The sequence below is a fragment of the Methanomassiliicoccales archaeon genome (assembly GCA_035527755.1).
Lineage (GTDB): Archaea > Thermoplasmatota > Thermoplasmata > Methanomassiliicoccales > UBA472 > UBA472.
This window is the reverse complement of the sequence record DATKZX010000017.1, coordinates 1-50,990: the sequence shown is the minus strand read 5'-3', so window position 1 is coordinate 50,990 and position 50,990 is coordinate 1. Positions and strand designations below refer to the sequence as shown.

Annotated in this window: 45 protein-coding genes and 3 tRNA genes; 13 read left to right on the top strand and 35 right to left on the bottom strand. The window is 58.5% G+C overall.

Going from position 1 to position 50,990, the window contains the following annotated elements; genetic code table 11:
- Positions 1-149: 149 nt before the first annotated feature.
- A complete protein-coding gene (locus tag VMW85_06340; GenBank protein ID HUT27646.1) occupies positions 150-1,268 on the bottom strand; it encodes a M42 family metallopeptidase in 1,119 nt (372 codons plus the stop codon).
- 121 nt (positions 1,269-1,389) lie between these two features.
- Positions 1,390-2,004 (bottom strand): acetate uptake transporter, encoded by a 615-nt coding sequence (locus tag VMW85_06335; GenBank protein ID HUT27645.1) that lies wholly within the window; start codon positions 2,002-2,004, stop codon positions 1,390-1,392.
- Positions 2,005-2,133: 129 nt separating this feature from the next.
- Here VMW85_06335 and VMW85_06330 point away from each other — a divergent pair.
- Positions 2,134-2,209: transfer RNA gene (locus tag VMW85_06330), tRNA-Thr, on the top strand.
- Positions 2,210-2,302: 93 nt separating this feature from the next.
- Entirely contained in the window at positions 2,303-6,973 is a 4,671-nt protein-coding gene (locus VMW85_06325; protein HUT27644.1) for an AAA domain-containing protein, read from the top strand.
- Between the two features lie 90 nt (positions 6,974-7,063).
- Here the strand turns inward: VMW85_06325 and VMW85_06320 are convergent, their stop codons facing one another.
- The 7 genes from VMW85_06320 to argC are packed head-to-tail and all read right to left on the bottom strand — an operon-like array spanning position 7,064 to position 13,833.
- Positions 7,064-7,417: a cupin domain-containing protein gene (locus VMW85_06320; GenBank protein HUT27643.1), complete on the bottom strand. Its 354-nt coding sequence runs from the start codon at positions 7,415-7,417 to the stop codon at positions 7,064-7,066.
- Positions 7,414-8,760 (bottom strand): acetyl ornithine aminotransferase family protein, encoded by a 1,347-nt coding sequence (locus VMW85_06315; protein ID HUT27642.1) that lies wholly within the window; start codon positions 8,758-8,760, stop codon positions 7,414-7,416. Before VMW85_06315 ends, VMW85_06320 begins: the two co-directional genes overlap by 4 nt.
- 39 nt (positions 8,761-8,799) lie before the next feature.
- Positions 8,800-9,495, bottom strand: a complete 696-nt coding sequence (locus VMW85_06310; GenBank protein HUT27641.1) for an ACT domain-containing protein — start codon at positions 9,493-9,495, stop codon at positions 8,800-8,802.
- Positions 9,496-9,546: 51 nt separating this feature from the next.
- Positions 9,547-10,722: an acetylornithine transaminase gene (locus tag VMW85_06305; protein ID HUT27640.1), complete on the bottom strand. Its 1,176-nt coding sequence runs from the start codon at positions 10,720-10,722 to the stop codon at positions 9,547-9,549.
- Positions 10,723-10,731: 9 nt separating this feature from the next.
- Positions 10,732-11,583 (bottom strand): acetylglutamate kinase, encoded by an 852-nt coding sequence (gene argB / locus VMW85_06300; GenBank protein HUT27639.1) that lies wholly within the window; start codon positions 11,581-11,583, stop codon positions 10,732-10,734.
- Between the two features lie 4 nt (positions 11,584-11,587).
- On the bottom strand, positions 11,588-12,814 hold the full coding sequence (gene argJ, locus VMW85_06295; protein HUT27638.1) for a bifunctional ornithine acetyltransferase/N-acetylglutamate synthase: 1,227 nt from the start codon (positions 12,812-12,814) through the stop codon (positions 11,588-11,590).
- Positions 12,815-12,816: 2 nt separating this feature from the next.
- Positions 12,817-13,833: an N-acetyl-gamma-glutamyl-phosphate reductase gene (argC, locus tag VMW85_06290; GenBank protein HUT27637.1), complete on the bottom strand. Its 1,017-nt coding sequence runs from the start codon at positions 13,831-13,833 to the stop codon at positions 12,817-12,819.
- A 234-nt stretch (positions 13,834-14,067) separates the two neighbouring features.
- On the opposite strand from argC, the gene VMW85_06285 reads away from it, so the two are divergent.
- The 3 genes from VMW85_06285 to argH all read left to right on the top strand — a co-directional run bounded on the left by VMW85_06285 (position 14,068) and on the right by argH (position 18,219).
- Positions 14,068-15,468 (top strand): MFS transporter, encoded by a 1,401-nt coding sequence (locus VMW85_06285; protein ID HUT27636.1) that lies wholly within the window; start codon positions 14,068-14,070, stop codon positions 15,466-15,468.
- Positions 15,469-15,547: 79 nt separating this feature from the next.
- Positions 15,548-16,768, top strand: coding sequence for an argininosuccinate synthase (locus tag VMW85_06280; GenBank protein HUT27635.1), 1,221 nt, complete (start codon positions 15,548-15,550; stop codon positions 16,766-16,768).
- Complete coding sequence (argH, locus tag VMW85_06275; GenBank protein ID HUT27634.1) at positions 16,768-18,219, top strand: argininosuccinate lyase; 1,452 nt, start codon at positions 16,768-16,770, stop codon at positions 18,217-18,219. The genes VMW85_06280 and argH overlap by 1 nt, the downstream gene beginning before the upstream one ends.
- A gap of 81 nt (positions 18,220-18,300) precedes the next feature.
- Here the strand turns inward: argH and VMW85_06270 are convergent, their stop codons facing one another.
- On the bottom strand, positions 18,301-18,669 hold the full coding sequence (locus tag VMW85_06270; GenBank protein HUT27633.1) for a hypothetical protein: 369 nt from the start codon (positions 18,667-18,669) through the stop codon (positions 18,301-18,303).
- Positions 18,670-18,786: 117 nt separating this feature from the next.
- Between VMW85_06270 and thiD the strand changes: the two genes are divergently transcribed.
- The 3 genes from thiD to VMW85_06255 are packed head-to-tail and all read left to right on the top strand — an operon-like array spanning position 18,787 to position 21,911.
- Positions 18,787-20,097: a bifunctional hydroxymethylpyrimidine kinase/phosphomethylpyrimidine kinase gene (gene thiD, locus VMW85_06265; GenBank protein ID HUT27632.1), complete on the top strand. Its 1,311-nt coding sequence runs from the start codon at positions 18,787-18,789 to the stop codon at positions 20,095-20,097.
- Positions 20,098-20,119: 22 nt separating this feature from the next.
- A complete protein-coding gene (locus VMW85_06260) occupies positions 20,120-21,277 on the top strand; it encodes a glycosyltransferase (GenBank protein HUT27631.1) in 1,158 nt (385 codons plus the stop codon).
- Between the two features lie 22 nt (positions 21,278-21,299).
- Positions 21,300-21,911 (top strand): hypothetical protein, encoded by a 612-nt coding sequence (locus tag VMW85_06255; protein HUT27630.1) that lies wholly within the window; start codon positions 21,300-21,302, stop codon positions 21,909-21,911.
- A gap of 186 nt (positions 21,912-22,097) precedes the next feature.
- On the opposite strand, the gene VMW85_06250 is transcribed toward VMW85_06255, so the two are convergent.
- Positions 22,098-22,985 (bottom strand): FKBP-type peptidyl-prolyl cis-trans isomerase, encoded by an 888-nt coding sequence (locus VMW85_06250; GenBank protein ID HUT27629.1) that lies wholly within the window; start codon positions 22,983-22,985, stop codon positions 22,098-22,100.
- 149 nt (positions 22,986-23,134) lie between these two features.
- Here VMW85_06250 and VMW85_06245 point away from each other — a divergent pair, with 149 nt between their 5' ends.
- Positions 23,135-24,970, top strand: a complete 1,836-nt coding sequence (locus tag VMW85_06245) for a threonine--tRNA ligase (GenBank protein ID HUT27628.1) — start codon at positions 23,135-23,137, stop codon at positions 24,968-24,970.
- A gap of 12 nt (positions 24,971-24,982) precedes the next feature.
- Entirely contained in the window at positions 24,983-26,065 is a 1,083-nt protein-coding gene (locus VMW85_06240) for a glycosyltransferase family 4 protein (protein ID HUT27627.1), read from the top strand.
- On the opposite strand, the gene budA is transcribed toward VMW85_06240, so the two are convergent.
- The 23 genes from budA to VMW85_06125 form a co-directional block, all read right to left on the bottom strand.
- Positions 26,040-26,780 (bottom strand): acetolactate decarboxylase, encoded by a 741-nt coding sequence (gene budA / locus VMW85_06235; protein HUT27626.1) that lies wholly within the window; start codon positions 26,778-26,780, stop codon positions 26,040-26,042. The two genes, VMW85_06240 and budA, sit on opposite strands and share 26 nt — an antisense overlap.
- A gap of 154 nt (positions 26,781-26,934) precedes the next feature.
- On the bottom strand, positions 26,935-28,053 hold the full coding sequence (locus VMW85_06230; GenBank protein ID HUT27625.1) for an isocitrate/isopropylmalate family dehydrogenase: 1,119 nt from the start codon (positions 28,051-28,053) through the stop codon (positions 26,935-26,937).
- Positions 28,041-28,535, bottom strand: a complete 495-nt coding sequence (locus VMW85_06225; GenBank protein HUT27624.1) for a 3-isopropylmalate dehydratase small subunit — start codon at positions 28,533-28,535, stop codon at positions 28,041-28,043. The genes VMW85_06230 and VMW85_06225 overlap by 13 nt, the downstream gene beginning before the upstream one ends.
- 1 nt (position 28,536) lies before the next feature.
- Positions 28,537-29,802 carry a 3-isopropylmalate dehydratase large subunit gene (locus VMW85_06220; GenBank protein HUT27623.1) on the bottom strand — a complete coding sequence of 422 codons (1,266 nt, stop codon included), beginning with the start codon at positions 29,800-29,802 and terminating at the stop codon, positions 28,537-28,539.
- An 11-nt stretch (positions 29,803-29,813) separates the two neighbouring features.
- Positions 29,814-31,415: a 2-isopropylmalate synthase gene (locus VMW85_06215; GenBank protein HUT27622.1), complete on the bottom strand. Its 1,602-nt coding sequence runs from the start codon at positions 31,413-31,415 to the stop codon at positions 29,814-29,816.
- Between the two features lie 158 nt (positions 31,416-31,573).
- Entirely contained in the window at positions 31,574-32,203 is a 630-nt protein-coding gene (locus VMW85_06210) for a radical SAM protein (GenBank protein HUT27621.1), read from the bottom strand.
- Position 32,204: 1 nt separating this feature from the next.
- A complete protein-coding gene (gene queC / locus VMW85_06205; protein ID HUT27620.1) occupies positions 32,205-32,873 on the bottom strand; it encodes a 7-cyano-7-deazaguanine synthase QueC in 669 nt (222 codons plus the stop codon).
- Positions 32,870-33,352 carry a 6-pyruvoyl tetrahydropterin synthase family protein gene (locus VMW85_06200; GenBank protein ID HUT27619.1) on the bottom strand — a complete coding sequence of 161 codons (483 nt, stop codon included), beginning with the start codon at positions 33,350-33,352 and terminating at the stop codon, positions 32,870-32,872. Before VMW85_06200 ends, queC begins: the two co-directional genes overlap by 4 nt.
- A gap of 38 nt (positions 33,353-33,390) precedes the next feature.
- Complete coding sequence (mtxX, locus tag VMW85_06195; GenBank protein HUT27618.1) at positions 33,391-34,152, bottom strand: methanogenesis marker protein Mmp4/MtxX; 762 nt, start codon at positions 34,150-34,152, stop codon at positions 33,391-33,393.
- Positions 34,153-34,226: 74 nt separating this feature from the next.
- Positions 34,227-35,855 carry a hypothetical protein gene (locus tag VMW85_06190; protein ID HUT27617.1) on the bottom strand — a complete coding sequence of 543 codons (1,629 nt, stop codon included), beginning with the start codon at positions 35,853-35,855 and terminating at the stop codon, positions 34,227-34,229.
- A gap of 19 nt (positions 35,856-35,874) precedes the next feature.
- Positions 35,875-36,870 (bottom strand): diphthamide biosynthesis enzyme Dph2, encoded by a 996-nt coding sequence (gene dph2 / locus VMW85_06185; GenBank protein HUT27616.1) that lies wholly within the window; start codon positions 36,868-36,870, stop codon positions 35,875-35,877.
- Positions 36,867-38,138 (bottom strand): cation:proton antiporter, encoded by a 1,272-nt coding sequence (locus VMW85_06180; GenBank protein ID HUT27615.1) that lies wholly within the window; start codon positions 38,136-38,138, stop codon positions 36,867-36,869. Before VMW85_06180 ends, dph2 begins: the two co-directional genes overlap by 4 nt.
- 88 nt (positions 38,139-38,226) lie before the next feature.
- Positions 38,227-38,742, bottom strand: a complete 516-nt coding sequence (locus tag VMW85_06175) for a 50S ribosomal protein L16 (GenBank protein ID HUT27614.1) — start codon at positions 38,740-38,742, stop codon at positions 38,227-38,229.
- Between the two features lie 592 nt (positions 38,743-39,334).
- Positions 39,335-40,441, bottom strand: a complete 1,107-nt coding sequence (locus tag VMW85_06170) for a hypothetical protein (GenBank protein ID HUT27613.1) — start codon at positions 40,439-40,441, stop codon at positions 39,335-39,337.
- A complete protein-coding gene (locus tag VMW85_06165) occupies positions 40,438-40,911 on the bottom strand; it encodes a hypothetical protein (protein ID HUT27612.1) in 474 nt (157 codons plus the stop codon). Before VMW85_06165 ends, VMW85_06170 begins: the two co-directional genes overlap by 4 nt.
- Before the next feature lie 43 nt (positions 40,912-40,954).
- On the bottom strand, positions 40,955-41,890 hold the full coding sequence (locus VMW85_06160) for a hypothetical protein (GenBank protein ID HUT27611.1): 936 nt from the start codon (positions 41,888-41,890) through the stop codon (positions 40,955-40,957).
- 15 nt (positions 41,891-41,905) lie between these two features.
- Positions 41,906-43,495, bottom strand: a complete 1,590-nt coding sequence (cimA, locus tag VMW85_06155; protein HUT27610.1) for a citramalate synthase — start codon at positions 43,493-43,495, stop codon at positions 41,906-41,908.
- Positions 43,496-43,572: 77 nt separating this feature from the next.
- Entirely contained in the window at positions 43,573-44,592 is a 1,020-nt protein-coding gene (locus VMW85_06150) for a homoserine dehydrogenase (protein ID HUT27609.1), read from the bottom strand.
- A gap of 1 nt (position 44,593) precedes the next feature.
- Positions 44,594-45,091, bottom strand: a complete 498-nt coding sequence (locus VMW85_06145) for a hypothetical protein (protein ID HUT27608.1) — start codon at positions 45,089-45,091, stop codon at positions 44,594-44,596.
- 122 nt (positions 45,092-45,213) lie between these two features.
- Positions 45,214-45,314: transfer RNA gene (locus VMW85_06140), tRNA-Ser, on the bottom strand.
- Between the two features lie 43 nt (positions 45,315-45,357).
- Positions 45,358-46,701 (bottom strand): NAD-binding protein, encoded by a 1,344-nt coding sequence (locus VMW85_06135; GenBank protein ID HUT27607.1) that lies wholly within the window; start codon positions 46,699-46,701, stop codon positions 45,358-45,360.
- A complete protein-coding gene (locus tag VMW85_06130) occupies positions 46,698-47,909 on the bottom strand; it encodes a cation:proton antiporter (protein HUT27606.1) in 1,212 nt (403 codons plus the stop codon). The genes VMW85_06135 and VMW85_06130 overlap by 4 nt, the downstream gene beginning before the upstream one ends.
- Before the next feature lie 51 nt (positions 47,910-47,960).
- Positions 47,961-48,737, bottom strand: coding sequence for a carbon-nitrogen hydrolase family protein (locus VMW85_06125; GenBank protein HUT27605.1), 777 nt, complete (start codon positions 48,735-48,737; stop codon positions 47,961-47,963).
- Between the two features lie 76 nt (positions 48,738-48,813).
- On the opposite strand from VMW85_06125, the gene VMW85_06120 reads away from it, so the two are divergent.
- The gene (locus VMW85_06120) at positions 48,814-49,617 is read left to right on the top strand and encodes an NAD+ synthase (protein ID HUT27604.1); all 804 of its coding nucleotides are present in this window, start codon (positions 48,814-48,816) and stop codon (positions 49,615-49,617) included.
- Here the strand turns inward: VMW85_06120 and VMW85_06115 are convergent, their stop codons facing one another.
- A complete protein-coding gene (locus VMW85_06115; protein ID HUT27603.1) occupies positions 49,618-50,097 on the bottom strand; it encodes a hypothetical protein in 480 nt (159 codons plus the stop codon).
- A gap of 96 nt (positions 50,098-50,193) precedes the next feature.
- Here VMW85_06115 and VMW85_06110 point away from each other — a divergent pair.
- Together VMW85_06110 and VMW85_06105 are read left to right on the top strand one after the other, a co-directional pair.
- Positions 50,194-50,268 (top strand) — tRNA-Glu (locus tag VMW85_06110).
- Positions 50,269-50,315: 47 nt separating this feature from the next.
- Positions 50,316-50,912, top strand: a complete 597-nt coding sequence (locus VMW85_06105; protein HUT27602.1) for a hypothetical protein — start codon at positions 50,316-50,318, stop codon at positions 50,910-50,912.
- The last annotated feature ends 78 nt before the right edge of the window (positions 50,913-50,990 follow it).

Here is a 50,990-nt window from a genome sequence, read left to right as displayed (position 1 = left end):
CGATGTATGCGTCGTAATCCACGCGGACAATGTCACCCTTGGAGACCTTGATGGTCATAGATTCATCAGTCATGAGCTTCACCAGTAAACCTGATTAAGGCGAATTGGTTGATTGTTTGCCCGTAATTATATCTTTTGGTAGACCAGAATCAAATTTCGGTAAGCGAATCCACGGTCTTGCGGTCGAGCACCTTCATCAGCTCGACGATACACTTCATACATGCCTCCAGGTCCTTCATGTCGAAGGCCCCGACATGCGAATGGATGTGTCTGACAGGAACGCCGATGACCAAGGTAGGCACACCGGTCAACGAGGTATGGATGAAGGCGCCGTCGGTCCCCCCGCGAGTGACATAGGCCAACTGGTAAGGTATCTTCTTCTTTTCACACAGACCGATTACCAGCTCCTTCAGCGGTTGATTGGGTATCATGGAACCGTCGTAGACGGTGATGGAGATGCCTTCCCCCATTCGAGCGGGCGCCTGCATGGGATCGATGCCGGGCACGTCGCCGGCGATATCGACGTCCAGGACGATGGCTACGTCCGGCCGGGTGGAGGCGGCCACGGTCTTGGCCCCCCTGGCACCGGTCTCTTCCTGGACCGTTGCCGCTGACACGATACGATTGGGGTGTTTGACGTTCCCCTTCTTCAAGGCCTTGATCAGCTCCACGGCGGCGAAGGCGCCGACCCTGTCGTCGAAGGCCTTCCCGAAACAGATGGTCCTCTTACCGGCGGGCTTGCCATCCTTGAACACTTCCTTCTCCACGGTGTAGAACTTGGAATCAGGAGTGACGGCGTCGCCAAGCCTCACACCCATGGCCTGCGCCTCGTCCTTGTTGGAGGCGCCGACGTCAATGAACATCTTGTCCTTGGTCACCACCTTCTTTCTCTCCTCCATCTCCATGAGGTGGGGAGGCTTGCAGGCGATGACGCCTCTCACCGTTCCTTTTCGCGTGTGCACCATCACCCTCTGCCCCAACAGCACCTGGTCGAACCATCCCCCCAGCTGACTGAAGGACATGTACCCCAGAGGGTTGATGCCGGTGATTATGAGGCCGCACTCGTCCACGTGCCCGGCCAAGAGGACCGTTGGTCCGTCCTCCTTGCCGATCTTCTCGAACATCATGTTGCCCATCTTGTCGTTGTAGACCTTGTCGCAGTATCCTTCGACGTACTCCCGCATGAGCCGGGTGGCCCCGGCCTCGAAGCCAGACGGTCCGGGGATATCGCACAGTTCCTGCAGGAATTTCAATGAGTCCTTGTCCATGATGGTCACCTGGGCGTACTGAAAGGGCCGCCCGCCAGGTCATCGTTTCCGGGAATATAAAGAAGCGCCTATTTCAGCTGGCAAATTTAAAAAATAAGAAAAGGGGGATGGGGTCAGCGCCTTATTTTATCGCGGACCGGTTCTCACCTAGAGGCATGATTGTTCTGCCGTGAGCCTCGTTGACCACCATGGCCAAGGCGGAGTAGATGGCCGAAGCGCCGCACACCAGACCGATGCATCCGGCGATGATGGTGATCTCCTTGTTGAGCGTGAGATCGCCCAGGGCCAAGGCGAAGAATAGCACCGTCAGCGAACCGAATATGAACTGTGTGGCCCGGGTGCTCTTCAGGGTCGCGATGAAGAAGAACAGCGAATAGATGCCCCAGAGCGCCAGGAAGTACCCCATCGATGTCTTGTCGGTTATCTCCCCGATGCCCATCTGCGGCAGTATCCAGATGCCCACCAGAGTCAGCCAGAAAAGACCGTAGGAGGTGAAGGCGGCGGTGCCGAAGGTATTGCCCTTCTTCCATTCCATCATCCCAACGATGAGCTGGGCCAACCCCCCATAGAAAATACCCAACGCCAGGATGACGCTTCCCAGCGGTATGATGCCAACATTGTGCAGGTTGAGCATCACGGTGGTCATGCCAAAGCCCAATAGTCCCAGCGGGGCGGGGTTGGCGGTCAGGTCCATCAATACTCTCTTCTCAGGTCTATCGGTCAGATTGGCGTCCAAGGGCGCACCTTGATGCCGAAAAGCGTGGTTTTATTAAACCATTGTGTGGAAGTGGCAGCTTCATTACCATTCCTTGTTCTCCGAACACCATAAAAACGATTAAATCCAGAACGCCGTTCCTGATGCGAGGCCACCATAGCTCAGCTGGTAGAGCGGCTGACTTGTAATCAGCAGGCCGGGAGTTCAAATCTCCCTGGTGGCTCCATTTTTTATACTTAAGTATCATGGATAGTGATCGCCGATCGGAAAAGAACCTCCTGGCACATTATTATACGACAGATGCGGTTGGTTCCGCCCGATGGTGACGGGCGAACAAAGGATCGACGTGCAGCAGATAGGGGAGTACGTGCAACGCCACTCCTGCCCCCGCCGTTTCAAGCTTGACCTGAACGGCAGCGCCCTGGCCCGAGAGGTGCCCTTCTTTTCACGGGTGCTCAATCCTCTCGATCCGGTGCTTCAGGCCATCGGTAGGAAGAAGGAGGAGGAGTGGGAAGGGAGCCTGAGCGATGCCGGTTACGCCTCCCTTAACGACCGCAGCGCTGACCGGGAGCCCGCCCGCCTGAGATGGGAGAGCTTCGTCACCTTACTGAAAGATGCATCTCCAGGGGAACGCCTCTTCGCCCGGGAGGTGGAGATAAGCGGAAAGGTAGGAGAGTTCGCCCTCAACGGAAGGATGGACTTCGTCGTCCTAGAATGGGACGGCGGACGACCGAGACTACGGATCATCGAATGCAAGGCCAGCCGCAAGGACAAGACCTACCACCGCATCCAATTGGCCATCTATCAGATGCTGGTCCGCGAGCGGGCCGGACAGGGAGAGCTCGTCGTCGGCGGCCACTTGATCCCACCGGAGGACGTACTAGGATCGCTGGTGCGGTTGAAGGAAGAGGGGGGAACCGAGGACCTGATCTCGGCCGAGGTCCTGGACCTGGAGATGGAGAGGGAGGACGCCCGGCGCCTGCTTGCCAGGGACGGCGACCTGGAACGGATATCCAGAACGGACCTGGACGAACTGCCGTTCCAACTGGATGGCAAATGCGATTCCTGCGTGCTCAACGTGAACTGCCTGCCCGAGAGCGCCCGGCAGAAAAGACTGGAGCTCCTGGGAATGGATATCTCTACCGCCCGAACGCTGAGGGACCACGGCATCCATGACCTGGAGAGCTTGGCCGCGCTCGATGTTCGCGGCGACCAGGGCCGCCGGATCAGGGCGGTGCCGACCTTCACCGATAACCTGGAAAAGTTGGTCACCAGGGCCGCGGTCCGATCGGCCACGATGCCTGGGGGGGCCGGTCATCAGGTGGCGGCCCTTCCGGGAGCGGGGTTCGGGAACCTGCCGACACATACCATCGACGGGGAACCGCTGGTGCGGATATTCCTTTCCGTGGATTACGATTACACCGAGGACCGCATCATGGCCCTCTCGGCCCATGTGACCAACAGCGAGGGCGTGTTGGAGACCTCCGGGGAAAGGAACGCCGAGGGGAGATGGGTGCGGCGGCCGGAGGTCATGGAACGCGTACAGGAGGGCGATGGAGAGCGATCACGGGAGGTGGAAGGGTCAGAGGTCATCTTCTTCCGCGACGCCCCTTGGAGCGGGGATTACGTCCGTGACAACGAATCGGAACGTAAACTGATGGTCTCCTTCTTCAACGGACTGCTGAAAACCGTGGCCAAGGTGGGCGGCAAGGAGCGGGTGCCGCTGCATTTCTACGTTTGGTCCCGGAACGAGCTGGTCAGGCTGATCGAGGGCTGCACCCGCTGCGGCTCCGACCTGCTGGAGAGCCTGACGCACCTTCTGGGCTGCCGGGAGACGCTGGAACAGCTCATCTACAGCTGCCTGCAGGACGAGGTCTATGACCGCTACGCCACCGGCTGGACCGGACGCGGGCTGGTGGTGGCCTCCTCCCTCAAATGGTTCGGAAAGAGGTATCATTGGACACGCACCGTCGGCGACCGCACGGTGGACCTGGACCGGGCGTTCCATCAGGGATTGTTCGACTTCCATTCCCCGCTGCAACTGGACGAGGAAGGAGAATGGTCCAAGGCATCGGCGGAGGCGACCGCGTACACCGATTTCGAAGTGCGCTGCCGCTTCCATGATTCGTTGCCAGTACCGTATCTCCACGCCCTGTGGGGCACGCTTCCCGACCCGGAGGCGGCGGACATCAAGCAAAATGTGCGCAAAGCGATCCGCGAGTTCCAGAAGGCCGCCGACCCCGGAATGCTGAGGGCCTATCTGCGGGCCAGGGTGCACGCCCTGCGCTGGATGGAGGAACGCATCAAACCCAAGAACGCCAGCATCACCAAGATACCCCTGGACCTTCCCGATCTGACCTCCTTCTCCTTGGGAGTGGTAGGTCCGGCCCAGGCGGCCCTGGACCTGCTGCGCCTGGACCATCACGTTCGTCTGAACGAATGGTCGTCCGCCATGAGCCTCCCGCCCTTGGACCGGGTCATGTCCGGCGATTGTCTTCCGCTGACCAGAACGATGCTGCTCACCGAGGAGGACGAAAATGGGAGGATCGAGGACTTCCTGGTAGGACGTCTAGACCTGGAGCGGTTCGGGGAATCGGTGTCCGCGTTCCGGGACAAGACCACCGTGGAAAAGGATAGCTGGGTCAGGATAACGCCCTTCAATGGCGAGGTCTACGAAAGACAGTCGGCAGGAGATTTCCTTTACCACGGAGCGACAGGAATGATGGAGATCCTGGACTTCGACAATCTGGTGGCCAAGGTGAAGCTGATGCCCGGTCACAGGAACCGTTACGTTCTTTCCAACTCCCCGGACGTGGACGGTCTGGGGATGGTGACCTTGGACGAAAGCCCTTCCGATCACGTCTCCAACCGCGTGGACCAGCGCTTGAGCGCCTGCGGCCCGCTGCCGATATTCGGATGGTTCGACCTGTCGGCGCCCGATATCCCGGAAGTACCGTTGCTGAAGCCCGGTGATCTGAACTCTTTCACCCGACTGCTCAGGGAGTTCGTCATGGACGACCACCATCTGGGGGAGGACCAGGTCCAGGCCGTGCTGGACGGGTTGAACGCCCGCGTTCAGCTGATGCAGGGTCCCCCGGGAACTGGCAAGACGGTCACCGCGGCCGTGGCCACGTTGCTCAGGGGGCACGTGGCCGGACCCGACCAGGTCACCATGATCGCCACCAGCACCCACACCGCCGTCGATCGCCTCATGGAGGAGATAGCGGCACGGAAGGACGATCTTGAGGCGGCGCTGCTGCGGTCCGGACGGACGCCCATCCCTTTCTCGGTGGTCAGATTGGAAGGACGGCGGATCGACGAGGCCTACGTGGTGGATCTGCTGAGGTCCGTGCAAGGGAGGCACGTGTTCGTAGGAGGCACCACCAACGACGTGCTCAAGCTGGTCATGAACGCCGACAAGGCCTTCGCCAAGGGAAAGGCGCCGTCATTGAGGGCGGCCGATCTCATCGTCGACGAGGCCAGCATGATGGTCTTCCCTCACTTTCTTGCTCTTGCTACCGTCCTGAAGGAGGACGGGAGGATCATGCTGGCCGGGGACCATCGCCAGCTGTCCCCCATCCTCTCCCACGACTGGGAGGACGAGGACCGTCCCCCGGTGATCAAGTACCAGCCGCATTTCAGCGCCTACGACGCCGTGGCGGCCATAGGCAGCTCCCTTCCCGATCCGAAAGGAAGGGTGGTCCGCTCCGCTTTGGACGTGACCTACCGATTGCCTTTCGAGGTCCGGGAGCTCATTTCCGGGCTGTACAGATGGGACGACATCGAGCTCGGGGGTTCGAAGCCCTTCGTCCAGCGTAGCCTGGCGCCGACGGACGACATGTGGTCCACGGTGTGGCAGGACGGCGGCGTGTTCCTAGTGGTGCACGACGAGGACCGGTCCAAGAAGCTGAACGTGTTCGAGGCCGACGTCATCGAACGCATCGTGGAACGGATGACCGGGGACAAGGGATCGGTGGCGGTCATGACCCCGCACCGGGCGCAGCGGACGTTGTTGCGGGAGCGGCTGTCGCAGTACGATGTCCAGGTGGACATCATCGATACGGTGGAAAGGTTGCAGGGCGGAGAGCGGCCGACCATAATCGTTTCCGGCACGCAGAGCGATCCCTCATCGATCGCCAGCACCGCGGAGTTCATACTGGACCTGAACCGCACCAACGTGATCTTCTCCAGGGCCAAGGAGCGATTGGTGGTGGTATGCTCCCGGGCCTTGCTCGACAGCGTGCCAGCGGAGACGAAGCACTACCGTTCGGCCTACCTCTGGAAGAGACTGCGGGATTTCTGCTCCTGCAGGCTGCGCTCCGAAGAGATCGACGGGCACCTGGTGGAGATGTTCGTCCCCGGGACCATGTCCGCGGAGGATGTTCCGGTCCGTGGCGGCATCGAGGACCTGTCCGAGATCGGAGAGGTCCCGGAGCTAGTGCCGGCCTTCGAACCGTCCTCCGGAACGAGGGGTCCGGAAGCAGCCGATGGACCGGTTCCGAACCTGCCAGATCCTCCTAGGACCCCGGCGGCCATCGTCGGCCCGCCGCCCATCGACGCCGTGGTCGTGGACGGGAACGACGTTTCCAGGCATGGAGATCATATCAAGGCGCCTTCGGCGGGACAGTTGGAACGGTGCTATCAGGAACTGAAAGGCTCGTACGGCTTCAGCAAGGTGTTCGTGATAGCGGGACCAAGGCTGCGTAAGGATATGGGGGAGGAAGAGCACGCATCGATGGGACGGTGGTTCGCCGATGAGTCCCGCCGGACCGGAACGACTATATTATTGGAGGACGCGGTCGGCGACGACCGCTCCATCATCGATCTGGCCGTGGACGAGGACCTCCTCTTGCTCACCAATGACCGGTTCCAGGACCTGGTCCGGGACGATCCCGAGCTCAAGTTCGAGGTAGGGACCAGAACGGTGCGGTATACCATCGTAGAAGGGAAACTGATCATCGAACGTTGGCCGGAATATTCCGTGATGTGATCATACCGGGTTCGCATCGATCGCCAGCGACGAATGGCCCGAGCATCCGTTCACCCGGACCAGGCACGCTCCCTGTTAGACCAATGAACCTCAATCGAGCCAGACGGTGTCCGCTTCCTTGAACCCCACCTTGAGCACCAGTATGCGGAAGTCGTTCTTGATGACCGGGTTTCCGTGCACGTCCTCAGGTTCGCACACCAGGCAATCGCCTTCGTTCATCACCACCGATTGACCGTTGATCACGAAGGGCGCCGGCCCCTGCAGACAGAAGAATATCTCCCTGGTGACCTTGTGGAAGTGGAAGGCGACCTTGTCCCCGGCGATGAACTGGACCTCCTGCAGAAGCGTCCCCTTCACGCCGATGTCCTCGGCCTCCAAAACTATGCGCTTCAAGTAGCCGTCGCCGGACACCTCCTTGTATCCGGAACGGGGGGCCGATCTCATTTACTTCCCCCGATGACCTTCGATATGCATTCCTCCAGGATGTCCATTCCCCCGTCGAGGTTCTCATCGGCGATGGTCAATGGAGGTATCAGCCTGATGCCGGATTTCCCGCAACCGAGCAGGATCAATCCCTTCTTGAACGCCAGTTCGCCTACCTCGTTTCGCAGTTTGACCGCCGGCGTCTTGCTATTGCGGTCCTCCACGAACACCAGGGCGCGCATCATTCCCAGACCGCGGACGTCGCCCACCATCTCGAAGCGCTCCTTGATCTCCTCCAGGCGCTTCCGCATCACCTCACCCTTGCGCGCCGCCTGCTGGACGACCTTCTCCTTCTCGATCACGTCCAAGGTGGCCATCGACCCGGCGCAGGCCACGCAGTTCCCTCCGTAGGTATTGGAATGCGCCCCGGAGCTCTTCCAGTCCAGCTCCTTTTTGAACACCGTGGCGGCGATGGGCATGCCCGAACCCAGCGATTTGGCCATGCAGGTGATGTCCGGCTCCACGCCGAAATGCTCGATGGCCCACATCTTGCCGCTCCTTCCCATTCCCGCCTGGACCTCGTCGTCCACCGTCAGTATGCCGTACTTTCGGCATATCTTGGCGATCTCTGGCAGGAACTCCTTGGGCGGCACGACATAGCCGCCTTCCCCTTGCACCGGTTCCATGAACAGCGCGGCCACCTCGTCCGGGGGCACCAGGGCGTCCAGGTACACCTCGTCCAGTATCTTGGCGCACCACATACCGCATGATGGATACTCCTGATGATAGGGGCACCGGTAACAGTTGGCGTATGGAATGTGGGTCACCCCCGGCACCGTCGGGAAGTACCTGGCCCGCTGCACCCGTTTGCTGCAGGTGAGCGATAGCGCCCCCAAGGTCCGTCCGTGGAACGCCCCTATGAATGCGATGTACTGCTTGCGACCGCTGCTCCATCGAGCGATCTTCATGGCCGCTTCGACGCTCTCCGCCCCGCTGTTGCTCAGGAAGACCTTCTTCTCCGAAGGTCCGGGGGCGATCTGCGCCAGTCGTTTGACCAATCGGGACTGGACGTCGTAATAGTAGTCCGTTCCGGCGAAATGCATGACCTTGGCGGCCTGTTCCTGCACGGCCTTCACGACGGCAGGATGGCAGTGCCCGATGTTCATTACCGAGACACCGCTGGCAAAATCCAGGAAAAGGTTCCCGTCGACATCCCAGACCTTCTCGCCCTGGGCCCGTTCGACGGCCAATGGCGCGGACTTGGTGACGGTAGCTAGATAGTGCTCGTCCATCTCAACGATCTTCTTTGCGATTGGTCCAGGAGGTTCAACTATGATATTGGGAACTTTCGTCACGATGCTCACTCTTGCCGTCCCTTGATACGGGTCCAACGCATAAATGGCTTATGGCATCCTTTGACGGGTCTCGGTGGCCTTCTCCGCGCTCTCCAGCAATTTCGACAACAGGGAATAGGCTTGGATCATGTCCTTGTCGTCCACTATGAAGATCGTGTCGGTATAGCAGGAAACGGTCTCCACCATGTTCACGCCCTGTTCCGCGAGGTTCGAGGACAGATATGAGAACACGCCGCTGGTCTCACCGATCTTCTGGGGACTTTTCACGGTGATCTCCACCAGGTTCTCCCTGACCCTCAGGACGTTGGACTGCCCGACCTCGTTGACCACATCGTTCCTCAGCTTCTCATCGGCGATGATGGTTATGGCCTGAGCCCCCTGGATCACCTGCATCAACGCCTTATGGTTGATGAGCTTGACGAATATCCGCTCCAGACGCTGTATGACCGTCCAATCGTTGTTGGCGGTGACTATGCATATCTTCGTCTTCACCTCCAGACGGCTGTCGGCCAGGATGGCCAGGATGTCACCCTCGTGGTCCTTCTTGGAAAGCTTCTGGGCGTAACGGCGGCAGGCGATCATGACCGCCTCCTCGTTCTTGATGCCCATTTCCTTCATTATCAATCTGGCCAGGGATGAATAGTTGATGAGGTCTTTGACCATACAGTCCTTGACCGAAGGGTGCGCGTCGATGTAACCGCGGGTCTTCTCGGCCACGCTTTCCTTCTGGGGCAGTTCCTTCATTGGAACCCGTACCTCGATTGAAATATTTGAATGTTTTATTTCAGACACTTTTCAGGACAGGAATTCGCCCAGGGTAAGGTTCAATTTGTCTACCGATCCCTGAGAGACTATCAGAGGAGGCACCAGTCGCAGAACCTTGCCCGCGCATACGTTGACCAGCAGCCCTTTCTGCAAAGCGTACCTCTGGAACTCTTTGGCCATGTCGCCCATCTCCAACCCCATCATGAGACCCATGCCGCGTACGTCGGATATCTCCGGATGATCGTTGGCCATGGACCTCAGGTCCTTCTTCCAGCTCTCCCCCAGCGTGGCCGCCCTTTCGACCAGCCCCTCGTTCTTCATGGTACGTATCACCGCGCTGGCGGCCACACAGGCCAGTGGATTCCCTCCGAAGGTGGTGCCGTGCGAGCCGGGGGTGAACGTCTTGGCTATGTCGGTCGAGGTGACTATGGCGCCGATGGGCACGCCGCCGCCCAGGCCCTTGGCCAGAGAGATGATGTCCGGAACCACGCCGAAATGCTGGAAGCCGAACCACTTCCCGGTGCGCCCCATGCCGGTCTGGACCTCGTCCACGATCATGAGGGCTCCGTGCTCCGAGCAGAGGTCGCGGACGGTGCGGAAGTACTCCTGCGACGCCGGCAGAACACCGCCTTCGCCCTGGACCGGCTCCAGAATGATCGCGGCGGTGGTCTTGTCCACCGCACCCTTGACCTCTTCGATGGAATTGTAATCTACGAACTTGACGTTCTTGGAAAGCAGCGGTTCGAAACCTTTATGATATTTCTCTTGGCCAGTGACCGAGAGCGTCACTGATGTCCTGCCGTGGAAGGAGTTGTGGCAGGCCACCACCTTTCCCCGGCCGGTATGCTTGACCGCCAGCTTCAAGGCGGACTCGTTGGCCTCGGCACCGCTGTTGCAGAACATGCTCTTACCCAGGGGAGCGGGGACGATCGAGGCCAAGGCCTCGGCCACGTCCACCTGCTCCTTGATCTGGTATAGGTTGGAGACGTGTATCATGCGGGAGACCTGCTCGGTGATCGCCCTCACCAGCTCCGGGTGGGCGTGCCCCAGGCAGTTCACGGCGATGCCTGCGACGTAATCGATGTACTTGTTGCCCTCCAGGTCCCATAGGAACTCCTTCTCACCGTGAGAGAAGCAGAGAGGTTCGCGTCCGTAGTTCTGGAAAAGGTAATAACCGCCCAGTTCCGCCACTTGCTTGCTGTCCATGTTCTCACCTCACAACTTCAGCCTGGTACCGAGGTTCCGGTCACCAAATAGCTGTTCCACTATCGCGTTCGGCATCTTCCCGCATATGATGTGGGCCACCTTGACCCCGCCGTGGAGCGCCAGGAAGCAGGCGTCCACCTTGGGTATCATGCCGTCCTTGAGAATTCCTGAGGATGTCAGGGGTCCGAGGTCCGCCTCCCTGATCTCCGGTATCGTGGAGGAAAGGTCCTCGAAGACCCTTAATACTCCAGGCACTTCGGTCACCAGCACCAGCTCCTCCGCCCCAACGCCCGCGGCCAATGCCGCCGCGGCGGTGTCGGCGTTCACGTTCATCATCTGCCCGGAATCGTCGGCACAGATGGAGTATATCACTGGCACGATGTCCTTCCGGCATAGAAGCTCGACCGCCCTAGGATCCACCCTGACGACCACGCCCACGTGCTCCAGGTCGACCTTCTCCGGCCCGTTCGGACCGTCGACGTCCACCGGCGCCATCTTCCTGGCCACCAGGGTGTTGACCTCGCTTCCGGCCATACCGATGCTGTTCAATCCCGCCTTGCGCAGGGAGACCACCAGCCGGTCGTTGATGCGGGACAGCACTGTCTTGGCGATCTGAAGGGTGGTATCGTCGGTTATGCGCAGTCCGGCGACCTTCCTTACGGGAAGTCCGCAGCGTTTCATCTCCTCGGTTATCTCCGGTCCCCCGCCGTGGACGATGATGGGTTTGAGACCCCTCCTTATCAGCTCGGCCATCTCCGCGGCGAAAAGATCTATCTGCTCCATGCCCCCGATGGAGGAGCCGCCGAACTTGACCACCACCATGCCATGAGGACGGTCGTTGACAGGGACTTCAGGGGACATCGCATCACGTGGTGTACATGGCGTTGATCTTGACGTAGTCATAGCTGAGATCGCATCCCCAGGCCTCGCCGGAGGAGTACCCCGCCCCCAGGTCCAGGTCCAGGATGATCTTCTTGTGCGACAGCACCTTGTGGGCCGCCGCCTCCACCTCGCTGCCGGGCGTCATGATGGGCGAACCGTTCTCGAACAGGGTGACGGAATCGCCGTTGTTCCTCAGCACCAGCTTGACCTTGTCCAGGTCGAACTCCGCCTCGGAGTTGCCCAGGGCGGCCAGGATGCGCCCGAAATTGGGGTCCGCACCGAAGATGGCCGTCTTCACCAGGGAGGAGGCGATGATGGCCCGGGCGGCGCTGCGGGCCTGCACCGGGTTCTTGGCCCCGTGAACCAGGACCTCGATGAGCTTGGTGGCGCCTTCACCGTCGATGACGATCTTCTTGGCCAGTTGCTGGGCGATGTACTGTACCCCTTCCCAGAAGGCCGGGTCGTCGTCCGCCGCCTTTCCCCCGGCCATGCCGTTGGCCATGAAAACGGAGATATCATTGGTGCTCTGGTCGCCGTCCACGCTGATGACGTTGAAGCTTACGTCCATCATGTCCTGCCAGCGGCGGTTGAAATTGTTGCTCAGTTGCGCGTCGGTCACCATGAACGAGAGCGTGGTGGCGTGCAGCACCTTCATCGCGGGGGAGATCATCCCGCTTCCCTTGGTTATGCCGGCGATGGTCACGATGGTGCCGTCCTTCAAGGTCACCTTGCAGGCGGCCTCCTTCTTGACCGTATCAGTGGTCATGATGGCCCGGGCGGCCATATCGTCGGATTCCGGCCCCTTCCCCAAAGCCCTAACGGCGTTCGGGATCCCCACGGTTATCTTGGCCATGGGCAGGAAACGGCTGATGACCCCGGTGGAGGCCACGCCGACCAGTTGGTCCTTGATGCCCAGCGTTTGAGCGGTCAGTGACACCATCTGATTGGCGTCGTATATCCCCTGCGATCCGGTGATGGCGTTGGCGTTGCCGCTGTTTATGACCAGCGCCTGAATGGTCTTGGGGTCCTTCTTCATCATGACATCGATGGGCGCCGCCCTCACCCTGTTCTGGGTGTAGGCGATGGCGCAGCGGGCCGGAACCTCTGAGAATATTATTGCCAGGTCCAGTTTCTCCTTCTTGATGCCGCAGTGCACCCCGGCCGCCTTGAAACCCTTGGGCGAGGTGATCCCTCCATTAAAAATCTCCATCTTCAAACCCCCAACCCCGGGAAGTCCAATCCCGTCTCCTCTGGCCATCCGAACATTGCGTTGCAGTTCTGAACAGCCTGCCCGGCTCCCCCTTTCACCAAGTTGTCTATCGTGCTCATGACCACCACGTTCCTACCACCCACCATTTCCAAGCCCACCTCGCAATGGTTGGAACCGATGACCCCCCTCATCCCCGGAACATCTGTCATGCGCACGAAACGCTTCCTACGGAAGAACTCGGCGTACATTTCCAGCAGCTCCTGTTTAGTAAGGTCGTCGTTCAGCTTAAGATACATGGTGCACAGCATCCCGCGCACCACCGGTATGAGATGCGGAGTGAAGACCACCTCCGCCGTGCGCCCTTGCAGACGGCTCAGGGTCTGAGCTATCTCGGGGGTGTGGCGGTGCCTTCCCACCTTGTAAGGATTGACGCTACCGCCGCAATTAGGGTGATGCGTCGCTTTGCTAGGCTCTATGCCCGCCCCGGAGGTCCCGCTCTTGGCATCTATGATAATGGTACCCTCCACCAGATGGTTGACGAAGAGGGGCGCCAGGCCCAAAGCGGAGCAGGTCGGATAGCAGCCGGGATTGGCCACGAAATCGGCCTTCGATATCTCGTCCCAATAGAGCTCGCTAAGACCGTAGACCGCCCTTCCCAGGTTGTCCAGGTCGGTATGCTCCTGACCGTACCAATCCTGATACGTCTTGGGGTCCTTCAACCGATAATCGCCGCTGAGGTCGATGACCTTGACACCGCTCCGAACGATATCCGGCACCAGCTTCATCGATGCGCCGTGGGGCGTGGCCAGAAATACCACGTCCAGTCCCTCGCCGTTGATCGATCCTGAGAACTTGAGGTCCACATAACCCCGGAGAAAGGGGTGGGTGTCAGAGACGTTCTGTCCGGCTAGCTGCCGAGAGGTTATCGCCTCCAAGGAGATCTTGGGATGACGGCTCAGTAGACGTGCTAGTTCCCCACCGATATATCCGGAACCTCCGACCACCGCTGCCTTGATCATTCCCTACCTCCTTGATATGAGAGTGTGCCGAATTATGAAATTGTTTATTAAGCATTATGACCCAAACGAGACATTTTACCCCCCTAAGGGATATTGACCCTTTCAAACAGGCTGATGATGATCTAACGGTCGAGTTCCTATAAAGAAATATTAAAAATACCATTTCTCTTTCGGTTCGAACGGGCATTGTTCTCCTTTCCAGCCCGGCCAACCAGGAAAGGGTCGAGGAGAATCATGGTCGGCCCCCCGGAAGCAAAGAGAGGTTGGAGACCACATCACGGCATGTGGATTATGCTTTTCATCGCCTGGGCCATGTGCTATCTGGACCGGGCACTGACCGGACCAGTGGTCTCCTGGATGATCACCAATGATTCCCCCATGCTGCTCGGCCTGGAGAACCCGCACGCGGTGGGCGGGGTCATCGGCTCCATGTTCTTCGCCGGCTACATGCTGACGCAGTTCCCCGCGGGATACCTGGGCGACCGATATGGGCGGAGAACGTTGGTGGTCATAAGCACCGTGTGGGCGGGAACGGCCACCATCCTCAGCGGGATGTCCCGGGATCTGACCGCGTTCGTGGGGACCAGAGTGATGACCGGTTTGGGTGAGGGAGCCTACTACTCCAACGATCGCGCCTTAGTGGTCAAGTACTCCCCGCCGGAGAAGGTGGGCACCGGCCTGGGCGTGGTGTTCGTCGGACTGGCGCTCGGAATGACCCTGGCGACGGTCTCGGCTCCTTGGTTGATCGATGCCGCCGGGGGGTTCATGGGCGATGACGCCTGGGCCTTTCCATTCCTATTGTTCGGTCCTCCCACCATCCTGGTCGGCATACTATTGCATCGATACCTGCCCGCGGGAGAGAACGAATCGTACCGGGGGGCGTTCCCCCGCCTGCTTCTTTACTCCCTCCTCTTCCTGACGGTCATCCTCGGGTTCTATCAGATCTCGCTGACGCTTCGCCTTGGGATACTCTGGCAGACATTGTTCGTGATGATCGCCGCCGCCCTGCTGGTGCTCCTGATATATGTCAGGCTGGGCACGGTCAGCGCCCTGGTGCTGCGGGACCGTTCCCTGCAGCTCACCTATCTTTCGGCCATCCCCATCCTGTTCACATTATGGTTCTTCGGGTTCTGGGTCCTCCTGGTGGTGGCGGAATCCTCAGAACTGGGATTGAGCGGGGCGGCAGTGTATGCCGGACTGTTCGGCGCCGCGAACGCCATAGGATATCCTTTGGGAGGGGTACTGTGCGACCGCTTCCCGGGTATCGTTCGCCGCAAGCGCCTTTACGTCGTCTCCTGCTTGACGGTGTCGGCTATGGTCCTTCTGCTGATCCCCTCCATAGAGGCGGTCGACCTTCTGTCCCTGGCCATCCTGCTCTTCGTCATAGGGGCGGTGTTCGCGGCCATGCAGACCGTGCACATGACCTTGACCGCCGACCTGTCCCCTCCAGACATGATGGGGCAGTCCTTCGGCATGTGGAACCTGGTGGCGGAGGTGGGGGCGCTGCTCTCTCCGGTGATATGCGGTTACCTGAGGGATGTGACCGGAGGATGGGAGGCGGCCATTCTCCTGACCTCCATCCTGCTCGTTATGAGCGCCGGACTAGTGCTCGCGGTCCCGCGCACTGTCCGATAATGAACTCTTCCATCGGACAATGTCTGTCCTTCGGCGATTTAGATTAATATGGTCGGCCACTTCCTCGGCGCAGATTCACATGGTTGTTAGCGGTAAGGTAGTTCGTGACAAGGTAGTGCTGGCCTACTCCGGAGGTCTGGATACATCTGTGGCCATACGCTGGTTGCAGCAGAATTATGATCTGGACGTGATCGCGGTGAGCATCAACGTAGGACAGCCGGGGAACCTGCAGGAGGCAGTGGACCGTGCGCTCAAGATCGGGGCGGTGCAGGCATACGCCTTCAACGCCACGGAGGAGTTCGTCAATGATTATATCGGACCGTCGCTGAAGGCCAACGCCCTGTATATGGGGTCATATCCGCTGGCCACGGCCATTGCCCGACCATTGATCTCCAAGATCATGGTGGACATCGCCAAGAAGGAGGGTGCCAAGTTCATCGCCCATGGCTGCACCGCCAAGGGCAATGACCAGGTACGCTTCGACGTCAGCATCGCCGCCTTGGCGCCGGACATCAAGATCATAGCCCCCATGAGGGAATGGGTCATGACCCGGGAGGACGAGATCGAGTACGCCCGGCAGAACGACGTGCCCATCACGGTCAAGAAGGAGTGCCCCTACAGCACCGATGAGAACATATGGGGCCGGAGCTGCGAATGCGGAGTGCTGGAAGATGCCAGTGTGGAGCCTCCGCGGGACGCCTTCGAATGGACGGTGGACCCTTCCGAAGCGCCGGACGAGCCTCAATACGTGGAGATCCATTTCAAGAAGGGGCTGCCGATCGGACTTGACGGTCACAAGGACATGTCCATGACCAAGATCATCGAGAGCCTGAACGAGATAGGCGGCCGTCACGGGTACGGGCGCATCGACCAGATCGAGGACCGCCTGGTCGGCTTAAAATCACGCGAGATCTACGAGTCACCGGCAGCGCTCATCCTGATAAACGCCCACAAGGACCTGGAGAAGATGGTGCTGACCAAGGACGTCTTCAACTTCAAACGCTCGGTGGAGCAGCGCTACTCCGAGCTGTGCTATGATGGTCTGTGGTTCTCCCCGCTAAAGGAGGCGCTGGACGCCTTCATAGATCAGACACAGGAGTTCATAGACGGCACCGTAAGGGTGAAGCTCTACAAAGGCAATGCCACCGTAGTGGGCCGTTCCTCGCCGCACTCCCTGTACGATACCGGGTTGGCCACCTACGCCCAGGGCGATCATTTCGATCACAAGTCCGCCGAGGGCTTCATCTACGTGTGGGGGCTGCCGCTGCGCAGCGTGGCCAAGGTCCAGAAGAAACAGTGATGTCCATGTCCGAAAAGCAACTGTGGTCCGGTCGTTTCGCCGAGGGTCCCAGCCAGATGACCCTTTCCTTCACCTCCTCCCTGTCGATCGACGCCAAGCTGGCCTGGTACGATATCGCCGGCTCCATAGCTCACGCCAAGATGCTGGCCGCCCAGGAGATCGTACCTCCGGAGGAGGGAAAGGAGATCGCCGAAGGTCTGAAGCAGTTGCTGAAGGAGGTGGAACAGGGCGACCTGGACATCTCCGAGGACCTGGAGGACATCCACACCAACGTGGAATCGCTCCTTACGGAACGGATCGGTGATGCCGGGAAGCGCCTGCACACCGCCCGCAGCCGGAACGACCAGGTCAGCACCGACCTCCGCATGTTCGTGCGGGACGCCATATTGGAGACGGTCGCCCTGCTGCTGGACGTACAGAGCACCCTGATGGAAAGGGCCGAGGAGGAAATGGAGACCATGATGCCCGGTTTCACCCACATGCAGCACGCCCAGCCGGTGAGCCTGGGGTTCCATCTTATGGCCCATGTCTTCCGCCTGCAGCGGGATGCCGAACGGTTCCTGGACGCCTACAAGCGGGTGAACCAATGTCCCCTGGGAGCAGGCGCCTTGGCCGGCACCGGGCACCATATCGATCGCGGCCTCACCTCGATGGCCTTGGGCTTCGACCGCCCGACGGATAACGCCATGGACACCGTCAGCGACCGGGACTTCGCCCTGGAGTTCGCCTACGTCTGCACCCAGACCATGGTGCACCTCAGCGGCATGGGTGAGGAGCTGGTGCTTTGGACCTCTCCGGAGTTCGGTTTCGCCGAGATGTCGGACGCCTTCGCCACCGGGAGTTCCATCATGCCGCAGAAGAAGAACCCTGACGTGGCCGAGCTGATCCGGGGAAGGAGCTCGCTGGCCATCGGCAACCTGATGCAACTGCTGACCCTGATGAAGGGATTGCCGCTGAGCTACAACCGGGATATGCAGGAGGACAAGGGACCGGTGTTCTCCAGCTACGAGACGCTGACCTCCTGCCTCTACGTCATCGGTCCCATGTACCACTCCCTTGCCTTCGACCGCGAGCGGATGAAGAACGCCTGCGCCAACGGCTTCCTGAACGCCACGGACCTGGCCGACCATCTGGTCGAGAGGGGCATGCCCTTCCGCCAGGCGCACGAGGTCGTAGGTGCTGCGGTCCGTTTCAGCGTCAAGGAAGGGAAGAAGCTGGAATCACTGAGCGTCGCGGAGCTCCAGCAGTTCTCCGAGCTTCTTGACCAGGGATCGCTGGACCACATATCCCTGGAAGCATGTATGCACCGTCGCAGCTCACCTGGAGGGACCGCCCCTGAGCAGGTCAAGGTACAGATAGGGACGGCCAGGCAAAAGGCGGAGGGGTACGAGGCCGAGTGTTACGGAGAGATCGCCCGCCTGGAAAAGGTCTGGGACGACCTCGGTCAGTGAATTTTTCATTTTTCTACGGAAGAAAAAGACGTTTGAAAAGTGTTCGGGAGCAAAGCTCCGAACCCTCCCTTCTTTCTATGCTCAACTTTCCAGGCAGGAAAGGGCGTTCCATTCCACCTGATGTTCCATACCGCTGCGGGTCAGCATCTTGCTGATCTTCTCGGTGACGCGCACCACCTCGCCGCTCTTGGACGAACCTTTGATGTAGAACTCCATCCTGGTCATGGGGAAGATCAACCGCATGCGGCCCTTGCGATTGTAACCTTCGGGCTTGCGGTTGTTCAGAAGCTCCACCTGATTGAGGTGCAGGAACATGTGCATGATCTCGGCATCCTCGGGGACCTGGTCCGTTTCCTCTAAGAAAAGCTTGAGCACATCAGGAAAGACCTCAGCTATGTCCTTATATTCTGTTTGGTCGTTCAACACGAAATGCCCACTGTTTGCTTTCATCGGCGTTTTCGATAAGACCTGGATTATATATAATTTGCCTGGGTGGATACGTCGTTCACCGATGCGGACCTACCACCTCCCGCCAAGATTATTAGTGCTGCAGGCGATTGTCCTTTCATGGCCGTCGTCCTTTCCATTGCCGGGTCCGATCCCATTGGCGGAGCGGGCATCGAGGCGGACATCAAGGCCATCGCATCCATGGGAGCACATGGCGCGGTGGTTTTGTCCGCCATCACAGCTCAGAACACCGTTGAGGTGCTGGATATGTTCCCGCTGCCTCCGGAGCAGATCATCTCACAGCTAAATGCCGTCCTGGATGACGTCAAGCCTGACGCCGTCAAGACCGGCATGCTGCACTCCGCTGCCACGGTGAAGGCCATTTCGTCCCTGCTTAAGGAATTGGACGTACCGCTGGTCATCGACCCCGTGCTCTTCGCAGGAGTGGGCACCGCCCTGCACCAGGAGGACCTGGCGAACGCATTGACGAAGGAGCTGTTCCCCATCGCCACGGTGATCACTCCCAACAAGGAGGAGGCCGAGGCCCTTTCCGGGATGGTGATAACCGATGGTGATTCCCTGGACAGGGTAGGCAGGCGCCTCCTGGACATGGGACCGGAGGCGGTGCTGCTGAAAGGAGGGCACCTCGGAGGCGAGATGGCCGTGGACGCCCTCTACACCAAGGACGAGATCTACGAATTGGCCTCCCCCAGACTGGACCGCCAGGTGCACGGCGCCGGATGCACCCTCTCGTCCTTCATCGCCTGCGGGCTGGCCTCTGGGCTCACCACCAAGGAGGCGGTCAAGGAGGCCAAGAGGCGCATCTACGATTCCATAGCCATGGCCGTGCCGGTTGGAAGGGGATCGCTGTGCATCAACCCTTCTGCCACCCTATACAAGGAGGCCATGCGTCACGCTGTCCAGGAGGCGGTGCGCTCGGGAGTGGGGATCATCGAGGACCGCATGCCCCCGCAGATGGTCCCTGAGGTCGGGCTCAATTTGGCGTACGCACTTCCCTACCCCCAGGGATATGGAGAGGTCTGCGGGGTGGAAGGACGATTGGTAAGGGCCGGGGACAGGGTGTGCCGGGTCGGGGAGGTGCGCTTCGGCGGCAGCCGGCACATAGCCCGAGTGGTAATGGCCGCCCAGGCCTTCGACCCTGAGGCCCGATGCGCCATGAACCTGAGGTTCTCCGAGGAGAACGTGGAACGCCTGCGCCGGTCGGGACTGGTCGTGGCCTCGTTCGATAGGGCCGGGGAACCGGACATGGTCTCCTCCATGGAATGGGGGACCGCAGAGGCAATAAAGGTAATTGGTAATGTACCGGACGTGATCTTCGACCGCGGAGGCGTGGGCAAGGAGCCCATGATCAGAGTGCTGGGAAGAGATCCAGGGCATGTTCTTTTCAAGATCATAGAGTTCCTAAAATGAGGTTGTTACCCTGAAGATAGCCATGTTCACAGATTCGTATCTACCCTCCAGAGATGGGGTGGTCACCTCCCTGTTGTTGACCAAGAGGGAGCTGGAGAGGCTAGGGCACACTGTGTACATCTTCGCCCCCAAACCGGCCAAGGGCGAGGACGAGGAGGAGGGCGTCTACTACTTCAGGTCGATCGGCTTCAACAAATATTCCGGTTACCGAATTCCCATCTTCCCCACCAACAAATGCGAGATACTGGCCGGGCTGGATGTGGATGTGATACACACCCATGGACTTCTGTTCCAAGGGTTGCGAAGCATGCTGGCCGGTCGGGCCCTGAAGAAACCAGTGGTATTAACCTTCCACACCATGGTCACCGAGGCGGCCAAGTTCTACAATTTCACCCCCTTTCCGGAATGGGTGATCCATCTAGGCATGTGGACCTATCTGCGTTCCCTGCTCCAACACTCGGAGGTGGTCATCGCCCCCACCTATGCCATCAAGAGCGAGATCGTTCACTACGCCCCCCGTATCAAACGGTTCGAGGTCATCCCCACCGGAGTGGACGCGGACCGGTTCCACAAGGACGTCGACGGCAGCGCCATCCGCAGGAGGTACGGGCTGGAGGACAAGAAGGTCATATTGCACTTGGGCCGGATCGCCTGGGAGAAGAACATCGACCTGGTGCTGAGGGGCTTCGCCCGGCTCATCGAGCAGGAGCCGGACGCCCGGTTGCTGCTGGTGGGAGAGGGACCGGCCAAAAAGCACGTGCAGAAGCTGGCCGTTGACCTGGGTGTTGAATCGAACGTCATTTTCACCGGATTCGTGCCAGACAGCGAGCTGCCTCAGTACTACGCCGCCTGCGACGTGATCACCCTGGCCTCCAAGTTCGAGACCCAGGGACTGGTCATCCTGGAGGCTATGGCCATCGGCAAACCGGCCTCCGGCATTCGCTACCGGGCGGTGGCGGAGATCATCAAGGACGGGGAGAACGGCTTCCTGTTCGAAGAGACCCCGGAGAGCTGGTCGCATGCCACCATGAAACTGCTAAAAGAGCCGGAGAAATACCGGAACGCCGCCTTGGCCAGGGCCAGCGAGTACTCCGCAGGGCAGTGGGCCACCCGTCTGCTGGACGTATACGAATACGCCATCGAGTCCAAGGCGGGAAGGGTTAGCGGAAAGGTTTTTTAATCGTCTGAGCGTACAAGAAAGAATGTTTGACATCGGTGAGACCTTCTACGGATTCTTCTCACCGCTGGGACTGGCAGGTTGGATAGCCTGCGTGTTCATACTTTTCTACGTGGACGCCATCGTGTTCCCGACCGTTCCCGAGCTCTTCGTGGTGCTCTTCTTCATGGCCGGATATGGGACGGTCCCGAGCCTGGTCCTGTGGACCCTTTTCATATTGACCATCGCCGTGGCCGAGGTATTGGGATTGACCACGCTGTACCTGATCGTCCGCCGGGTGAGGGTACCGGTCAAGATAGCCAACGCCGTGGAGCGTTACCGCTGCTTCCTGGTATGCCCCGACGAACGCATGATCCTGTGGAACCGCATCGCACCCATCCTGCCTTTCACCGGAGCGTTCGTGGCCATATGCAATTGGTCGTACAAACGCTCCATTTTCTATCAGGTTCTGGGCGGGACCATCAAGTACGGGCTGATATTGGCGGCCAGCAGTTGGTTGTTCGTTTACTTTGAGAACGGCACGGCCGCGGACATCACCTTGGTGATGGTAGGGGCCATCCTGGCGCTGAGCTTGATCGTGTCCACCTACCGCAAGCGCAAGGCAAGCCGAGAGGGCGGACAGTGTCCGTTGCCTTGAAGTGGATGCCTTTCACGGCTTGACCGCCCGTAGACGATCGGTATCGGCCGCCCATGATCTCCAATGCCATCATTCCTTTGTCGAGACCGGGGCCTGACGGAAGCTAGGCCATGACGACCTCATCAAAGGGTCGATGGACCGTATAAAAAGAGAAAGTATGGCGGGCGGACCGCCGTTGATGCTGCCCTATTCCAATATGGCAAAGATGGTTATGATGAACACCAGGCTCTTTCCCAGCAGCTCACTGTTGTAGTTCTTCACCGCAGTGCCGTTCTCCACGTCCACCTGGGTTATGAAAAAGGTCCCGGTGCCGTCCACACCCATGATATAATCGCTGTCAGCGTCTACCAGCTGGTGCTCCAGTGTGATCAGGTCAGAGGTGCTGTCGATATCGGTAACCAGCACGTCCCATCCGGTGGTGCTGTCGCCGTTGATGTGGTACTCGGTGTCGACCGTCGGGGTGTTCTTGACGACCACGCGGTCAGACTGCGTGTTGTACTCCAACACGGTCACGGGCCAGTCCCAGGAGGGGTCGGTCACTGTCAATCCAGCTACTGGACCGACACCGTATTCAGCGGTGAACTGAGCGGAGGTGAACGTCTCCAGGAGCGGCACGGTCTCGGTGAGATCGAAGGTCACCAGCTTGGCCAGGTCCATCGGACCGTAGGCCTCATCGGATGTTAGAGTGACGGCCTTGGTCTCACCAATGCGCATCCCCACCACCGCCGAATCGAACCCGGCGATCAGCTGACCGCCACCGACCTCGAAGCTCAATTGGGTGTAGGATGTTTGGTCACGCAGGGTGAAGGAGAGCGTCTTTGGGTACGCGGCGTCATTGATCGCGATGGAATAATTGGAGGTATCGAAGACCCTGCCGTCGGTCAATTTGCCGATGTAATCGACCTGGATGGTCTGACCTACGGTTACCAGATCACTGCTGGATCCCTCGGACTGACCTCCCTGATACAATACGATGACCACAGTGCTGGCACTGACCATCAGCACCCCGATCAGAACAATGAGCAGGACGTTCACGGCTCCCGCGACATCCTTGGACAGCCTATCGAACCTCATAACCATGCGATTCAGGCAAAACGTTTTCTTGAATTTAAACCTTGCTTACCACCAGGATACTACCCATCCGTGCTATAGCTATCCATGACGCTGGAATCGTTTATTTATATACGTGGACCATTACAGAAAATACCCTATCAGGCGATAAGATGAGGACCCTCTACATACACGCCGATTTCATGGAGTTCGAGGTTAAAAAACCCACCCCGGTGGCGGAAACCATCGACGACCAGGACAAGACTGGCAGGATGGAAGAGGTTCTGGTAGCCTTCATCACCGTGGAGAAGAAGGACCAGGACCGGGTGGAGGCTGTCGCCTCCCAGGCGTCCCGCGACATCATGGAGACCGCGGAGAAGGTGGGAGCGGAGCGCATCATGCTCTACCCCTACGCCCACCTGAGCCCGGACCTTTCCGATGCGGCCACCGGTAAGCGTATGCTACGGGATATGGAGGTCATCATCTCTGGCGCCGGTTGGTCCGTTCACCGCGCTCCGTTCGGCTGGTACAAGGCGTTCAAGATCAGCTGCAAGGGGCATCCCCTTTCGGAACTGTCCCGAGAGATCGAGGGAGAGGAGGAGCCGGAGGCACCAAAGGGCGAGGAGCGCTTCCTCGTGCTGATGCCCGACGGCACCGAGATCGCCCCGTTGGACTTTGATGGCGGCAGCGAGTGCTTCCGCATCATGATGAACAAGGAAGCCCTTAAGAAGGACTGGCCTTCAACCGGGGAGGTCAAGTACACCCGCCTCTGCAAGAAGTTCGGCATCAACTGGGAGAGCATGAGCGACGCCGGACACATGGCCTTCTCGCCCAAGGGCGCCCTCATGTTCGACCTGGTGGCCGATTACTCCTCCCGCATCGTCAATTCCATGTCATTGCCGGTCTACACCGTCCGAGGGACCAACATGTTCAGCATGGACGAGGGACCGGTGGCCGAGCACGCCAAGTTGTTCGGCGATAGGCTGTACGTCATCAAGGGAGAGAAGCGCGACTTCGTCTTGAGATACGCCGCCTGTCACCAGCAGTTCGCCATGATGCGCCTCTGGAACATCAGCTACAAGGTGCTTCCGTTCGGCGCGTTCGAAGTGGCCGATTCATATCGCTTGGAACAGTCCGGGGAGACCATGCTGTGCTTCCGTACCCGGCGCATGAACATGCCGGACCTGCACGTGGTGTGCACCGACATCCCCGAATCGGAGGACTGGTTCAGCCGCCTGGACGAGCGCATCTACAAGGAGGCGAACGACCTGGGTCGCGATTACGAGATGTTGGTCAACTTCTCCTCTTGGAACGCCTACATTCAGCACAAGGAAATGCTCATGGACATCGTGCGGAAGCACGACAGACCGGCGTTATTGCACTTCTATCCCGAAGGCATCAACTATTACTGGACGGTCAATATCGAGTATCACATCCTGGACGATCTGAAACGCGCCCGCGAGATAGGCACAGTGCAGATCGACGTGGGGAACGCCCAGCGCTTCGGCATCACCTACACCGATGAGGAAGGGAAGAAGATCTACCCGATCATACTGCACACCGCGGTCATCGGGACCATCGAACGTTACCTCTACATGCTCTTCGACACCGCGGTGGGAATGGAGACCCAGGGAAAACTAGGCACGCTGCCCACCTGGGTGATACCGGAACAGGTACGCTTCATGAACGTTTCCGAGAGCCACCTGGACAAGGCCAGGGAGATGGCCGACAAGGTACAGAAGGCCCAGATCCGCGTGGGCCTGGACGATCGCTCCGAGACCGTGGGCAAGAAGGTCCGGGCGGCCAAACAGGATTGGGTGGCCTACGCGGTCGTCATAGGCGACAAGGAGGTGGCCTCCGATGCGCTGATGGTCTACGACCGGGCGCAGAACAAGAACGTGGAAATGACCCTGGACCAGCTCATCGAGCGTGTAAGGTCGGAGATCGGCGACATGCCGTTCCGGCCCATGTACATGCCGAGGGAGATGAGCCGGCAGATCGATATGTGAGAGGAGGGTAATGTGCGAATAGTGCAGGTCAACGCCTTCCACTACCCTTTCATAGGGGGCATCGAGCATCGCCTGCATCACATCTGTTCCCGATTGGGAAAGGAGCATGAGGTCTTCATTCTCACCAGCCGGCTCCCGAACACGAAGGAAAGGGAGGAGATGGACGGATACACCGTCATTCGCCTGCCTACCAGGTTCGTCAATATCTACAACCCCCCATACGCCCACATCTCCGGGATCGGGGATGCCATTCGAGAACTGAAGCCTGACCTGGTGGACCTGCATTACCGCTGGGCGTCCTCACTTACGCGCGGCGTGCTGAATTTCCAGGGACCCAAGGTCTACACCTGCCACAATACCTTGGGAGAGGGAGTGGGGCTCACCCACTATATGAGCGAGATCAACGACCGCCTCTTCATGCGCCATCTTCCAAAGTTCGCCAGGGTGATATGCGTATCCGATTACATGCGCAGGGATGTGGCGGCGCGGGGTTTTGACGAGGACAAGCTGGTCACCATCTATAACGGGGTGGAGATCCCGGAAGCCAGCTTGAACGACGGCGACTACGTCCTTTCCCTAGGTCGCATCGTGCGTTTGAAAGGCCTCGATCATCTCATTGAGGCCATGGGAACGTTCGACGGAAAACTGAAGATCTGCGGAGACGGACCGGACCGCAAACGCCTGGAACGACTGACCGGCAAGCTTGGGCTGGGAGACAGGGTGGAGTTCCTAGGCCGCGTGAGCGAGAAGGAGAAGGCCAGGATGATGAGCGGCTGCAGCATGTTCGTGGTGCCTTCCATCCATGAGGCGTACGGCATGGTGGCGGCGGAGGCCATGTCCTACGGCAAGGCGGTAATCGCCTCGAACACCGGAGGGCTGCCGGAGGTGGTGGGCGACGCCGGAGTATTGGTTCCGCCCGGGGACCCTGCCGCTTTGGCCATGGCCATGAAGGATCTGCGCGGCCATGAGAAAAAAAGGAAGGAGCTTGGCCAGGCGGCCCGGGGGAGAATGGACGCGTTCTCCTGGGACGAGATGGCCAAGCGGACCGCCAAGACCTATTCTGATATCCTTAGGGAGCGAGCAACGTCACGTTGATCGTCTCCATCTGGTCCATGCCGACCGAGGCTTCCGTGAAGCTGAACTCCAGAACGTGGCCGCCTACCGTCAGGTCCTCGCTGAGGAAGTGGAAGTGGTAGCCGGGAACGTTCACCTCACCCAGGTCCGAAGGCATGCGGAAACCGATCATCACTCCGCTCAGGTCGTGGAACTCCATCACCGTCTCGTTGGCGATGACATCGACCAATGGCGGATATGGTTGAACCTGGGCGGGAATGCTGCGCACAGTTATCGACTCGAAATGCGCCTCGATCATGAAGGCGTAGACCTGCCCTTGGACCGGGACCTCTCCATCCAAGATCGTCCGGAGAACGGAATAGTTGGTCTCCGATGATATCAGGAATGAACGATCGGCATCGTAGTATGTGACCATGGCGAACGGCGTGATCGTCTGGTCCGGTATCTTCACGGGTCGCAGGTCCGTATCTGCCAGATAAGGCGTTCCATCGTAGATGATCATCTCACCGGCGATACCCTCGGTGGTGCCGATCCCGAAATCACCGTGGTCCATCATTTGGCTGATGGTCAGCGACCCGTCATATCCCCCGGAGACCAATCTCCCGTAGGTGGAATACTGAAAATACTCGTCGCTTTCCTGGGCCTCTCCCGGCGCCATCCAGAAACCTATCAGGCCGGCGACCAGCAGCATCCCTGCCACGCTTACCGTCAGATAGGCGGACCTCGTCAGTGTCATGGCCCTCCGAAAATATATGGATGATATTTAACATGACTGAACGACCGTCGTCCATCTGATAATTGGGGTATTTTTATCTAGGTCTCGATCGAGGACTAAAAAAGGAATACCGGAAGGGGTTTTTCGACGAGGACCTGAGGACCTCCTCCTGTCGTTACTTCTTCGACCGGCGAATGGCCTCGACCACGGCGTCACCGACCTCGTGCGTCTTCGCCGTTCCGCCCAGGTCCTGGGTGTATATTCCCTGGTCGAGAACGTTGCGCACCCCGTCGTTTATTACCTGTCCCAGGTCCCTGCGTCCCAGGTTGTCCAACATCATCTTGGTCGCCAGTATGGTGGCTATCGGATTGATGCGGTCCATGCCCCGGTACTTGGGGGCGGAGCCGTGCACCGGCTCGAACATGGAGATGCCCTGGGGGTTGATGTTGCCTCCTGGCGCAAGCCCCAACCCTCCGGTCACTTCGGCCAGCATGTCGGTGAGGATGTCGCCGAACATGTTCGGCGTGGCGATCACCCGGAACTTGTCCGGGTTCTTGACCAGGGCCATGGACATCGCGTCCACGTACATGAAGCCCAGTTCGATTCCGGCCCTGCGGCACTTCTCGGTCCACACTTCCCTCCACAGACCGTAGATGTTGCTGCAGACGTTGGCCTTGTCCACTACGGTGAGGTACTTCTCGCCGAACATCTTGACGTTGTCGATCACGAAGTCGGCGAAGCGATCGATGTTGCGCCGGGACATCATGCCTATCTCGAAGGCGTAATCGTCCGCAGCATCGGCGTTGACCTCCAGGCGGGCCTTCAGATCATAGAGATGACGCTTCACACGCAGGTCGATGGCCCCTTTGCCGTTGGATATCCGCCCACCAGCGCCTATGTAGTAATCCTCGGTGTTCTCTCGGAACACGTCGATATTGAAGTCCACGTCCCGCTTCAACCGTCCGAAGGGCTTCCACAGCGGGGCGGGGCGGTGGTTGATGTACTGATCGAAGGTGAAACGCAGCTCCAGCAGTATGCCCTTCTCCAGCACGCCGGGCTTGATCCGTTCGTCGCCGATGGCGCCCAGGAAGATGGTATCGAACTTTTTCAGCTGCTCCACGTCGTTGGCGGTGAGCAGGTCACCGGTTCGCAGATAACGTTCTGAATTGATCTCGAACTCCTGGTAATCGAACTCTACCGAATAGTTCTCCGACAGGACGTCGAGGACCTTGATCCCCTCGGCCACCACTTCCGGACCTATGCCGTCTCCCGGCAGTACCGCTATCTTGAACATCTCTTTTCCTCCTTGATCTTGGCCATGAGGCCGCCCTTGTCGATGAGGTCCTGGACGAACTCGGGGAAGGGGGCGAAGCTCCATTCCTTCTCCTTGGTCTCGTTGACGATCACGCCCTTATCGAAGTCCACGGAGAGGGTGTCCCCATCGTCGGCCTCCACCGTGCACTCCACTGGCAGCAACCCGGTGTTAATGCAATTGCGATAGAATATCCTTGCGTAGCTCTGAGCGACCACGCAGGAGATGCCCATCTGCAGCAGCGCCCGGGGAGCGTGCTCCCTGCTGGAGCCGCAGCCGAAGTTGCGTCCGGCCACGATGACATCCCCTTCCTTCACCTGCTTGGCCATCTCGGGGCGGACCTTCTCGAACGCGAAGGTGCCCAGGCGCGCGTTGTTATCACTGGTCAATCGTTCAGCTGGAATTATCTGGTCCGTGTCCACGTGGTCGCCGAACGCCCATACCTTGCCCTTTACGTTCTTCATCTCAGCCCTCCAGGTCCTGCGGGACGGTGATCCTTCCCCTGACGGCCGAGGCGGCCACCACTGCCGGTCCGGCAAGGTAGACCTTGGAATCACGATGTCCCATTCGGCCAATGAAATTGCGATTGGTACTGCTGACGCAGCGCTCCCCGGGAGCCAATATCCCCATGTGCCCTCCCAGGCAGGCGCCGCAGGTGGGGCCGGAGACGAAGGCCCCGGCGCGGGAGAACTCGGCGACCAGCCCCTCGTCCAGGGCCTGCTCGAACACCTTGACGGAAGCGGGCACCACGATCATCCTGACGTTGGGGTGCACTTTCTTTCCGCGCATGACCTCGGCGGCTATGCGCAGGTCCTCTATCCGTCCGTTGGTGCAGGATCCCAGGTAGGCCTGGTCGATCTCCACGTCCACCTCACTGGCCGGCTTCCCGTTGCTAGGCAGGTGCGGCAGGGCGACCATGCTCTCCAGTTCGGATAGGTCGTATTCCAGGGTGCGTTCGTAAACGGCTCCATCGTCGGCGAAGGTCGCCTTGAACCCTTCCTTGCGCACCGTCTTCATGTACGCCACCGTGGCCGCGTCACAGGGGAATATGCCCGCCTTGCCACCGGCCTCGATGGCCATGTTGGAGACGGACAGACGGTCGGACACGCTCAGCGCCGCCACGCCGGTCCCCCCGAACTCCAATGTCTTATACGTCGCCCCATCAACGCCGATGTCGCTGATGATCTTCAGCACCAGGTCCTTGCCGCCCACGTATTTGGACGGCCGGCCTTTGAGCAGGATGCGAATGGACCCCGGCACCTTGAACCAGAGACGCCCGGTGGCGAACACCGCCGCCGCCTCGGAACTGCCCACGCCAGTGGAGAAGGCGTTCACTCCGCCGTAGGTGCAGGTATGCGAATCGGCGCCTACCACCAGGGCGCCAGGATAGGCGAAGCCGTGGTCCAGCATGACCTGGTGGCATACGCCTCCCCGGCCGACCTCGAAATAGTTGCGAATGTCCCAGCGCTTGGCGAACTCCCGCATCTCTTTGGCCTGCTGAGCGGAGGCCACGTCCTTGTTGGGCACGAAGTGGTCCGGGATGAGCACGATCTTATCCCGCACCGGTTCGCAGCCCAATGCCTCGAACTCCTGGAAGGCCAGGGGACCGGTCACATCGTTGACCATGACGTGGTCCACCTCCGCTTCGACTATGTCACCTGCCCGGGCGTCCTTCCCGGACTTCATTGACAAGATCTTTTCCGATATGGTCTTGGGATGGCTCGTTCTCAATTTTATCACTCCTAAAGTTTTTGCCTGGCCATCAGACGGTCGATGGCCTCCATGGCCGCGTCCACGCTGGTGAGGACTATGTCCGAACCGATGCTCTTGCCCACCGACATGACCTTCTGGTCACCGTTCAGCTTGAGCTTGACCGTGACCTCGCATAGGGCGTCGCTGCCCCCGGTGATGGCGCTGAGCCGGTATTCCGTCAGCGAAATGTTCTTGCTGACCGCGGAACGGATGGCGTTCAGGGCGGCATCGACCGGTCCGATACCAACGTCCGAGGACCTGGTCAGCACCCCGTCGATGTCCACCACCACGGTGGATGTGGGGGTGATGTTCATGCCGGTGAACACCGTGAACTCCTTGAGCTTGACGTGACGCCTCTCCTTATCCACCCGGCCGGCGATGTGCAGCGCTAACGCCACGAGTTCGGCATCGTCCACGTTCTTGCCGCTCTCGGCCAGCCTCTTGATCTTATCGACCACGTCGGCCAGCAGATTATCGGTTAGCGAGATGCCGTACTCGGAAAGCTTCTCCTTGACCGAGTGGGCGCCGGTGTGCTTGCCCATGACGATGTTGCGCTGCATGCCCACCAGCTCGGGGCTGAACGCTTCGTAGGTGGAGGGGTCCTTGAGCACGCCGTGCACATGGATGCCCGACTCGTGGGCGAAGGCGTTGTTGCCCACGATGGCCTTGTTGTCCGATATCGGCATACCGGTCAGGCGGGCCACGGTCTTGGATGCCATGCCCAGTTTCCGGGTGTCGATGTTAGTACGTACGTTCAGGAATGCCAGGAGCCCCATGACCACCTCTTCCAGGGCGGCGTTGCCGGCCCTCTCCCCCAGCCCGTTGACGCAGACGTGGACCTGGCGCGCGCCTTTTCGCACCGCTGCCAGCGAATTGGCGGTGGCCATTCCGAAATCGTCGTGACAGTGCGTCGATAGCGGCACGCGGGTCACCCTCATGACCTCGGAGACCAGATATTCCATGGCCGCGGGTGACATGGTACCTACGGTGTCCGGCAGGTTGATCTTGTCCACGCCGGCCTCCTGGACCGCCATGTGCATCTCCTTCAGGAACTCGAGCTCGGTGCGGGTGCCGTCCTCACAGGAGAACTCGACGATCACCCCACGGGACTTGGCGTACTCCACCGCCTCTACGGCGCGGGAGCGCACCTCCTCCTTGGTCATCTTCAGCTTGTTCTTCATGTGAGATTCGGATGTGGCGATGAAGACGTGCACGTAGTTGACACCGGCGTCGACCGCCGAATCGATGTCCTGCTTCGAGCATCTGGCCAGTCCGCATATCTTGGCGTTCAGGCCCAGCGAGCAGATCTTGCGGATGGCATCCTGCTCCCCCTTGGATGTCCGGGGGAACCCGGCCTCGATGACGTCGACGCCCAGATCGTCCAGCATCTGGGCTATGCGTACTTTATCCTCCAGTGAGAGCGCGACCCCGGGGGTCTGCTCTCCGTCACGCAGAGTGGTGTCCAGTATCTCCACTGAAGATGGTGTGGACGAGTCCAAAGCGAACCGGTTGAAATGACTGGTGAATATCCGGTTAGCCTCTGGCCCACGAGCATTGGAGTTCTGACTACATGACGATCGAAGTTCGGTCACTAAAACCACCTCTCACATCCGAGGTTGAAGCGATGAGCCACTTTAAGCACGCAAAAGAACGTATCCGTCCACGAATTTGATGCTCATCATCATACCTCGTATGTATGGGATGTGAACCGGAAACATATTATTTAATTATTGCTAACCCCTGGCGCGCCTCACACCCCGCGGCGTTCACCCCATATGATCTTGTGCAGTTGGGGCAGCACCCGCACCTCCAATCCCCGGGACAACACGAACGAGACCACTGGTTCCAGGGATAGTCCGCCAACGGGGGTGAATATGACCGGACAGCAAGGACAATATTGTCGAACCACTGCTTCCGCCCTTTCAAGGTCCTTTTGGTCTGAGACCACGAACTTCAACTGGTCCTTCGGCCTCAATCGTTCCAGATTGCCCAGGCACATGCTGCCCTCCTCTCCGGAGGACGGGCATTTGTAATCCATGCTGACCAGGAGCTGCGGATGATCGGGCAGCCCCTCCAATGAGATGGACCCATTGGTCTCCAGGGTCACATGCTTGCCTTTCTCCAGCAGGGCGGCGATCAAAGAATGCGACCCCGGGTTCCATAGCGGCTCCCCTCCGGTCAGGCAAATATGACGCACATCAAAGGACAGCGTTCTCTCCAGCACCTGTCCCAGTGAAAGCTCCTCGCCCTCCTGGTTCGCGTAGCGCGTATCACACCAGCGGCAGCTCAGATTGCATCCGGTGAGGCGGACGAACACCGTCGGCAGCCCCATGGTCCGGCCTTCTCCCTGGATGGAGAGGAACACCTCGTTGACCAGCATCCTATTCCTCGTAGGGGATCGGATCTGTGAAACCGGCCTCCTCGAATCCTTTGAGGCGGAGGACGCAGGAATCGCAGTGCCCGCAGGCCTTCTCTCCACCGCGGTAGCAGCTCCAGGTAAGGTTCAGTGGTGCCTCGAGCATCATTCCCAATTTGACGATCTCGGCCTTGGTCCTGCGCAAAATGGGGTGCTCCACCTTCACTGGATGTCCCAGTGTTCCGGATTTCGTGCCAACCTCCAGCATCTGCTCGAACGCCAGGAAGAACTCCGGCCGGCAGTCGGGGTAGCCACTATAGTCGATGGAGTTCGCCCCGATGAAGATGCGGCTTGCACCGATACTTTCGGCCATACCGACGGCGACGCTCAGAAAGATGATGTTCCTGGCCGGCACATAGGTGTCCGGGATATCGTAACCGATTAGATCGGCGGCGCGGTCCGGCACCGGTATCGAGGGATCGGTCAGGGCGCTATGGAAGGAGGTGAGGGGTATTTCCATGATGACATGGGGGACCCCGTAATGTTTGGCGACGGCCTTGGCGGCCTCCAGTTCCTTTTTGTGGCGCTGCCCGTAGTTGATGGTCAGGGCCGTCACTTCGAACCCTTCGCGAATCGCGTAGGCCATGGTCACTGTGGAATCTAGTCCGCCCGATAATAAGCATATCGATTTCATTTACTACCCTCCAACCTCTGATTGACCCAGGCGCTCTGCCCCAGCTCCTCGTGCACCCCTACCTCCACCTCTTTCACGTTGGAAGGGAAGTTCACCAGTTCCAGGATCTTCGTAAGTATGAAACGGCTGAGCTCTTCGGCACTGCTCTCCTCGGTCGGCAGCAGCACAACGTCCTCCTTGGGCAGGACGTACTTCTTGTCATCTGTCCTGATGATGATCTCCTCACCCTGCGAAATGGTGAGCTTCTTGGAGTTGGCCGGTATGAGCACCCGATGGTCCAGTTGGTCCGCGATGACCCTCATCTCCCGCTTCAACGGTATGAAGTCCATCATCATGCCGTCCGAGCCCACCTCTCCATGAAGCTTGAGGCTGACCACATACGTGTGACCATGAAGCCTGCCGCACTTTTGGTGGCCGGCGATGAAATGACATGCCGAGAAGCGTATCCCAGCGAATTCCCCGTCTATCTCCAATCTCATCTCAGTACCAATACCTAATTGTCTGTTATACCCAATAATCATTTTCCCTTGACGACCAGGGCCGAGGCCAGGGCGATGGAGTCCGTGTAGCACCTTTTAGCCCGCGAAGTGTCCACGAATATCCGTTCCAGGTTCAATATGGGAGCGCCCATGGAGACGCAGCCGTCCACCAGATGCATCGTGCGGAAGATGATGTTGCCGGTTATCCCGTTAGGAGCGACGATCAGATTCTTGGTCCTGACCGCATCCTCTATGAGGATCTGGCAATGCTCCACGGCATAGCCTTCCCTTTTGGCGAGCGCCTCCAGTTCCAAACCTTCGCGGATGGTGCGGTCCACCTCCTCGCTCCTCCCCATGTCCCCTATGCGGCCTCCGGAGAGCACGCCGGCCTGCATCTCCTCCCCGATGGAGGCGAAGAGCTTTGCGGAGAGCCTGATGATCTCCATCTTGCTCTCGATGTCCCCACCCTCGTCTACGCCTACCGGGGCCAGGAAGAACATCTTCCCCCCTTTGGGCTGCATCAGGGCCGCCCGCAGTATATGTTCGAGGCCGAACTGCCGTTTGATCGCCACCATGGTCTCGTTGGCGCTGAGATCGCCCCGCACCGCCGCCTGCACCTCGCCTTTGGCCAAGGCCTTGATCATTTCATCGGGGGAATCGAAGATGATCACTTCAGCGTAACCTTTCTTCATCGCCGAACGTGCGGTGCCCTTCACCTTGCGGGCGTCGTTACCGAGACCTATGCCTACCCGGGCCCGGTTATCCCTGGCCCTCATGAAAATTTGCTCAGGGGCAAGCATGAAGGGTGATTCCCTCCTTCGGATATATTAATTTCATCATCACCCGGCATTTCACTTCCTACCCGACGCCTAGCCTACCGCATCCTACCTTCCAGTATCTTCTGGAACTCCGTTTCATCCTCATATCGGAATATGTGCCTGGGTTTGAGCTGGCCAAGCGAGCGGCCGGCCTTGGCCCGGGCTTCGATCTCGGCCTGGATGTGATCGTAGGCCGACGGTTCCGCCACCAATATCTGCAATCGGTCCAGGTCACGTCCTATCCTTAGAGTTCCGAGCAGGTCATTGCATTCGTGCAGCAACCTCCTTTCCAGGTCCTTGTGGAAGGCCTCCATGTCTACGACCGAATGCTCCGGGATTATGACGAACACCAATCGTGAAGGTCGTTCCCCCACGTCGAAAAGCTCCCACCACCTGACGTTGTCCGAACGCTGCAGCGCCTCGTTGATATGACGGGAGTATATCTTGCATCCAAGATAGTTGCCGCTTTCATCCTGGGCCTCGAAATCGAGGGTGTCCACGGAGCGCCCCATGACCTTGATGGAAGGGGATATGACCGCGAAGGGACCGTCGTCCAGCATGATGTCGGTGGAGCATTTCGGGTCCAGGACCTCGATCAGGTCCCCGGTGGCGTATCGTATCAAAGGAAGGCATTCGCCGGGACGACTGATCAGCAGCTCACCCTTCAGACCGGGACGCCAGTCAGGCCAGGGAACGGCCTTCAGTGGCGTGCCGTTCTTCTTGGACGTTGCCACGTCCCGAGGATCGGCGATCTCCGCCACCACCCCCGGAAGGAATAGCTGCAGGCCCTCCTGGGCAAAACGGTATTGCGAGGCGATAAGGGGGCACTCGGTACTTCCCAGCACATCGTACGCCTTCATTTGAGGATAGTAATCGCCCAGCCCCTTCAGGTAGGGGCTCAAAGGCTCGGCGTAGGTTATGGCCAGACGCACATTGCGCACATTGCGTTTCAGATCTTCGAGGTCTATGCCGACCATCATCAGATGGGAGACCAATTTCGCCAGGGGGCCTGGAAGATGATAGTTGTTGTGCGCCGCCCTCTCGATCATGGACCGCAGATAATCGGGATCGTGCGCCATGCGCCCGATGATGTAGAACAGCAATGGAGTGCCGGCCATGATATCGAACCGATCGACCTTGGATGCCTTAGAGACTGCTCGGCGGAGGTCGGTGTCCTGCACCAGAAGCGTGGATAGAATATCGAGCCCCAGTACCTTGCCGGCGCTGGCCAAGGTCGGACCGGAGACCAGCGGTTCCTCGCCGGCGATGTTCCAACCGGTCATGGCATGACGCATCCCGATCAGATGACCGAACAGTGCGTAGTTGTTCGCCATCCATTCAACGTCCGAGGCGGTGTAGTATATCCGCTTCGAGACCCCGGTATACCCGGAGGTGTGATAGTAACGGTCCGCCGGGACCAGCAAGGAACGTTCCAGACCATGTTCCTTGAAGGCGCGGTCCAGATTGTCGTAGCCTATGGCCGGAAGTCGGTCGAGGTCCTCCCAATCCTTGATGTCGCCGTAGCCCTCCCCGTATATCGGCGAGGAGCGAGAACGGGAGACTTCGTTTCCCAGTAATTTGAGGTGATCGGTCTGATGGTCGTCGATCCCCTTGGACAGATATGTTTTGATATCCGCTCTCAATTTCGCGCCGTTCCTAGAACCATCGGGCACGGACACCTTCATTCCGCTTCTCATATTAGATTTAGCATGGTGTGTCCCCTTCCAGTATCTGGTCCAGGCGATAATCGTCCATTTTCCGAACCCCCAGTACCATCTCCAGCTCCCAGGGGGTGAGGAGCGGTATCGGATAGTGCGGACCGTCATCGATGGCCAATCGCGGGCAGGCGGTGCTCACCGCCGCCTCCGCCCGATAGGGCAACAGCGCCTCGGCCCTTACCTCGTTCAGTAAAAGGACCTCTGCCTTCATCCCCCTCTCCCGCAGCATATCGCGGCATTTCCTTGCCAATGTCATCCTGCGTTGACCAGACCGGTCGCACACCAGCACCAGCCAGTCCTTGGCCTCTTGGGCCTTGGCCATGGCAGCGTAGCGTTGCCGCAGGACCTTGTCCCTCATCTCCTGCAGGTCGTCCACCATTCCCCGGTAAGGGTCCAGGCACAGCACTGGCCTGCCGGTGCCTAACGCCACCGCCAAGGGGTGGAAGTAACCGCTACCTATGAAGATGAACTGCTCCACCGAACCTTCCACGGCATGAGCGGAGCTGACGTTGCATCCCAGCACCTGACCCGGAGAGGCCGTCCGGGCATCTCCCTTTCCGATATGCACTTCACGGCCGTTCTCGGTAAGCATCTTTTCGATCGAAGGGAGAAGATGCAGATGCTGCGCGGTGGCTACCAACCCCACCTTGGAGGCGATTCGGTCCATTGCGCCCTGCAATCCCGTGCGAACGTCGAAGTCCATTCGCACCTCCAGGAACACCGTGGGGACCTTTGGCGTCAGGTCGGGTATCGGTGCATGACCGACGTGTACCAGCAGGTCCATTCCCTCGAACGACCTCAGGTCGCATGCTCCATAGCAAGGGTCACCGACGATCACCACCTCGCAACCGGTGGCCTCCTCCAGCTCTCTGGCCATCTCCCTCGCTCGGACCTTTAGGCCCTCGGGCATCTGCAATCCGACCACGACCGCCCCGCGCTTCCTGATCTCCTCGACGGCCTTTTCGGTCTGAAGGTCCATCATGTTCTGCCCCCTGCCCTCTGCCCATTGCCGTTCTTGTTCTGACGTCTTATGTGCAGTTCCAGGTAGAAGGCGCCCACCGATGCCAATGCGGTAGTGAGCAGGACCACCATGACCGTGACGCCAAGAATGGAACCGGCAGTGACCTCACTGAACACCGATGGATAGGAGAAGGGGATGGAGGCCATGACCGCAGCGGCCAGGCCACGGGGCATCATGTAGAAAAGGCCCATCTGGTCCCTGTCGTCCAGCCCGATGCAGTTATCGGCCAGCCTCATGGAGATATAGCGGGCGACGAGCAGGCCTAGGAATATGATGAGGCTCAATAGTATGTACCATGCGGTGAAGGCGATGGTGGTCACCACCAATCCCAGGTAGACGAAGAAGAACGTGCGTATCAGGAACGATATCTCATCGTGGAAACGTTTGACCTTGTCCTCCAGGGAATAGCATTCCTCCTTGATCTTCAATATGCGGACAAACTCGCTTCGGTTGCCGAGGGTCAGACCGAAGACCAGTACCGCGATGGCTCCGCCACCGGCCTTATCGACCAGGAAGTTCGTGATGGCGAACACCAGCAACATGGCGGCGATGGTGATCATGTAGGAGAATGGTTGGGCGCTCAGACGCAGGAGCACGCGCGTCCACACCAGCCCGGCGATGACCCCTATCATGATGGAGACCAAGAACGATATCACCAGCAGGCTGACACCGGAGGTGATGTCCGCCCCGTCCTGGCTCATGAACACGATTATGGAGGTGGCGATGACGATCACCAGCACATCAGTGATGGCCGACTCCAAGGTCAGGATCATCTTCACGGACTTAGATATTCCCAGGCCGGACACCATGGGAATGACTATGGCACCGCTAGTTCCGCCCAGGATCGCCCCCAGCAAAAGGCATGTGTTAAGGTTCCAGTCGGTAAGCACTAGACAGAGCACGGTCGTCACCAACATGGAGGCGGCGAATGCCACTACCGTCTGGATTAGCGATCTCTTGAATGACCTCACGACCTCTCCGATGTGCAGGTCCATTCCAGCTTGGAACATGATGACCGCCAGGGCCAGGGAGGCCACGTATGGGGTTACCGCCTCCATGTTCTGGGCCACATCGCTGGAGATGAGACCGATGGCACCGGGCCCCATGATCATGCCGAGGAACATCAGTATCAGGACATCTGGAGCCTTGAACCGCCTGAACAGGTAGTTGGAAATGAAACCTGTGAAGATGATGGCGCCCCCGGCCAGAAATAAGGTGTCAACGTCCAAGTTCTTCCCTTCGGTGTAAATTGCTTAGGGATAATTAATGCTTGCAAGCAAAAAATGAGAATGGATAAAGGGATTTTGGAAAGGGGTTCTACTTCACCAGCTCAGCACCCTTCACGATCTCAATGAAGCAGGGGGTGGGCAGCTTGAGGGATGCCTTCCACAACGCCGTCTTGGCGCTTGCGAAATTCGAGGTGGGTATCCTCATGGTGAGAACTATCTGTCCGGCATGGACCCGAGCGGCGGTGCCCACGTTCTTGCCGTAAGAGTTCCTCATACCGCTGGAGATACGATCAGCACCGGCTCCGGTGGCTAGCTTGTTCTCCCTAAGCACGTGGTGAGGATATATCCTGAACTTCAGGTGATAGTTACCACCGGGTGTCCTGGACATCACCCTGTTGCATGCTATACGGGCAGCCTCCATGGCGGTGTGTCTGATCTGACATGTCTCCTTGACCTTGAGGTTGATGGTAACCGGGAAATCGCCATTGGTGATCCCCAGATCGAAAGTGTTGATCCTCAGTGCGGGCACGCCACCCATGTATTCCCTGCGGGTAAAGGCCTGTCCCGTGAGTCTCCTGTACATCCTTGCCGGCTTTCTGGCCATATCATATCACCTATGCTAAAGTATAGCGACGGGATGGCTACATTCATATTTTCCTATATAAGGCTGATGTATTGTGAGGACAGCCATCAGGTCTTCACCAGAAGAGGAACGCTTCTTTCTTGAAAACCTTTTCCTATACGGCCCATAGAAGTGATGCGGTGGGAAGCGAGAGGAGGGACCTCGGCACCGATCGAACCACCTAGGTCTCTTTACCGGCCCATAGACCGGGGAGACAAGTGCCATATGATGAATGGACAGCGGGAACCCAATGATACTGGCATTGACAGTTTTATCAGATACGTTACTATTAGCGCACACCTTTTATAATCGAAAATCAAATTGGTAGAACGGGAGTCCCCGCGGACCTTCTCCAACTTCCCCACCATAAATCGTTTTGCGGGGGCTCCTTTATAATTTATAAATAAAGGGTCGGGAAAGTGGTTTTGATCTCTCGATCGCCAAACCAGGCTTGAGCTTCATTCCAATCATTCCCCCTGACTTGACCGGTCTTTAGGTCGTTAACCAGTTGGATTTCAAAGAAAAAAATGTTCTCACCGAAAAACGTATGGCTATCACTTTTTTATTCGACGTCCTATCGTAGTTCGCGCCAAGGAAATCGTTCTTTGACCTCTTTGACGATGTTTAGATCCGTTCTAAGAACCTTGCCGATCGTCGAGTCCTCCGCGGCCCATATCCTCAGACGCTCGTTCCGGTAGTCCTCCACGGTCTTGCCCATCCACTCCCCCCGGACCTTGACCCCTGTCCCCTTCAAAGATATGGAGATATGGAGAAGGCTGAGGTCATACAGCAGTTCCGTTAAAAGCCAGGGGTCATAGGTCAGGCTTGTAGGGACATCGTAGGGATAGCCGATTACCAGGGAAGGGACCTTGTGAGCATTGGCGTGAGCCCTGGTCTTATCATCATTGGTCAGGAAGAGCACCTCCATCTTCTGCTCGTAGACCTCTTCGGCCAGGGAACGCAGCATCTCGTCGTCCCTCAGTTCCTTGTCGTCGTCGAACCTGCCGCCTTGCGCGGACCAGCAGTTGTATCGTTCCTTGAGCAGGGCCACTTCGGTCTGTCCGTTCATGGCCTTCCGGCCATGTTTGTAAAGGCAGTTGAACAGGTCGTCGACCACGGTCCTGTCCTTCAATGCCCTCTTCAGTTCCTCCATGTCTCGACGATCGTATTTCCGGCCTACGCGTCGGGACAGCTCCTCTTCCGCCAGGGCGGGAACGATCACCTGCACCTTCTCCGGGTCGAACCTTCGCACTCCGCAGGCGGAGCCCGCCAGGAGAAGGCGGGAGAACAGTCGACGGTACAGGAGGTTGGTATCCACGCTGAAGCACATCTGCTTGGGAAATCGGTAAGGGTCCTTCTTCCTCTCGGTCATATTGTAGATCTCGGACAGCAGCTCGGACAGGTTCGTAGGGGGAAGGAACATGGACGACTGCAGCGCCTCACGCAGGTCCAGGAAGGTGGGCATGTCATGCACCAACGATTCTCCCAGGGACCGTGTCACCTGGGACAGGGCGGCGTCGTAGTCACCCTCCCTGACCACCCACTGCACCGTCTTCCGTTCCAGGTCGACCGCCATCAGGTCCAGGTCAAGCAGGTCGGAGTGAACGACGATGTTACCCTTGCCGGCCATTCGGGCCTCGTTCAGCACGACGGTCAGGAAGTCCTTGTCCGCATCCATCATCGCACCTCCTGCAGGAGGTCGTGGGAATGCTGCAGCTCCAATGGTATTTCCAGATAGGGACGGGAGGCGTTCTGTAGAGATTCGATGTACAGGTAGAAAATGTGGTCCACCTTGACCTTGCCCGCCCCCAGCACGGTACCGAGCACCGTCCCCTTGGTCCCTGGCGTCACGTCCACCGCCACTTCGTTCCCGAGCTCCTTTTCCCGGGTTATGATCTCCCCGGCGACCCGGCCGATCTCCCTTATGTCGTTGCCAGGTACGTTCACCAGTTCGACCTCCGCCTTGGAACCGTGCTCCCTCAGAAGGATGAGCAGCATCTCCCGGGCAATGGCCGCCTTGGCCGTGTCGCACCCTACCGTCAGAACGTATACATGGTCAGGCAGGAAATCGAACTGCCGTACGGAGGCCCACACCGAATTGAAGAGACCCCACACGCTGCGGCCCATCATGGAGAGCAAGACCTTGGTCATATCCTTCGGATGGGGATGCGGGATAAATCAGCCTTTCCCCGCCTTACTGGACGAGGCGGCGGATGACTTCCTGGGTCTCCGCCGGCGAAGCGGTGGTGTTCACCAGGTGCACCTTGGCCTGGGAGAGGAACTGGCGGAAGAACCTCTCCCGCAATCGCATCTTGCGCTCGTCGCGCACCATCTGGTGCGGGTTGCAGAGGTCGTTGGCCACCAGGTACTCCCAAGCCTCGTCCGGGGAAAGCTCCCGTACTTGCTCAGGATCGCTGCGGTCCCGGCGCAGCAGGACCACCTCATGTATGGTGGTCATGGGGATCACGGAACCCTTTCCGGCCACCCAGCGCACGTTGACCACCGCCCGCTGCTTGTTGTCGAACTTGGCCTTCTCGACCAGATCGCGATATTCATCCCATATCGTGCCGATGTCCGCATCGATGTAGCAGTTCTTTTCCGATGCGAAGGCCATGGGGCGGCGGTCCGATAGGCGGACGAAATACCAATCGTCGGTCACCAACCTGGCGGCCTTGCTGCGCAATAGCCCCCAGGAGTGGGTTGTCTTGCCTGTTTTCGACGGGGCGATGAGCGTTATGCCCTTTCCATCGATGTCCAGGGCAGCCCCGTGCACCGAATAGATCTGATGTTCATCCTCCAGCACGTCGCCGGCGACGGCCAGCGCGACGCTCTTCACCCAGCCATAGTAATCGAAGTTGAAGAGGAAGGCGGTCTTGGCCGTTGGTTCGTACAATACCTCCAACGGATGCGATGGATCGTCCAGGCAGATGACCCGGCCGTGTGAGCGTACCGTCTCGGACATGGCGTAGAAGTTGTCCTCCCACATGCCCTTGGTGGCGTCGTCCATGGTGTACAGTTTGAGGCACACACCATTGATGTCCGCTTTAGAGGTGTGGAAGTTGCAGGAGGAATATTTCTCGTAAAGAACGTCCTTCTCCTCGGGAGCGATCAGCCTTACCGGGTAGCTCATGATCGACGGTACCACTTACTCGCAGTTCAAGGTAACGTCGTTGCCGCTGATACCGGCCTTCATCAGCTTGTATTCGATGCTGTCGATGAGGGCCATCAGCGACGCCTCGATGATGTTCTCGGACACGCCTATCGTGGTCCATGTCTGCGTACCGTCCGTTGAGCTGATGAGGACCCGCACCTTGGCCGCGGTGGCTTCCTTACCGTCGATCACCCTGACCTTGTAATCTATCAGGCGCATCTCTTTCAGCACCGGGTAGAAGCGTTCCAGCGCCTTGCGCAGAGCTCGGTCCAAAGCGTTCACCGGGCCGTTACCGTTCGCGGCGGTATGTTCCAGCGTTCCGTCCGAATCCACGACCCTGACCGACGCCTCTGAGGTCATGACGTCTCCGGTGACGTCCATGAACGTGCGGAACCCGTCCAATCGGAACGGGGAGGTGTTCTGTCCCTTGAGCTTGCGGATCAACAGTTCCAGGCTGGCATCCGCCGCCTCATACTGGAAGCCCTGTGCCTCCAGCGCCTTCATCTTCTCCAGGATGGAACGCCCGCCGTCCCTCTCGGTGTCGATGCCCAGCTCCTCGGCCTTGGCCATGATGTTCGATACTCCGGAAAGCTCGGAGACGAGTATACGGCGCAGATTCCCTATGAGCGCGGGGTCCACATGCTCGTACGTCCGGGAATCCTTCAGAACCGCGCTGACGTGTATCCCCCCCTTATGAGCGAAGGCGCTCCTGCCCACGTAGGGTGCGCGGGGGTTCGGTGCGATGTTGGCCATCTCGGCCACGAAGTTGGCCAGACCGGTCAGTCGGTCCAGGTGCTGCACTCCGGTCTGCACGCCCATCTTCAGCATGAGGTTCGGTATCACCGAACAGAGATTGGCGTTGCCGCATCTCTCGCCCAGACCGTTCATCGTCCCTTGTACCATGGAGGCGCCGGCCTCCACCGCCGCCAACGAATTGCCGACCGCCAGCTCGCCGTCGTTATGAGCGTGTATGCCCAACGGTACTTTCATCTCCTGCCGCACGTGTGAGACTATCTGAAAGACCTCGCTGGGAAAGGCACCGCCGTTGGTGTCGCAGAGACAGAACCATTCCGCCCCGGCCTTCTTCGCCTCATCCAACACTTGAAATGCGTACTTTTGATTGTTCTTATAGCCATCAAAGAAATGCTCGGCGTCGAAGATGACCCTTCGACCGTTCTCCTTCATGAAGGCCACGGTATCGTGAACGATGTTCAGGTTCTCCTCCAATGATACCTGCAAGGCCTTCTCCGTGTGCAGGTCCCAGGACTTTCCAAAGATGCAGACCCATTCGGTCTCGGTGTCGAGCAGCGCCTTAAGGTTCTGGTCCTGTTCCGGTGAATGTCCCGGTCTGTGAGTGGAACCGAAGGCCACCAGCTTACCGTTCTTCAGCTTGACGCTCTTGGCCGCTTTGAAGAACGCCTTGTCCTTGGGGTTCGATCCGGGGTATCCGCCTTCGATGAAGTCGATGCCAAAAGCGTCCAGGCGATCGAGGATCTCCAGTTTGTCCTCGGTGGAGAACGAGACCCCCTCGGTCTGGGATCCGTCACGTAAAGTGGTGTCAAAGATACTAGCCCTGGTGGGCAATAAATAAATCCCACCCGTAGTTTGATTTCTTGACCATCGTGATTCCTCCGGTAAGGTATGCTTTATCATGGCACGACCTATTTAACCCTGCCGTTGACGCAGGCGTTTCTCTTAAGAAGACCGACCAGATCGCTCATGATGGCACTGGCGGTCTCCTTCCTTCCGGCCCCTCTGCCCGTGACGGTTATGGCCCCGGCCAGGTCGGTGTGTATGTGAAGTACGTTCAGCGTTCCGGATATGGCCAACGGGTGACCTAACTGCACCATGCGAGGGGAGACCTCGATCCCGTTGCCGTTCACCTCGCCTATCAGCCTGATGACCTTCTTCTCCTTTGCCGCCAGGTCGACCGCTTCCTGGGTGATCTGGCGAATGCCCGTCCTGCGCACGTCGTTATACGTCACATCAAGACCCATCATGGCGTTGGCCAGTATCGCAAGCTTGCTGGCGCTGTCTATGCCGTCGATGTCGTAGCTGGGGTCCGTCTCCGCGTACCCCATCTCCTGAGCCTCCTTCAGCACGTACTCGAACGGCAATCCTTCCTCGCCCATGCGGCTGAGGATGAAATTGCAGGTGCCGTTGAGGATGCCCTTCATGGACTCGACCTTCTCGGCCATTAGCAATTCCCGGGACAGGTTGATTATGGGAGTGGCCCCGCCAACGGTGGCCTCGAAGCGCAGTTCAACGTTGTTCTTCTTGGCCAAATTGTCCAGTGCGCGGTACTTTAGGGCGAGCGGCCCCTTGTTGGAGGTGACCACGTCCTTGCCAGCCTTCAAAGCGGTGCTTATGTTGGTGTAACCAGGCTCCGCGTCCAGGATGTTGGTGGGGGTCATCTCCACAAGTACGTCATAATCAAGATCGTTCAGCGTTTCCGAGGCGCTCTTCTTCTGGACCTTGCCCAATCCCTTTCCGGCTACCTTACTGGCCACCAGTGCCAGCGGGTCCAGGCCTTTGGGGTCATAGGCGTAGGTTCGGGAATCGAACGCGGCCACAATTTGCAGATCGGCGTGAAAGTGGTCGTTGAGCATCTCCTTCTTCATAGCCAATGCCTCGGCCAAACCTTGGCCGACGGTGCCGAATCCAACGAGAGCTAGGCGCATGTCACACCCCCATCCCGCGAACGAGGAGGAAGTTGTTGCGCTTGCTACGCCCTTTGAGGAAGTTGTCGATCTCCGTCACTTTGTTCTTCTCCCTAACGTTGACCAATAAGAGCACGGACTTGTTTTCGGTGCTGGTGGAAAGTGAATACTGCAGATCGATGGAATCTATGCCGTCGATCTTCTCGATGTTCTCAGTGATAGAACGTAAGGTCGATTGGGTGAGGTCCCCGACCAGCAGGTATTCTGCGCAGTACGTTCGGTATATCTCACCCATCTTGGCCACCTCCACGCCCCTCTCCTTCCACATGGCGAAGATGGCGTCCAAGGAATGCTGGTCCCGAGCTTCGAAGGTCAGGTTGACCGATATCCTTCCTCCGGTCACCTGCTCATGGTCGTGAATGACCCCCACTATGTTACCTTCGTTGAGCGATATCGGTTCCAGGGCCTTGATCAACTGCCCGGGTTTGTCCTTCAAACGTAGATCCACATTGACCCGCATCTGGCCATCTCCATATCGAGTGGGCGCTTTGCCATTTAGCGGCACCCGGCCACATATAAGGGTTCGATTATCTAATCCTTTCAATGCGCGATGCCCACCAAAAAATCATCTGGATGAAAAGATGGCGCCGAGGGGGAGATTTGAACTCCCGAGGCGTTGCCGCCACGAGCTAGCTGGCGGAAAGTTTCCAGGCTCGCGCCTTACCGGTCTGGGCCACCTCGGCACTTCTGCGCTCATAATCGTGGGGTCATTTAAAACTATTGCGTTCATCTGACCAGGAGAACGCTGAGGGCCGAGTCTGCGATCACCTTCCTCAGGATGTCCTTGCGCACATTGGAACAGCTCCAACGTATGGCCAGCATGCTGTATCCCCCACCGGTCACCAGGGCCACCAGGTCCAGGGTGGGGTTGCCCTCGATGGATAGTTGTTTGACCTCTATGTCCCTGCTCCTGCCCAAACGCTTGAGATGCTCTAGGTCCAGGATATTGCCCTCCTGTTCGCTGATGTCCAGGATGTGGAGGCTTGAGCCAGTGTGAAGAGCGATCTTCAAGACGGCCTCGGCCAGGTCCATGGAGTCCTCCGAACCGTCGTAGACCGCCAATATCTTGGTGTAAGGGATCTTCCGCCGACAGATCAGCACTGGAACCTTGTCACGTTCCAACATCTTCATGAGGTCGCATTGTTTGAAAGAGCGCTTGTTGGTGATCTCCCCTGGACCAACGGCCACCAGGGAGTTCTTCTGCATCTTTCGGAAAAGGATGCAGGTGAAGCCGGTCTCCACCCCGCTCTTCATTGAGAAATGCTCCACGGGTACGCCCCATATCTGAGCCAGGTCCTGCAAGCGTTGAGGCGGCTCATCGGCCGGATAGTGCACCTCCACCGGTATCTTCCCCAGGTGCGCGGCGAGATACAGGCTCTCGTCCCCGACCGTTTCGATCATGGCCTCGTCCCCGATCATTACCACGATCTCGGAGAAGGGTAAAAGGCCGGTGGTCTCTCGCGCCATCAGTTGACGGAGCTCCGGGCTCATGCCCCCCAGGCTGCATAGCAGTACCTCGTCTCCGGACTTAACTGCCAGGTCAGGGTCAGGCTTCAGGACATCGTTCTTACGTATGACCCCCAGTACCCGGGTCTTGGCCAGGCTTCCAACGTCTCCCAAACGTGTACCGTCGAGCAGGGACCCTTTGGTCACGTGGATGGAGGCTATCTCCTGCACATCGTGGAACAGGGTGGAATGGATCATTCGACTGGCGGTTTGGGCAGGGCAGATGACGCTCTCCACCCCCTCGGAGTGCATAGTATCGATATATGCCGGGTCATCACAGCGCGCAATGACCCGCGGGATGCCCATGGCCTTGGCGGCCAGGGCCACCTTCAGATTGGTACGGTCCTGGTTGGTTATGGCCAATAGTGCATCGGCATGCTTAGCTCCAGCTTTCTCCAGCACCTGGGGGTCCTCCCCATCGCCAACGATGACATGTTCTTCCCCGACCTCTCTGGCCAGGTTCTCCGCCCTGATCCTTTCCTTTTCGATTATTACGAAATCGTCCAGGTCCTTGGAGATGAACTTACCGATGCGCCCTCCGCCCACGATGATGGTTCGCATCATTTCACCTCGGTCTTGTAGAGATACTTGAAGATGATGGGCATTGTGGCCGAGAAGATGACCGCCAGCAGGATGATCATACCTCTTTCCGAATTAGAGATTATGTCCAATGATAGACCTATCTGGGCGGCGGCGATCATCAGGGTCAGCCCTCCGGTCAACAGGACCCCCGTGGCCATATCCTGCTTGAGGTCACCCGACCTCATGATCAACATGGCCGGGAGTATCTTGGCCACCGCGGCTATGAGGAACAGTACCGGTATCAGAAGGACTGTGGGAGACAGTATGGCCTCGAAATCGAAGGAGATGCCGATATTGATGAAGAAGACCGGCACCAGGAAACCGTATCCCACCCCGAAGAGCTTCTTGCCCAGCATGGCGCCCTCCTGGAACAGTAGGGAGATCACCGCTCCGGCCAGGAAGGCCCCCAGCACCGCCAGTGCCTCGGACTGGATGACCGTGGACAAAGCGACGAAAGTAAAGATGATGGCCAACGATCCCCGGACCCCCAGCTCGTGCGGGTCGTCCAGTTTGAAGAACCTTTGCAATACCTCAGGATAATGCCACATGGCCCATGAGCCCAGCTTGAACGTCAGATAGAAGGATACGATGATCAGGACCACGATGCCCATGGCCTCCACTCCATAGAAGAAGTCCTGGGAGGCGATGACCTGAATGTTGATGGTGTAGGCGGCGATGACGATCATGGTCAGCACATCGGCCACCAGGGCTGAGACCATGATCAGCTGTCCGGGTGCCGTCCGGGAGATACGCATCTCCCGAACGATGGATAGGACCACCGCCACCGATGTGGTGCTCAGGATCAATGCCATGTAGAACGGGTCGATGTTCAGTCCGATCAATGAATCGACCAGGGTGATCAGACCATAGGTCAACAGCATGGTAATCAGCAGCATGGCCACGGACTTGATGATGGTCCAGCGTCCCCCTCTCTCCAGTTTGCCGAAATCGATCTCCAGTCCGCTCAGGAACATCAGGAAGATGAAACCTATTCCGGCCAGGACCTCGACCGTGACCCCGGATTCCAGTATCTGGACGCCCGTGAGCCTGTACCCTAGGAAGGCGATCAATCCCACCCCGAGACCTACCAATATCTCGGCCACCACCACCGGGACCCGTGTCCTGCTGAAGAGCAGCGGCGTCACGAAGGCCAAGACGGTGACCACCAACAACGAGACGTACTCATCCATTTACAATCCGGACTAACCCATTGGGGGCTTAAGAAATTTTGCCCCTGATCCCTAACCCAGATGAGTATCACGTATCGTCGGTCGAGAGCGGCGGGCCACCGTCGTCTGCTGGGAATCGATGTCGACCACCGCCACCGCCTCCCTCAGATAGGGGAGCTTGCCCAATAATCGTCCGCGGGCGTCGTAGGCTTGGCTACCCCCGAAGAACACCATGTTCAGTTGAGCTCCTACGTTGTTCACGTAGGCCACAGGGTAAGTGTTCTCCACCGCCCGTGCCGGTATCAATCTCTCGAACGACGAACGGGAGGTCATCGGTGAGGCCGACAAGCACAGGAGCAGGTCAGCACCCTGCATGGCGTATGCTTTGCATATCTCCGGGAAGAAGATATCATAGCATATGCAGACACCGACCCCCTTTCCCCTGAACTGGAACATCTCGGGGATCTTTCCAGGTTTGAAATATAGGCCTTCCTCGAAAGGACCGAAGTTCGCCGGGTGCATCTTATCGTACCTCTGCACCCTTCCGTCAGGGGTCACCATCACTGCGCTGTTCGTGACCAGCCCCGGATATTCCGAGTCGTTGAGCGGCATGCCGAAGACCATGGCCTTGCCCGTGCGGTCCGAAAGCTCCCCCAGGTAGGATACGCTCTCTCCGTCGATGTCCTCCGCCAGTGTCATGAAGCGGTCACGGACCATGTAACCGGTGACGCCCATCTCCGGGAAGAGGAACAGGTCGGCGTCGGTTTCCTCGACCGCCAGACGCATACGCTCCAAGTTGCTCTCCTTATCCCCCAGGGCACTTCTCAGTTGGCAAAGGGCCAATCGCATGAAGTGTGTGATTGAGGGGAACGTTATTCAACCTTTGCCGGAAAGAGAATTATTAAACGGGATGGCATTATCCTTAATGATGCCACCGCAACTTAAGGAACTGACCGTGGAGGCCATCGGTGAATTCATACGGGCCCATATGAGCGATTCCAAGGCCACTGGTGTCGTGGTCGGTCTCTCTGGCGGCATAGACTCAGCGGTCGTCACCAAGCTCTGCGTCGACGTGCTCGGCCCAGAGAAAGTGCTGAACGTGTTCTTGCCTTCGCCGACCACTCCGGAGCAGGACCTGGAGGACGTGCGGCGGATGAGCAAGGATTGGGGAACGACCCTGCTGGTCTACGATATCGGTCCTCTGCTCAAGAGCTATAACCTGATCATGCCGGGATCGGAGTGCAAGGAGGTGGCCGGGAATCTCATGGCCCGCATCCGCATGGCCATCCTATACGCCCATGCCAATCTGGATTCTCGTCTGGTCATTGGAACGGGCAACAAGTCCGAACTGCTAATGGGCTACTTCACCAAGTGGGGGGACGGCGGGGCCGACCTCCTGCCCATCGGAGATCTGTACAAGACCGAGGTAAGGGAGCTCGCCCGATCGATAGGTGTGCCGGAGAGCGTCATTGAAAAAGAGCCTTCGGCCGGTCTATGGGAAGGGCAGACGGACGAGTCGGAGATGGGCATCTCCTATGACGACCTGGACCTGGTGCTCTCTGGACTGGAAGAGCAGACATCATTGGGCGTGATCTCGAAGAGGACCGGTGTGCCTATGGCCTTGGTGGAAATGGTCTTCGAGAAGAACGCCAGCTCCCGGCACAAGCGCCGAATGCCGCTCATCCCCAAGCTGGGACTGAGGACCGTAGGTTGCGACTGGCGGGAATGATCACAGCGCCTTGCCGACCTCGGCGATGAAGCGTTCGGGATCGTCCACATCGAAGATGACGACCTTGACCCTCTTCCAGAAAGCTGAAGGCACCCGCACCTCCCCCTTGAGCTCCAATCGTATACCGTTGACCTTGCTACCGGTCAGTACCAGGGTCTTGTTGAAAGCGTCGAGGAGAATTCCTTCCTTCACATCGATCTTCTCCATTCTTTGTATGCGGTCAACCTGGTCCACTGGAACGACCATCCATGAATGCCATCCCTGACGTATGATTATCTTCTTGTCCACGATCTCGTGCGGGGTCAACAAGGGAGAGACGCCGATCACCAATAATGTCACCGCCAGCACCCCACCTATCGACAGAACGAAAAGCGATCGCTCCTCAGGTAGGAACGATAGCAGTACCAGCAACCAAACGGCTGCCATCACCCATAATATCAGGTTGACGAGAGCCGGCCTACGATTATGATCGAAATCCATGAACGTGGATGATAGTGGATAGAGGATAATTATTGATTGTGCCCCCTTCAGCATCCGTAAGCTTTAATTACGGCCATTTAATTGGGGAGCCTACACGCTCCCGTAGTGTAGTCCGGCCAATCATGAAGCCCTCTCGAGGCTTCGACTCGGGTTCAAATCCCGACGGGAGCACTTTTTTACCAGTAAATAATTAAATAGCCAGCCGTCTTTTTCGCATCATGGACGACCGGGTGAAAGTGTCAGACAAATCGTCAGACAGGAAGCCGTCCGGCCGCCCCAACCAGGGCAAGACCGAGACCATCCGGCAGCGGAAGGTGGACGTCTATCTGCCTACCACCGAGCTGTTGCAGCAATGGAAGGAGGCGGCGGAATCGTCTGGCATGCCGCTGTCAAAGTACATTTTAGAGGTCGTGGAGCAGCATCGGCAGGGCGTGCAGAAGGTGACCATGCCCGCAGCGCTCCTGGAAGAAAAGGCCAAAATGCTAGAAAGAAATTTATCAGCCTTAACATTGCGATTCGAAACTTTGAACCTCGCCTTCCACCAACAGGAGGTCGAGCTTTCGCGTCTGTCAAGCGATTATATGAGCGCCAAAGAAGGCAGCCTAGACTTTCCAATGGTCAGAAACCTGATACAGACCTTCCGCTCCCGTTCGAAGGAAGGGTGGCACTACACGGACATATGGAGCTCCATGAAGATCGACGTGGACAACGCGGAGGTCCTACAGAACTGGAACAAGGCCATGTTGTTCCTGTTGGACGTGGGGTTGGTGACCAGGGATCAAGATGAGCTGTTCTGGTGGAAGAATGTGCGCTAGGTCTGTGCAGCGATCGGAGATGGCCGCGGTCAAGATCGTTCTTGACGAGCAAATGGCCGACATGCTGAAACAGTTCAA

Excerpts from the sequence above, each read along its gene's own strand:
- VMW85_06340 (HUT27646.1), bottom strand. The coding sequence starts at position 1,268 with ATGGACAAGGACTCATTGAAATTCCTGCAGGAACTGTGCGATATCCCC.
- VMW85_06325 (HUT27644.1), top strand. The coding sequence starts at position 2,303 with ATGGTGACGGGCGAACAAAGGATCGACGTGCAGCAGATAGGGGAGTAC.
- VMW85_06320 (HUT27643.1), bottom strand. The coding sequence starts at position 7,417 with ATGAGATCGGCCCCCCGTTCCGGATACAAGGAGGTGTCCGGCGACGGC.
- VMW85_06310 (HUT27641.1), bottom strand. The coding sequence starts at position 9,495 with ATGAAGGAACTGCCCCAGAAGGAAAGCGTGGCCGAGAAGACCCGCGGT.
- VMW85_06305 (HUT27640.1), bottom strand. The coding sequence starts at position 10,722 with ATGGACAGCAAGCAAGTGGCGGAACTGGGCGGTTATTACCTTTTCCAG.
- argB (HUT27639.1), bottom strand. The coding sequence starts at position 11,583 with ATGTCCCCTGAAGTCCCTGTCAACGACCGTCCTCATGGCATGGTGGTG.
- argJ (HUT27638.1), bottom strand. The coding sequence starts at position 12,814 with ATGGAGATTTTTAATGGAGGGATCACCTCGCCCAAGGGTTTCAAGGCG.
- argC (HUT27637.1), bottom strand. The coding sequence starts at position 13,833 with ATGATCAAGGCAGCGGTGGTCGGAGGTTCCGGATATATCGGTGGGGAA.
- VMW85_06285 (HUT27636.1), top strand. The coding sequence starts at position 14,068 with ATGGTCGGCCCCCCGGAAGCAAAGAGAGGTTGGAGACCACATCACGGC.
- VMW85_06280 (HUT27635.1), top strand. The coding sequence starts at position 15,548 with ATGGTTGTTAGCGGTAAGGTAGTTCGTGACAAGGTAGTGCTGGCCTAC.
- argH (HUT27634.1), top strand. The coding sequence starts at position 16,768 with ATGTCCATGTCCGAAAAGCAACTGTGGTCCGGTCGTTTCGCCGAGGGT.
- VMW85_06270 (HUT27633.1), bottom strand. The coding sequence starts at position 18,669 with ATGAAAGCAAACAGTGGGCATTTCGTGTTGAACGACCAAACAGAATAT.
- thiD (HUT27632.1), top strand. The coding sequence starts at position 18,787 with ATGGCCGTCGTCCTTTCCATTGCCGGGTCCGATCCCATTGGCGGAGCG.
- VMW85_06260 (HUT27631.1), top strand. The coding sequence starts at position 20,120 with ATGTTCACAGATTCGTATCTACCCTCCAGAGATGGGGTGGTCACCTCC.
- VMW85_06255 (HUT27630.1), top strand. The coding sequence starts at position 21,300 with ATGTTTGACATCGGTGAGACCTTCTACGGATTCTTCTCACCGCTGGGA.
- VMW85_06250 (HUT27629.1), bottom strand. The coding sequence starts at position 22,985 with ATGAGGTTCGATAGGCTGTCCAAGGATGTCGCGGGAGCCGTGAACGTC.
- VMW85_06245 (HUT27628.1), top strand. The coding sequence starts at position 23,135 with ATGAGGACCCTCTACATACACGCCGATTTCATGGAGTTCGAGGTTAAA.
- budA (HUT27626.1), bottom strand. The coding sequence starts at position 26,780 with ATGACACTGACGAGGTCCGCCTATCTGACGGTAAGCGTGGCAGGGATG.
- VMW85_06230 (HUT27625.1), bottom strand. The coding sequence starts at position 28,053 with ATGTTCAAGATAGCGGTACTGCCGGGAGACGGCATAGGTCCGGAAGTG.
- VMW85_06225 (HUT27624.1), bottom strand. The coding sequence starts at position 28,535 with ATGAAGAACGTAAAGGGCAAGGTATGGGCGTTCGGCGACCACGTGGAC.
- VMW85_06210 (HUT27621.1), bottom strand. The coding sequence starts at position 32,203 with ATGCTGGTCAACGAGGTGTTCCTCTCCATCCAGGGAGAAGGCCGGACC.
- queC (HUT27620.1), bottom strand. The coding sequence starts at position 32,873 with ATGAAATCGATATGCTTATTATCGGGCGGACTAGATTCCACAGTGACC.
- VMW85_06200 (HUT27619.1), bottom strand. The coding sequence starts at position 33,352 with ATGAGATTGGAGATAGACGGGGAATTCGCTGGGATACGCTTCTCGGCA.
- mtxX (HUT27618.1), bottom strand. The coding sequence starts at position 34,152 with ATGCTTGCCCCTGAGCAAATTTTCATGAGGGCCAGGGATAACCGGGCC.
- VMW85_06190 (HUT27617.1), bottom strand. The coding sequence starts at position 35,855 with ATGAAGGTGTCCGTGCCCGATGGTTCTAGGAACGGCGCGAAATTGAGA.
- dph2 (HUT27616.1), bottom strand. The coding sequence starts at position 36,870 with ATGATGGACCTTCAGACCGAAAAGGCCGTCGAGGAGATCAGGAAGCGC.
- VMW85_06175 (HUT27614.1), bottom strand. The coding sequence starts at position 38,742 with ATGGCCAGAAAGCCGGCAAGGATGTACAGGAGACTCACGGGACAGGCC.
- VMW85_06170 (HUT27613.1), bottom strand. The coding sequence starts at position 40,441 with ATGATGGATGCGGACAAGGACTTCCTGACCGTCGTGCTGAACGAGGCC.
- VMW85_06165 (HUT27612.1), bottom strand. The coding sequence starts at position 40,911 with ATGACCAAGGTCTTGCTCTCCATGATGGGCCGCAGCGTGTGGGGTCTC.
- VMW85_06160 (HUT27611.1), bottom strand. The coding sequence starts at position 41,890 with ATGAGCTACCCGGTAAGGCTGATCGCTCCCGAGGAGAAGGACGTTCTT.
- VMW85_06150 (HUT27609.1), bottom strand. The coding sequence starts at position 44,592 with ATGCGCCTAGCTCTCGTTGGATTCGGCACCGTCGGCCAAGGTTTGGCC.
- VMW85_06145 (HUT27608.1), bottom strand. The coding sequence starts at position 45,091 with ATGCGGGTCAATGTGGATCTACGTTTGAAGGACAAACCCGGGCAGTTG.
- VMW85_06135 (HUT27607.1), bottom strand. The coding sequence starts at position 46,701 with ATGATGCGAACCATCATCGTGGGCGGAGGGCGCATCGGTAAGTTCATC.
- VMW85_06130 (HUT27606.1), bottom strand. The coding sequence starts at position 47,909 with ATGGATGAGTACGTCTCGTTGTTGGTGGTCACCGTCTTGGCCTTCGTG.
- VMW85_06125 (HUT27605.1), bottom strand. The coding sequence starts at position 48,737 with ATGCGATTGGCCCTTTGCCAACTGAGAAGTGCCCTGGGGGATAAGGAG.
- VMW85_06120 (HUT27604.1), top strand. The coding sequence starts at position 48,814 with ATGATGCCACCGCAACTTAAGGAACTGACCGTGGAGGCCATCGGTGAA.
- VMW85_06115 (HUT27603.1), bottom strand. The coding sequence starts at position 50,097 with ATGGATTTCGATCATAATCGTAGGCCGGCTCTCGTCAACCTGATATTA.
- VMW85_06105 (HUT27602.1), top strand. The coding sequence starts at position 50,316 with ATGGACGACCGGGTGAAAGTGTCAGACAAATCGTCAGACAGGAAGCCG.